General features: G+C 69.4%; 57 protein-coding genes and 1 rRNA gene (1 of these 58 cut by a window edge). 32 read left to right on the top strand and 26 right to left on the bottom strand.

The genetic code is table 11. The annotated features are described in order from the left end of the window. Positions 1-494, bottom strand: the 5' portion of a protein-coding gene (locus ABD798_RS15180; protein WP_344875764.1) for a GlxA family transcriptional regulator. It extends 478 nt beyond the left edge of the window; the window shows 494 of its 972 coding nt (coding positions 1-494); its start codon is at positions 492-494; its stop codon lies off the left edge, out of view. 94 nt (positions 495-588) lie between these two features. Between ABD798_RS15180 and ABD798_RS15175 the strand changes: the two genes are divergently transcribed. Then, positions 589-1,461 (top strand): DMT family transporter, encoded by an 873-nt coding sequence (locus tag ABD798_RS15175; protein ID WP_344875111.1) that lies wholly within the window; start codon positions 589-591, stop codon positions 1,459-1,461. A gap of 49 nt (positions 1,462-1,510) precedes the next feature. Here the strand turns inward: ABD798_RS15175 and ABD798_RS15170 are convergent, their stop codons facing one another. Both ABD798_RS15170 and ctaC read right to left on the bottom strand, forming a co-directional pair. Then, complete coding sequence (locus ABD798_RS15170; protein ID WP_344875109.1) at positions 1,511-1,909, bottom strand: cytochrome c oxidase subunit 4; 399 nt, start codon at positions 1,907-1,909, stop codon at positions 1,511-1,513. 34 nt (positions 1,910-1,943) lie between these two features. Beyond that, on the bottom strand, positions 1,944-2,861 hold the full coding sequence (ctaC, locus tag ABD798_RS15165; protein WP_344875107.1) for an aa3-type cytochrome oxidase subunit II: 918 nt from the start codon (positions 2,859-2,861) through the stop codon (positions 1,944-1,946). Positions 2,862-3,210: 349 nt separating this feature from the next. On the opposite strand from ctaC, the gene asnB reads away from it, so the two are divergent. Continuing rightward, on the top strand, positions 3,211-5,127 hold the full coding sequence (asnB, locus tag ABD798_RS15160) for an asparagine synthase (glutamine-hydrolyzing) (protein ID WP_344875105.1): 1,917 nt from the start codon (positions 3,211-3,213) through the stop codon (positions 5,125-5,127). A 75-nt stretch (positions 5,128-5,202) separates the two neighbouring features. On the opposite strand, the gene ABD798_RS15155 is transcribed toward asnB, so the two are convergent. Next, positions 5,203-6,141 carry a carbohydrate kinase family protein gene (locus tag ABD798_RS15155; RefSeq protein ID WP_344875762.1) on the bottom strand — a complete coding sequence of 313 codons (939 nt, stop codon included), beginning with the start codon at positions 6,139-6,141 and terminating at the stop codon, positions 5,203-5,205. Between the two features lie 176 nt (positions 6,142-6,317). Between ABD798_RS15155 and ABD798_RS15150 the strand changes: the two genes are divergently transcribed. Next, entirely contained in the window at positions 6,318-6,491 is a 174-nt protein-coding gene (locus ABD798_RS15150) for a hypothetical protein (RefSeq protein ID WP_344875103.1), read from the top strand. 67 nt (positions 6,492-6,558) lie between these two features. On the opposite strand, the gene ABD798_RS15145 is transcribed toward ABD798_RS15150, so the two are convergent. Both ABD798_RS15145 and ABD798_RS15140 read right to left on the bottom strand, forming a co-directional pair. After that, complete coding sequence (locus ABD798_RS15145) at positions 6,559-6,921, bottom strand: HesB/IscA family protein (RefSeq protein ID WP_086821229.1); 363 nt, start codon at positions 6,919-6,921, stop codon at positions 6,559-6,561. A gap of 89 nt (positions 6,922-7,010) precedes the next feature. Further along, positions 7,011-8,120 carry a glycerate kinase family protein gene (locus tag ABD798_RS15140; protein WP_344875100.1) on the bottom strand — a complete coding sequence of 370 codons (1,110 nt, stop codon included), beginning with the start codon at positions 8,118-8,120 and terminating at the stop codon, positions 7,011-7,013. Positions 8,121-8,169: 49 nt separating this feature from the next. Between ABD798_RS15140 and ABD798_RS15135 the strand changes: the two genes are divergently transcribed. The 3 genes from ABD798_RS15135 to ABD798_RS15125 all read left to right on the top strand — a co-directional run bounded on the left by ABD798_RS15135 (position 8,170) and on the right by ABD798_RS15125 (position 10,191). Further along, complete coding sequence (locus ABD798_RS15135) at positions 8,170-8,805, top strand: DUF3043 domain-containing protein (protein WP_344875098.1); 636 nt, start codon at positions 8,170-8,172, stop codon at positions 8,803-8,805. A 74-nt stretch (positions 8,806-8,879) separates the two neighbouring features. Then, positions 8,880-9,869, top strand: coding sequence for an aldo/keto reductase family protein (locus ABD798_RS15130; RefSeq protein ID WP_344875096.1), 990 nt, complete (start codon positions 8,880-8,882; stop codon positions 9,867-9,869). A gap of 58 nt (positions 9,870-9,927) precedes the next feature. After that, a complete protein-coding gene (locus ABD798_RS15125) occupies positions 9,928-10,191 on the top strand; it encodes a hypothetical protein (protein ID WP_344875094.1) in 264 nt (87 codons plus the stop codon). Positions 10,192-10,282: 91 nt separating this feature from the next. Here ABD798_RS15125 and ABD798_RS15120 read toward each other — a convergent pair whose 3' ends face one another. Further along, positions 10,283-10,486, bottom strand: coding sequence for a hypothetical protein (locus ABD798_RS15120; protein WP_086821232.1), 204 nt, complete (start codon positions 10,484-10,486; stop codon positions 10,283-10,285). A gap of 61 nt (positions 10,487-10,547) precedes the next feature. On the opposite strand from ABD798_RS15120, the gene cobU reads away from it, so the two are divergent. The 4 genes from cobU to ABD798_RS15100 are packed head-to-tail and all read left to right on the top strand — an operon-like array spanning position 10,548 to position 13,811. Then, the gene (gene cobU / locus ABD798_RS15115) at positions 10,548-11,087 is read left to right on the top strand and encodes a bifunctional adenosylcobinamide kinase/adenosylcobinamide-phosphate guanylyltransferase (protein ID WP_344875091.1); all 540 of its coding nucleotides are present in this window, start codon (positions 10,548-10,550) and stop codon (positions 11,085-11,087) included. A 42-nt stretch (positions 11,088-11,129) separates the two neighbouring features. Beyond that, entirely contained in the window at positions 11,130-12,308 is a 1,179-nt protein-coding gene (gene cobT, locus ABD798_RS15110; protein ID WP_344875760.1) for a nicotinate-nucleotide--dimethylbenzimidazole phosphoribosyltransferase, read from the top strand. Between the two features lie 9 nt (positions 12,309-12,317). Beyond that, positions 12,318-13,061 carry an adenosylcobinamide-GDP ribazoletransferase gene (locus ABD798_RS15105; protein WP_344875089.1) on the top strand — a complete coding sequence of 248 codons (744 nt, stop codon included), beginning with the start codon at positions 12,318-12,320 and terminating at the stop codon, positions 13,059-13,061. A gap of 30 nt (positions 13,062-13,091) precedes the next feature. Next, positions 13,092-13,811 carry an SDR family oxidoreductase gene (locus ABD798_RS15100; RefSeq protein ID WP_344875087.1) on the top strand — a complete coding sequence of 240 codons (720 nt, stop codon included), beginning with the start codon at positions 13,092-13,094 and terminating at the stop codon, positions 13,809-13,811. 62 nt (positions 13,812-13,873) lie between these two features. Here ABD798_RS15100 and ABD798_RS15095 read toward each other — a convergent pair whose 3' ends face one another. The 5 genes from ABD798_RS15095 to ABD798_RS15075 form a co-directional block, all read right to left on the bottom strand. Further along, the gene (locus ABD798_RS15095) at positions 13,874-14,974 is read right to left on the bottom strand and encodes a branched-chain amino acid aminotransferase (protein ID WP_344875085.1); all 1,101 of its coding nucleotides are present in this window, start codon (positions 14,972-14,974) and stop codon (positions 13,874-13,876) included. Positions 14,975-15,037: 63 nt separating this feature from the next. Next, positions 15,038-15,394 carry an MmcQ/YjbR family DNA-binding protein gene (locus ABD798_RS15090; RefSeq protein ID WP_344875083.1) on the bottom strand — a complete coding sequence of 119 codons (357 nt, stop codon included), beginning with the start codon at positions 15,392-15,394 and terminating at the stop codon, positions 15,038-15,040. A gap of 1 nt (position 15,395) precedes the next feature. Further along, positions 15,396-16,031, bottom strand: coding sequence for a DUF402 domain-containing protein (locus tag ABD798_RS15085; protein WP_344875081.1), 636 nt, complete (start codon positions 16,029-16,031; stop codon positions 15,396-15,398). Next, positions 16,031-17,137: a glycine cleavage system aminomethyltransferase GcvT gene (gene gcvT / locus ABD798_RS15080; RefSeq protein ID WP_344875079.1), complete on the bottom strand. Its 1,107-nt coding sequence runs from the start codon at positions 17,135-17,137 to the stop codon at positions 16,031-16,033. Before gcvT ends, ABD798_RS15085 begins: the two co-directional genes overlap by 1 nt. Before the next feature lie 11 nt (positions 17,138-17,148). Continuing rightward, positions 17,149-18,384, bottom strand: a complete 1,236-nt coding sequence (locus ABD798_RS15075) for an APC family permease (protein WP_344875077.1) — start codon at positions 18,382-18,384, stop codon at positions 17,149-17,151. Between the two features lie 185 nt (positions 18,385-18,569). On the opposite strand from ABD798_RS15075, the gene ABD798_RS15070 reads away from it, so the two are divergent. Further along, positions 18,570-20,066: a leucyl aminopeptidase gene (locus ABD798_RS15070; protein WP_344875075.1), complete on the top strand. Its 1,497-nt coding sequence runs from the start codon at positions 18,570-18,572 to the stop codon at positions 20,064-20,066. A gap of 514 nt (positions 20,067-20,580) precedes the next feature. Here the strand turns inward: ABD798_RS15070 and ABD798_RS15065 are convergent. Next, positions 20,581-20,928: an oxidoreductase gene (locus ABD798_RS15065; protein WP_344875073.1), complete on the bottom strand. Its 348-nt coding sequence runs from the start codon at positions 20,926-20,928 to the stop codon at positions 20,581-20,583. 227 nt (positions 20,929-21,155) lie between these two features. On the opposite strand from ABD798_RS15065, the gene lpdA reads away from it, so the two are divergent. From lpdA to ABD798_RS15025, 8 genes are all read left to right on the top strand, one after another. Then, positions 21,156-22,529 carry a dihydrolipoyl dehydrogenase gene (gene lpdA, locus ABD798_RS15060; RefSeq protein WP_344875071.1) on the top strand — a complete coding sequence of 458 codons (1,374 nt, stop codon included), beginning with the start codon at positions 21,156-21,158 and terminating at the stop codon, positions 22,527-22,529. A gap of 59 nt (positions 22,530-22,588) precedes the next feature. Then, positions 22,589-24,361 carry a 2-oxoglutarate dehydrogenase, E2 component, dihydrolipoamide succinyltransferase gene (sucB, locus tag ABD798_RS15055; protein WP_344875069.1) on the top strand — a complete coding sequence of 591 codons (1,773 nt, stop codon included), beginning with the start codon at positions 22,589-22,591 and terminating at the stop codon, positions 24,359-24,361. 138 nt (positions 24,362-24,499) lie between these two features. Then, entirely contained in the window at positions 24,500-25,390 is an 891-nt protein-coding gene (locus ABD798_RS15050; protein WP_344875067.1) for a TIGR01777 family oxidoreductase, read from the top strand. Further along, on the top strand, positions 25,387-26,028 hold the full coding sequence (locus tag ABD798_RS15045; protein ID WP_344875065.1) for a phosphatase PAP2 family protein: 642 nt from the start codon (positions 25,387-25,389) through the stop codon (positions 26,026-26,028). Before ABD798_RS15050 ends, ABD798_RS15045 begins: the two co-directional genes overlap by 4 nt. Next, a complete protein-coding gene (gene lipB / locus ABD798_RS15040) occupies positions 26,015-26,752 on the top strand; it encodes a lipoyl(octanoyl) transferase LipB (protein ID WP_344875063.1) in 738 nt (245 codons plus the stop codon). The genes ABD798_RS15045 and lipB overlap by 14 nt, the downstream gene beginning before the upstream one ends. A gap of 61 nt (positions 26,753-26,813) precedes the next feature. Beyond that, a complete protein-coding gene (locus ABD798_RS15035; protein ID WP_344875061.1) occupies positions 26,814-27,929 on the top strand; it encodes a serine hydrolase in 1,116 nt (371 codons plus the stop codon). Continuing rightward, entirely contained in the window at positions 27,926-28,414 is a 489-nt protein-coding gene (locus ABD798_RS15030; RefSeq protein ID WP_344875059.1) for a helix-turn-helix domain-containing protein, read from the top strand. Before ABD798_RS15035 ends, ABD798_RS15030 begins: the two co-directional genes overlap by 4 nt. Before the next feature lie 3 nt (positions 28,415-28,417). Beyond that, positions 28,418-29,605 carry a transglutaminase-like domain-containing protein gene (locus ABD798_RS15025; RefSeq protein WP_344875057.1) on the top strand — a complete coding sequence of 396 codons (1,188 nt, stop codon included), beginning with the start codon at positions 28,418-28,420 and terminating at the stop codon, positions 29,603-29,605. On the opposite strand, the gene ABD798_RS15020 is transcribed toward ABD798_RS15025, so the two are convergent. Beyond that, positions 29,602-30,534 (bottom strand): LLM class F420-dependent oxidoreductase, encoded by a 933-nt coding sequence (locus tag ABD798_RS15020; protein WP_344875054.1) that lies wholly within the window; start codon positions 30,532-30,534, stop codon positions 29,602-29,604. The genes ABD798_RS15025 and ABD798_RS15020 overlap by 4 nt on opposite strands. 28 nt (positions 30,535-30,562) lie before the next feature. Beyond that, complete coding sequence (locus ABD798_RS15015; protein WP_344875053.1) at positions 30,563-31,204, bottom strand: TetR/AcrR family transcriptional regulator; 642 nt, start codon at positions 31,202-31,204, stop codon at positions 30,563-30,565. A 118-nt stretch (positions 31,205-31,322) separates the two neighbouring features. On the opposite strand from ABD798_RS15015, the gene ABD798_RS15010 reads away from it, so the two are divergent. From ABD798_RS15010 to lipA, 3 genes are read left to right on the top strand one after another with little or no spacing between them, the layout of a single operon-like run. Continuing rightward, positions 31,323-31,847: a hypothetical protein gene (locus ABD798_RS15010; protein WP_344875051.1), complete on the top strand. Its 525-nt coding sequence runs from the start codon at positions 31,323-31,325 to the stop codon at positions 31,845-31,847. Between the two features lie 53 nt (positions 31,848-31,900). Beyond that, a complete protein-coding gene (locus ABD798_RS15005) occupies positions 31,901-32,824 on the top strand; it encodes an oxidoreductase (protein WP_344875049.1) in 924 nt (307 codons plus the stop codon). Positions 32,825-32,854: 30 nt separating this feature from the next. Next, positions 32,855-33,859, top strand: a complete 1,005-nt coding sequence (gene lipA, locus ABD798_RS15000) for a lipoyl synthase (protein ID WP_344875047.1) — start codon at positions 32,855-32,857, stop codon at positions 33,857-33,859. Between the two features lie 51 nt (positions 33,860-33,910). Here lipA and yidD read toward each other — a convergent pair whose 3' ends face one another. Continuing rightward, entirely contained in the window at positions 33,911-34,312 is a 402-nt protein-coding gene (gene yidD, locus ABD798_RS14995) for a membrane protein insertion efficiency factor YidD (protein ID WP_344875045.1), read from the bottom strand. A 127-nt stretch (positions 34,313-34,439) separates the two neighbouring features. Between yidD and ABD798_RS14990 the strand changes: the two genes are divergently transcribed. After that, a complete protein-coding gene (locus ABD798_RS14990) occupies positions 34,440-35,168 on the top strand; it encodes a DUF4191 domain-containing protein (protein ID WP_344875043.1) in 729 nt (242 codons plus the stop codon). A gap of 278 nt (positions 35,169-35,446) precedes the next feature. Beyond that, positions 35,447-36,109 (top strand): hypothetical protein, encoded by a 663-nt coding sequence (locus ABD798_RS14985; RefSeq protein WP_344875041.1) that lies wholly within the window; start codon positions 35,447-35,449, stop codon positions 36,107-36,109. Here ABD798_RS14985 and ABD798_RS14980 read toward each other — a convergent pair. Next, positions 36,106-36,510, bottom strand: a complete 405-nt coding sequence (locus tag ABD798_RS14980) for an RDD family protein (RefSeq protein ID WP_344875039.1) — start codon at positions 36,508-36,510, stop codon at positions 36,106-36,108. The genes ABD798_RS14985 and ABD798_RS14980 overlap by 4 nt on opposite strands. Before the next feature lie 192 nt (positions 36,511-36,702). Between ABD798_RS14980 and glnA the strand changes: the two genes are divergently transcribed. From glnA to ABD798_RS14965, 3 genes are all read left to right on the top strand, one after another. Next, positions 36,703-38,127, top strand: coding sequence for a type I glutamate--ammonia ligase (gene glnA, locus ABD798_RS14975; RefSeq protein WP_344875758.1), 1,425 nt, complete (start codon positions 36,703-36,705; stop codon positions 38,125-38,127). A gap of 389 nt (positions 38,128-38,516) precedes the next feature. Continuing rightward, the gene (locus ABD798_RS14970) at positions 38,517-39,647 is read left to right on the top strand and encodes a cytochrome P450 (protein ID WP_344875037.1); all 1,131 of its coding nucleotides are present in this window, start codon (positions 38,517-38,519) and stop codon (positions 39,645-39,647) included. Next, the gene (locus tag ABD798_RS14965; protein WP_344875035.1) at positions 39,619-40,905 is read left to right on the top strand and encodes an MFS transporter; all 1,287 of its coding nucleotides are present in this window, start codon (positions 39,619-39,621) and stop codon (positions 40,903-40,905) included. The genes ABD798_RS14970 and ABD798_RS14965 overlap by 29 nt, the downstream gene beginning before the upstream one ends. A 220-nt stretch (positions 40,906-41,125) precedes the next feature. On the opposite strand, the gene ABD798_RS14960 is transcribed toward ABD798_RS14965, so the two are convergent. Together ABD798_RS14960 and ABD798_RS14955 are read right to left on the bottom strand one after the other, a co-directional pair. Then, positions 41,126-43,429: a penicillin acylase family protein gene (locus ABD798_RS14960; protein WP_344875033.1), complete on the bottom strand. Its 2,304-nt coding sequence runs from the start codon at positions 43,427-43,429 to the stop codon at positions 41,126-41,128. 109 nt (positions 43,430-43,538) lie between these two features. Continuing rightward, positions 43,539-44,111, bottom strand: a complete 573-nt coding sequence (locus ABD798_RS14955; RefSeq protein WP_344875031.1) for an ArsR/SmtB family transcription factor — start codon at positions 44,109-44,111, stop codon at positions 43,539-43,541. Positions 44,112-44,224: 113 nt separating this feature from the next. On the opposite strand from ABD798_RS14955, the gene ABD798_RS14950 reads away from it, so the two are divergent. Further along, positions 44,225-44,671 (top strand): hypothetical protein, encoded by a 447-nt coding sequence (locus ABD798_RS14950; protein ID WP_344875029.1) that lies wholly within the window; start codon positions 44,225-44,227, stop codon positions 44,669-44,671. 208 nt (positions 44,672-44,879) lie between these two features. Here ABD798_RS14950 and ABD798_RS14945 read toward each other — a convergent pair whose 3' ends face one another. Then, positions 44,880-45,311: a UTRA domain-containing protein gene (locus ABD798_RS14945; RefSeq protein WP_344875027.1), complete on the bottom strand. Its 432-nt coding sequence runs from the start codon at positions 45,309-45,311 to the stop codon at positions 44,880-44,882. Between the two features lie 130 nt (positions 45,312-45,441). Here ABD798_RS14945 and ABD798_RS14940 point away from each other — a divergent pair, with 130 nt between their 5' ends. The 4 genes from ABD798_RS14940 (at position 45,442) to ABD798_RS14925 (ending at position 49,553) form a co-directional block, all read left to right on the top strand. Then, the gene (locus ABD798_RS14940) at positions 45,442-45,936 is read left to right on the top strand and encodes a YfbM family protein (RefSeq protein ID WP_344875756.1); all 495 of its coding nucleotides are present in this window, start codon (positions 45,442-45,444) and stop codon (positions 45,934-45,936) included. A gap of 130 nt (positions 45,937-46,066) precedes the next feature. Beyond that, positions 46,067-48,067 carry a PEP/pyruvate-binding domain-containing protein gene (locus ABD798_RS14935; RefSeq protein WP_344875025.1) on the top strand — a complete coding sequence of 667 codons (2,001 nt, stop codon included), beginning with the start codon at positions 46,067-46,069 and terminating at the stop codon, positions 48,065-48,067. A gap of 8 nt (positions 48,068-48,075) precedes the next feature. Beyond that, a complete protein-coding gene (locus ABD798_RS14930) occupies positions 48,076-49,299 on the top strand; it encodes an MFS transporter (protein WP_344875023.1) in 1,224 nt (407 codons plus the stop codon). Continuing rightward, the gene (locus tag ABD798_RS14925) at positions 49,296-49,553 is read left to right on the top strand and encodes a hypothetical protein (RefSeq protein ID WP_344875021.1); all 258 of its coding nucleotides are present in this window, start codon (positions 49,296-49,298) and stop codon (positions 49,551-49,553) included. Before ABD798_RS14930 ends, ABD798_RS14925 begins: the two co-directional genes overlap by 4 nt. 27 nt (positions 49,554-49,580) lie before the next feature. Here the strand turns inward: ABD798_RS14925 and ABD798_RS14920 are convergent, their stop codons facing one another. The 6 genes from ABD798_RS14920 to rrf form a co-directional block, all read right to left on the bottom strand. Then, positions 49,581-52,598, bottom strand: a complete 3,018-nt coding sequence (locus ABD798_RS14920) for a bifunctional [glutamine synthetase] adenylyltransferase/[glutamine synthetase]-adenylyl-L-tyrosine phosphorylase (RefSeq protein WP_344875019.1) — start codon at positions 52,596-52,598, stop codon at positions 49,581-49,583. 21 nt (positions 52,599-52,619) lie between these two features. Next, positions 52,620-52,844, bottom strand: coding sequence for a hypothetical protein (locus tag ABD798_RS14915; RefSeq protein WP_344875017.1), 225 nt, complete (start codon positions 52,842-52,844; stop codon positions 52,620-52,622). A 25-nt stretch (positions 52,845-52,869) separates the two neighbouring features. Then, entirely contained in the window at positions 52,870-54,012 is a 1,143-nt protein-coding gene (locus ABD798_RS14910; protein ID WP_344875015.1) for an inorganic phosphate transporter, read from the bottom strand. 113 nt (positions 54,013-54,125) lie between these two features. Next, a complete protein-coding gene (locus ABD798_RS14905) occupies positions 54,126-54,920 on the bottom strand; it encodes a type 1 glutamine amidotransferase (RefSeq protein ID WP_344875013.1) in 795 nt (264 codons plus the stop codon). Between the two features lie 10 nt (positions 54,921-54,930). After that, positions 54,931-55,776, bottom strand: a complete 846-nt coding sequence (locus ABD798_RS14900; RefSeq protein ID WP_344875011.1) for a GNAT family N-acetyltransferase — start codon at positions 55,774-55,776, stop codon at positions 54,931-54,933. A gap of 69 nt (positions 55,777-55,845) precedes the next feature. Further along, a 5S ribosomal RNA gene (gene rrf, locus ABD798_RS14895) occupies positions 55,846-55,962 on the bottom strand. Between the last annotated feature and the right edge of the window lie 148 nt (positions 55,963-56,110).

Raw genomic sequence — 56,110 nt, 5'->3', positions numbered from 1 at the left:
ACGGCGGCCACGGTGCCGGCGCTGGTGAACACGCCGGAGTCCTCGACGTAGAGCGCGCTGGGATCGACGAGCGCGCGCGGAAACCGTTGGCGGAACTCGGTTTCGTAGACCCAGTGGACGGTGCAGCCGCGCCCGTCGAGCAGCCCGGCGTGCCCGAGCATGAAGACCCCGGAGCAGAACGCCGCGACCAAGGACCCGCGAGCGGCGGCCCCGGTGATCAGCTCGGCGACGGCGGGCGAGGGCGCCTGCGTGCGGTCGACGCACGTGGGCAGGATGATCAGGTCAGCGGCGGCGGCCACGTCCAGGTCGGCGAGGTCGGTCAGCCCGAAGCCGGACCAGCCCCGCGTCGGACGCCCGCCCGGCGAGCACACGGCGAAGTCCCACCCGGCGATGCCGTCGGCGCTGCGGTCGGTGCCGAAGACCTCGCACGCGACGCCCAGTTCGAAGGGCGACACCACGCCGTCGACAACCACCGCGACCCGGTCAACGCTCAGCTCGGCCATACCGGACAGGCTACGTCAGAAGCTTTGCGGTGCATGTCATCTCTGCCACTCGTCGCCAAGCCCCGCACAGCGGAGCATTTCGGTCATGACAAGCACCATGACCAGCACGAACACCAAGCGCGCGACCCTGGAGTGGGCGAGCGCGATGGCACTCTCCGGCACGATCGGCGTCGCGGTGGTGGAGTCCGGCGCAGCGGCGCCCGCCGTGGCCTTCGCGCGCTGCCTCGTCGGCGGGCTGATCCTCGCACTGTGGTGCGCGTGGAAGGGCTGGCTGCGCCTGTCCGCGCGGGACCTCCGCCTCGCCGCGCTCGGTGGCGTGCTGCTGGTGGCGAACTGGGTGCTGCTGTTCGCCTCGTACTCGCACTCCTCGGTCTCGGTGGCCACGGTCGTCTACCACACGCAGCCGTTCCTGCTGCTGGGCTTGGCCGGGGTGGTCCTCGGCGAGAAGGTGCGCGGGCGCGACCTCGGCCACGGCGCGATCGCCTTCGCGGGTGTGGTGCTGATCTCCTTGGGAGGCCAGGGAATGAACGGCAAGCCGGTCGACGTCGTCGGCATCGCGCTCGCCCTCGGCGCGGCCGCCCTCTACGCCGGGGCCTCGCTCGTGGCCAAGCAGCTCTCGCACGTGAAGCCGCACCTGGTGGCCGCCGTGCAGTGCGCGGTCGGCACGCTCGTGCTGGCCCCGGCCCTGCTGTTCACGCCGCTGCCCGCCTTCGGCGCGGGCTGGTGGTGGCTGCTGGTGCTCGGCGTGGTGCACACGGCGCTGATGTACGTGTTGATGTACCGCAGCATCGGCGTCCTGCCGACGGCGACGGTGGCCCTGCTCTCCTTCCTCTACCCGGCCGTGGCGCTCGTCGTCGACGTCGTGGTCTACGCGCACCACGTGACGCTGCTGGAGGCGCTGGGCATGCTCGCGATGCTCGTCGGCGCGCTCGCGCACAAGCTCCCGGCCAGGCGATGAAAAACGGGGGCGGGCGCATCAAGCGCCCGCCCCCGTCACAAGCAGGAGATCAGTGGTGGTCGGGACCCACGTGGTACTCGAAGAGCAGCCCCGCGACCATGATCAGCACGACGACCAAGCCGATGCCGATCATCCACGGCTCGAAGAACGCCAGCGACACACCGGTGAAGGCCGCCGCCAGCGCGAGGCCGAACGGCCAGTAGCTGCCCGGGGAGAAGAAGCCCAGCTCGCCCGCGCCGTCACTGACCTCGGCGTCCACGTCGTCCTCGGGCCGCTGCTCGATGCGGCGCGCGACGAAGCGCAGGTACGTGCCGACGAGCAGGGTCAGTCCGCCGGTGAGGCTGATCGCCACCGTGCCGACCGGCTCGTGCGACAGGACGCCGTAGGCGATCGCCGCCACTACGCAGAACGCCGTGACCAGATCGAAGATCCGTGCCTCGGTCCTCATGGAATTGCCCTCGCTCTCGAATCCGGCTCGACGGTCAGCGGCCGGACGCGGTGCCCGCGGTGCGGTCGGTGTTGAACGGCTTGGTGGTGATCGCCTGCGGGGAGCACAGCTCGCCGCAGTTCAGCTCAGCCAGCGCCTCGGCGGCGGTGTAGAGCTTGGCGGTCTTGGCGTTCTCCTTGAGCCGCAGCGCCATGTAGCGGTCGAAGACCTCCGACGGCAGGCCGCGGACCTCGAAGTTCATCACCGCGTGGTAGGTGCCGCAGAGCTCGGCACAGCGGCCGACGAACGCGCCGGGGGTGTCGATCCGGTTCTGGAAGACGTTGTCCTGGTTGTTCTTCTTCGGGTACGGGAAGGTGTCCCGCTTGAAGAGGAAGTCCGGGACCCAGAAGGAGTGGATGACGTCCTTGGACTGCAGGGTGTAGCGCACGTTCTTGCCGGTCGGCAGCACCAGCAGCGGGATCTCCGAGCTGGAGCCCACGGTGCTGACCTGGCGCTGCTGGTCGATCTTGTACTTCGGGTCGGTGTAGGTGAACTCCCAGTTCCACTGGAACGAGGTCACCGTGACGTTGACGTCGGCGGGCTCGTCCTTGGAGTTGACGAAGTTCTGCGTCACCGCGGTGAAGTAGAAGAGCACCACGACGATGATCGTCGGGACGGTGATGTAGACCATTTCCAGCGGCACGTTGTACTGCGTCTGCCGCGGGAACTCCTCGCTCTTCTTCCTGTGGAAGATGATCGACCAGAGGATCAGGCCCCAGACCAGCACGCCCATGGCGAGGGCCGCGACGACCGACCAGGTCCAGAGCTGGCGCATCTGCTCGGCCTGCGGCGTGACGCCCTCGGGCCACCCGAAGCGCAGGACCTCCTCGGTCGAACAGCCGGTGGCGACGAAGGCCACCACACCGACCAGGGCGAGAACCTTGGTCAGGCGCGCTGCGCGTGCCGTGAGCACGTGACGCTCCTCCTTGCGGCTCACTGCCGACGCCTCCTCGCTGCGGTTGACGGCCCACCTACGACGTCGGCGGAGATCGGAGCTCACAGGCTGCGACCTGCGCCAACAACGGGCCGACGAAGTCATGCGGGAGCCTAGCTCAGCGGGTGCGCGCTCACCTGCCCGGGGTTGCCTGCCTACGGATGCGGTTTCCCCTGACGCGACAGGCCTGTCAAGCCCCCGAGCGACTTTCGGCATACTGGGCGCTTGGGCGCGTTCAGCCACACGCCCTGGACCGAGGAACGACACCCCCGACGGCGGGACCCCTCCCCCGGGCGCCGCTGTTCGACACGAGAGGTGCGCGAGAAGCGTGTGCGGCCTGCTGGGACTTGTTTGCGCTCCCCACAACAACACCGCGGCGGCGGTCAACGCCGTCGCCAACGCCCTGCACTGCCAGCGGCACCGCGGCCCGGATGAAAGCGACACCTGGCACAACGAGTCGGTGGTGTTCGGCTTCAACCGGCTCTCGATCATCGACATCGAGCGGTCCCACCAGCCGCTGCAGTACGCGAACGGGCGCTACACCATCGTCTTCAACGGCGAGATCTACAACTACCTGGAGCTGCGGGCGGAGCTGGTCGCGCAGTACGGCGCGCGCTTCGCCACCGACGGCGACACCGAGACGATCGTCGCGGCCTACCACCACATGGGCCCGTCCATGGTGTCCCGGCTGCGCGGCATGTTCGCGTTCATGATCTGGGACGCGGAGAAGCGCGTCATCTTCGGCGCCCGCGACCCCTTCGGCATCAAGCCGCTGTTCTACGCGCAGGGCCCCAACGGCATCGCCTTCGCCAGCGAGAAGAAGAGCCTGCTGGACCTGGCGGGCGGGCTCGGCCTGCAGCCGCAGCTGGACCGGACCGCGCTGCAGCACTACCTGATCATGCAGTACGTGCCCGAGCCCGCGACGATGCACACGAAGATCCGCCGCATCGAGTCCGGCACCTCCTTCACCGTCGCGCCGGGCGGCTCGCTGATCACCGAGCGGTACTTCAACCCGCAGTTCACCGCCCGTCCGCTGCGCGGCTCCAGCGAGGTCGCCCAGCTGCACCGGCAGATCGCCGACGTCATGCGGGACTCCGTCGCCAAGCACATGCGCGCGGACGTCACCGTCGGCTCGTTCCTCTCCGGCGGCATCGACTCCACGGTCATCGCCACGCTGGCCAAGGAGCACAACCCGGACCTGATCACCTTCACCACCGGGTTCGAGCGCTCCGGCTACTCCGAGATCGACGTGGCCGCCGAGTCGGCCGCGGCGATCGGGGTCAAGCACGTGGTCCGCACCGTCTCCGCCGAGGAGATGATGCAGGCGCTGCCGCTGATCACCTGGTACCTGGACGACCCGGTCGCCGACCCCGCGCTGGTCCCGCTGTGGTTCATCGCCCGCGAGGCGCGCCAGTACGTCAAGGTCGTGCTCTCCGGTGAGGGCGCCGACGAGCTCTTCGGCGGCTACACCATCTACCGCGAGCCGCTGTCGCTGGCGCCCTTCGAGAAGGTGCCCGGAGCGCTGCGCTCGGTCATGGGCAAGGTCTCCAAGCGCATCCCGGACGGCGTGCGCGGCAAGGACCTGCTGCGCCGGGGCGCGCTGTCGCTGGAGGAGCGCTACTACGGCAACGCGCGGATCTTCCGCGACGACCAGATCCAGGCCGTGCTCAAGGGCTACGACCCGGCGATCCGGCACACCGACGTCACCGCGCGCCCGTACCGCGAGTCGGCGGGCTGGGACCCGGTGACCCGGATGCAGCACGTGGACCTCTTCACCTGGCTGCGCGGCGACATCCTGGTCAAGGCCGACAAGATGACCATGGCGAACTCGCTGGAGCTGCGGGTGCCGTTCCTGGACCCGGAGGTCTTCAAGGTCGCCTCCACGGTCCCGCTGGAGCAGAAGATCACCAAGGAGACCACGAAGTACGCGCTGCGCAAGGCGATGGAGCGGATCGTGCCCGCGCACGTGCTGCACCGCCGCAAGCTCGGCTTCCCGGTGCCGATCCGGCACTGGCTCAAGGACGAGATGCACGACTGGGCGCGCGAGATCGTGCAGGGCTCCGGCACCGACCACCTGATCGACAAGGCCGCCGTCATGCGGATCCTGGAGGAGCACCGCTCCGGCGTGCTCGACCACAGCCGCCGCATCTGGGCGCTGCTGGTCTTCATGATCTGGCACGGCATCTTCATCGAGCGCTCGATCCAGGTGCGGGTGCCCGAACCGCACTACCCCGTCAAGCTCTGAGGCCGGTCAAGCTCTGACCGCTCGAAACGACAGAAGCCCCCTCCGCGCGGAGGGGGCTTCTTCGTGTCTTGGGTGCTACGCGGGGAGCATCGGGGCGATCTCCTCGGCAGCCTCCGGGCCGTAGGCCTCGCTGAGGCGGCGCAGGCCCTCGGCGCGGTCGAAGCTCCACTCCTGGGTGCCCACGGTCTCCAGCACGTTGACCGCGATCAGCGAGCCGAGCTGGGCGGCGCGCTCCAGCGGCAGGCCGCGGCTGAGCCCGGCGAGGAACCCGGCGCGGAAGCCGTCGCCGACGCCGGTCGGGTCGGTCTTGGCGGTCTCCGGCACGGCCTGGACCTGCAGCGCGCCGACCTCGCGGCCGACGATCTCCACGCCCTTCTCGCCGAGGGTGGTGACGCGCATGCCGACCTGGTCGAGCACCTCGTCCTCGGTCCAGCCGGTCTTCTTGAGCAGCAGCTGGAGCTCGTAGTCGTTGGTGAACAGGAACTTCGCGCCGGTGACCAGCTTGCGGGCCTGCTCGCCGTCCATCCGCGCGAGCTGCTGCGAGGGGTCGGCGGCGAAGGCGTAGCCGCGCTGGCGGCACTCCTCGGTGTGCCGCAGCATCGCCTCGGGGTCGTTCGGGCTGATCAGCACGAGGTCGAGCGCCCCACCGGCGCGCTCGGCGACCGGGGACAGCTCGATCTGGCGGGCCTCGGACATCGCGCCCGCGTAGAACGAGGCGATCTGGCACATGTCGTCGTCGGTGGTGCAGACGAAGCGCGCGGTGTGTTTGGTCTCGGAGGTGTGCACGCCCGAGCAGTCGACGCCGTGGCGCTCCAGCCAGGAGCGGTAGTCGGCGAAGTCCGCGCCGACGGCGCCGACCAGGACGGGGCTGTGGCCGAGCACGCCCATGCCGAAGGCGATGTTGGCCGCGATGCCGCCCCTGCGCACGACGAGGTCGTCCACGAGGAAGCTCAGGGACACACGGTCGAGCTGGTCGGCCACGAGCTGCTCGGCGAACCGGCCCGGGAAGTGCATCAGGTGATCGGTGGCGATGCTTCCGGTGATCGCGACGGGCACGAAAGGGTCTCCTCGTTCGGCGGTGAAGGCGTCTGACCAGCCGACTCACCCTTTCAGGTGCACACCGGCCAACCGCGAAGACTACTGCTTGGTAGAGCTGTTCCACACCCGCCGTGAGTCATAACGTCCTCGATGTGACCAGCACCGAACCCAGCACCATCGCAGAGTTGATCAAGGACTGCGCGGACCTGCCCGACTCTCTCCGGTCCAGCTCAGCGGTTGTTCCGCAGCAGCGCGCGGCAGCACCGTGGCGGGTGAGCGAGGCCAACACCGCGCAGGTGCGTGAGATGGACGACTACGGCTGTTGAGCCAGAAGTCTGGACAAACGAAGAGGACCGCGAGCCGGGCTCGCGGTCCTCTCGTCGTTCTGGGCCTTTAGTTGAAGGAGTCCCCGCACGCGCAGGAGCCGGTGGCCTGCGGGTTGTCGATCGTGAAGCCCTGCTTCTCGATGGTGTCGACGAAGTCGATCACCGCGCCGTCGACGTAGGGGACGCTCATCCGGTCAACGGCGACCTTGAGGCCGTCGAAGTCGCGGAAGGCGTCGCCGTCGAGCGTGCGCTCGTCGAAGAACAGCTGGTAGCGGAGGCCGGCGCAGCCGCCGGGCTGGACGGCGATGCGCAGGTGCATGTCGTCCCGGCCCTCCTGCTCCAGCAGGGCCTTGGCCTTGGAGGAGGCCGCCTCGGTCATCGTCACGCCGTGGGTCGGCGTCTCGGTGCCGGTTTCCTGCGCAGAAGTCATGGTTCTCCCTCGGTCTTCCTGAGGCGCTACCTCGGCTGCAACGCATCGGATGGCCTGCTTGTTCCACTTCCATGGTGGCACATCCGGATTCAGCGACCGCCCCACTGCCCGGCCACGTGGGCGGCCAGGTCGGCGAGCGTGCCGGCGGGATCGGCGAGCGAGGCCGCGACCGAGCCCGCGTGCTCGGCGACCGCATAGGAGTCCTCGATGCCGACCGCGGCCGATTCGCGCCTTCCCACGCTGACCTGACCGGCCAGGACCAGGCACGGAAGGCCTCGCTCAGCGGCTCCGGCGGCCACCGCGGTGATCAACTTCCCGCGCAGCGACTGCCAGTCGAAGCTGCCCTCTCCGGTGATCGCCAGCTGCGCCGAGTCCAGCGCGGAGTCCAGCCCAGTGAGTTGGCGCACAAGTCCGGCCCCTGAGACGACCTCGGCCCCGAGCGCCAGCAGTCCCGCGCCGAGACCTCCAGCCGCCCCGGCGCCCGCTGTGTCGCGGACGTCCTTGCCCGTGGCTTCGGCGAGCACGTCGGCCCAGCGGCTCAGCGCGGATTCGAGGGCTTCGACCTCGGCGGCGCCGGCGCCCTTCTGCGGCCCGAAGGTGTTCGCGGCGCCGTGCCTGCCCAGCAACACGTTCTCCACGTCGGAGGCGATCACCAGGCGCGCGGGGAACTCGGGGGTCGCCTTGAGCCGGGCGCAGCCGTTGAGCGGTCCGCCTCCGGCAGGCAGCTCCGCGCCGTCCTCGCCGAGCGGGGCGAACCCGAGCGCCGCGAACAACCCGGCTCCGCCGTCGGTGCTCGCCGAGCCGCCGAGGCCGATCACCACCGTGTGCACGTTCTTGGCGAGCGCGTCGTTGACCAGCTCCCCGACGCCGCGCGTGGTGGCGCGGGAAGCGTCGCGGTCGGCTGCGGGGACGAGGTGGAGGCCGCACGCCTGCGCGCACTCGACGTAGGCCGTGCCGTCGTGTTCGAGCCACTCCGCCTCGACGCGCGCTCCGAGCGGACCGGTCACGCCGACGCGGTGCACCGTGCCGCCGAGCGCGGTGCGCAGCACCTCGACGAAACCGGGTCCGCCGTCGGCGAGCGGCCTCAGCACGAGCTCGTCGCCGGGCGCGGATCGCTTCCACCCCAAGGAAATCGCTTCTGCGGCGGCGCGGGCGGAAAGGGTGCCGCCGAAGCAGTCGGGCGCTACGAGAATCCGCACTTGGCGGACGGTACATCCTCGCAATTCGACCTGTCCTACTCTGTACGCCGTGAGGTTCCTTCGCCGCAGCGCAGCCGCCGACCCCGCGAACTCCGAAGAGGAGGTCGTGGAGGTCAACGCGGACGTCATCGACGGCCCGAAGGGGCACACCACCAGCAAGGGCAAGCCCACCCCCAAGCGCCGCGAGGCGGAGAGCCGCCGTCGCGGTCCCGTCCCGCCGCCGCCGCGCACGCAGCGCGAGGCGCTGCGCCGGATGCGTGGGAACCAGGCCAGCAAGGAAGAGCGCCGCAAGGCCGCTCAGTTCCGCCGCGAGCGGATGATGGCCGGTGACGACAAGTACCTGCTGCCGCGCGACCGCGGTCCCGTGCGCGCCTACGTCCGCGACATCGTGGACTCGCGGCGCAACCTCATGGGCCTGTTCATGCCGCTGGCGATCATCGTGTTCATCGCGGTGCTGACGCCGAACCTCGTCGTGCAGCAGTACGCCAGCCTCGCGTGCATGTTCATGCTGCTGGCCATGCTGATCGAGGGCGTCATGCTCGGCCGGATGGTCGCGAAGCAGGCTCGGCAGAAGTTCCCCGACGAGACCTTCAAGGGCTTCGCGCTCGGCTGGTACGCCTTCACCAGGGCGACGCAGCTGCGCAAGCTCCGCGTGCCCAAGCCGAGGGTCAGCTACAAGAAGTAGGTGTCACGGCTCACACCCCTGGAGCGCGCTCCAGGTACTTAGCGAGGCGAACGAACCCGGTCTAGGCTCGGGTCATGGAGTTTCGTCGTCTCGGCCGCAGCGGCCTTTCCGTCAGTGCCATCTCCTACGGCAACTGGATCACCCACGGCTCGCAGGTCGAGGAGGACCAGGCGCACGCCTGCGTGAAGGCCGCCCTCGACGCGGGCATCACCACCTTCGACACCGCCGACGTCTACGCCAACACCAAGGCCGAGTCGGTGCTCGGGCGCGCGCTCGCCGGGCAGCGCCGGGAGAGCCTGGAGATCTTCACCAAGGTCTTCTGGCCGACCGGCCCCGGCGGTGAGAACGACAGGGGCCTCGGCCGCAAGCACATCATGGAGTCGGCCAACGCCTCCCTGAAGCGGCTCGGCACCGACTACGTCGACCTCTACCAGGCGCACCGCTTCGACAAGTCGGTGCCGCTGGAGGAGACGATGCTGGCGTTCTCCGACCTCGTGCGCCAGGGCAAGGTCCTCTACATCGGCGTCTCCGAGTGGAACGCCGACCAGATCACCCGCGGCGCCGCCATCGCCCGCGAGCTGAACGTCCCGTTCATCTCCAACCAGCCCCAGTACTCCGCGCTGTGGCGGATCATCGAGTCCCAGGTGGTCCCGGCCAGCGAGCGCGAGGGCATCAGCCAGATCGTCTGGTCGCCCATCGCCCAGGGCGTGCTCACCGGCAAGTACAAGCCCGGTCAGCCCGTGCCCGCCGGCTCGCGCGCCACCGACGAGGGCGGCGGCAAGAACTTCGTCGCCCGCTTCCTGCGCGAGGACGTCCTGGAGAAGGTCCAGCTGCTCGAACCCATCGCCGCCGAGGCCGGGCTCACCATGGCCCAGCTCGCCGTCGCCTGGGTCCTGCAGAACCCCAACGTCGCTTCGGCGATCATCGGCGCTTCCCGCCCCGAGCAGGTCACCGAGAACGTCAAGGCCGCGGGCGTGAAGCTCGACGCCGAGGTCATGAAGAAGATCGACGAGGCCCTGGACGGCGTCGTCGAGTACGACCCGCGCCTCACCATCACCCCCTGACCGCACACCACCTCAACGACTCGTTCACGTGGTTCACCGTGCTGAACGAGTCATTGAGGTGGTTGAGCGTGCTGAACGAGTCATTCAGCACGTGGGCCAAGCCCCGAACGACCCGTTTGGTGCGTTGAGCGCGCTGAACGGGTCGTTTGGTGCGCTGGCGGCTCCCAACGGGTCGTTTGGTGCGTCAAAAGACCTGAACGACCCGTTCGGTGCGTTGAGCGCGCTGAACGGGTCGTTTGGTGCACTCAAGTACCCGAAAGGGCCGTTCAGGGAGTTGGAGTACCTGAACGAGTCGTTCGGGTACTTGGTAGGAGCTGAATGAGTCATTCGGGGCGCCCAAGTACCTGAATGAGTCATTGGGGACGCTCAAGTACCTCAATGAGTCATTCAGCGCGTTCGACCGACGTGAGTGGTCACTGCTCGGGTGGGTGGAGGCTCATGGGGCCGTAGACGGGGGTGTCTCCGTCGAGGAGGGTGACCTGGTCGACGCCGCCGTCGAGCAGGTCGGGCCAGTTCTCCTCCAGCCACTGCTCGGCCTCGGTCTGGTCGTCGAACTCCTCGACCGGGCCGATCACGTCGACCTCGGTCGAATCCTGGTAGCGCCAGCGGTATCCCACGTCGCTCTCCCTCTCGCTCGGCCGACGCGACGGTGCTCGGCGCAACGGTAACGTGGCGACGGTGAGTCGACGCACGCTCGTGCTCGGCGGCGCCCGCTCCGGCAAGTCGGCCCATGCCGAGGGCCTGGCGCCCGCCGACCCCTCGGTGACCTACGTGGCGACGGCTCGCAGGCGCGCCGACGACGCCGACTGGGAAGCCCGCATCGCAGAGCACGCCCACCGCCGCCCGGAGTGCTGGAAGACGGTCGAGACGGCCGACGGGCCCGCGCTGGCGGACGTGCTGGCCGAGGCCAGCGAGAACGAGCTGTTGCTGGTGGACGATCTCGCGACCTGGCTGACCGAGGAGCTGGACGCAGCGGGCGCGTGGGACGGCGGCCCCAGGGAGCCGGTGCACGCCGAGGTGGAGCGGCTGGCAAGAGCAGTGAACGACACCAAGGCCCGGGTCGTGCTGGTGTCGGCGGAGGTCGGCCTGGGGGTCCACCCCGCGACGCCTTCTGGCAGGCTCTTTCGCGACGAGCTGGGCAGGCTGAACGCCCGCGTTGCCGAGGTGTGCGACACGGTCACGTTGCTGGTGGCGGGAATCCCGCTGCGGCTGCGCTGACCGCCGGATATGGAGGTTCGAGTGCCCGAGCACAGCGCTGGCATGGCCGTGGAGGACGCAGGTGTCTTCCCGCCGATCACCCCGCCCGACGACGAGGTCCGCGAGCGCGCGGTGGCCAGGCACGCGCAGCTGACCAAGCCGCAGGGCTCGCTGGGCCGCCTCGAAGAGCTGGGCGCGTGGGTCGCGGCCTGCCAGGGCGTGTGCCCGCCGAAGCCGTTCGAGCGCGCCCGCGTGGTGGTCTTCGCGGGTGACCACGGCATCGCCACGCAGGGCGTCTCGGCCTACCCCAGCGAGGTCACCGCGCAGATGGTGGCCAACTTCCTCGCGGGGGGCGCGGCGGTCAACGTGCTCGCCGCCGCTGCGGGAGCGACCGTGCGCGTCGCCGACATCGCGGTCGCGGGCGAAACCGCCCCGATGGTCAGCAAGTACAAGGTGCGCAACGGTTCCGGCCTCATCGACCGCGAGGACGCTCTCTCTGCCGAGGAGACTGCGGCCGCGATCCGCGCGGGCCGCGACATCGCCGACGAGGAGATCGACGGCGGAGCGGACGTGCTCGTCGCCGGGGACATGGGCATCGGCAACACCACGCCGTCGGCCGTGCTGATCGCGGCGCTGACCGGGTCGGAGCCGGTGGCCGTCGTCGGGCGCGGCACGGGCATCGACGACCAGGGCTGGATCCGCAAGACCGCGGCGATCCGCGACGCGCTCCGCCGGGCCCGCAAGGTCGGCGCCGACCCGGTCGGTCTGCTGCGCACTGCCGGTGGAGCCGACATCGCCGCCATGGCGGGCTTCCTCGCCCAAGCCGCCGCGCGCCGCACTCCCGTGGTGCTCGACGGCGTCGTGGTCGGCGCGGCCGCCATGGTCGCCGAGGAGCTTGCCCCCGGCTCGCGCGAATGGTGGGTCGCAGGGCACCGCTCGGTCGAGCCCGCGCACACGATCGTGCTCGACCACCTCGACCTGAAGCCGGTGCTGGACTTCGGCATGCGCCTCGGCGAGGGCTCGGGCGCCCTGACCGCGCTGCCCGTCCTCACCGCCGCCACCAAGATCCTCGCCGAGATGGCCACCTTCGCCGACGCGGGCGTGACCTCCAACGACACGTCCAACGACACCTCCGCTGAAACCGCAGTCACCCCCGAACCCCAGTTCACCGAGCCTGAGCCCGTCCCGGACCCGGAACCCGCGCCCCCGAAGTACACCGTCGCGCCGCCACTCGACCTCTAGCCCAGAACAGTGAGCGGAGTGCGGGCGGCGTTCTCGATGTTGAGCGTGCTGCCGATGGGCGCGGCGCACGTCGACAGGAGGACGGCGAGCACAGCGATCACGGTGGCACCGCTCGTCGGCTTGGTGCTCGGCGCAGCGGCGGCAGCGGCGGCGTGGGGCGGAGCGGCGGTCGGCCTGGCGCCGCTGCTGGTCGGAGTGCTCGTCGTGGGACTGCTAGCCCTCACCACGCGGGGCATGCACGTGGACGGGCTGGGCGATGTCGCGGACGGCCTGGGGTGCTACGGGCCCCCGGACAGAGCGCTGAAGGTCATGCACGACCCCGCCGCCGGACCGTTCGCGGTGGTCGCGCTGATCGTGAACCTGGCCGCGCAGGCCACCGCGATCAGTGCCCTCATCGGCCAGAACCGTTGGGGCGCAATCGCGATCGCCGCCGTAGCGGGCCGGGTGGCCTTCGGCTGGGGCTGCCGTCGCGGAGTGCCACCGGCGCAGGAGAAGGGCCTCGGAGCGCTCGTCGCGGGCACGCAGCACGTGCTCGTGCCCCTCACCTGGACAGCAGTCCTCGCGGCAGCGGCGGCCCTGGTGCACCCGTGGTTGGGACCGCTCGCGGTGCTCGGCGCGACGGGCGCGGTGCTCGGCCTGCTGAAGCACACGACCAAGCGCTTCGGCGGCGTCAACGGCGACGTTCTCGGCGCCTGCTGCGAGGTCGCCACGACGGCAGTTCTCGTTGTCCTGTCGGTGAAACTGGATTTTTGAAGCACCGGTTCCGTCGGCTATGTGTGATCAATGACCAAGCCGCTCATCGTGATCACCGGGGCAAGCTCCGGGATCGGCGCAGCGACGGCGCGGGCCTTCTCGGAGCTGGGCCACCCCCTGCTCCTGCTGGCCCGCCGCCTGGACCGCCTTGAGGACCTCAAGCTGCCCAACACCCTCTGCCGCGCCGTGGACGTGACCGACGCGCAAGCCGTCAGCGACGCGGTCGCCGAAGCCGAACTCCAGCACGGACCCGTCGACGCCATCGTGAACAACGCGGGCGTCATGCTGCTCGGCCGCATCGGCGATCAGCCGACGCAGGAGTGGCGGACGATGGTCGACGTCAACGTGCACGGCCTGCTCAACGGCGTGTACGCGGTGCTCCCGGGCATGGTGGAACGCGGCAGGGGCACCGTGATCAACGTCAGCTCGGTCGCGGGCCGCAAGGGTTTCCCGAACCACACGGTCTACTGCGGCACCAAGTTCGCGGTGCACGCGATGTCGGAGAACCTGCGCGAAGAGGTCGCCGCCAAGGGCGTGCGCGTCACCACGATCGCGCCCGGCGCGGTGGAGACCGAACTGCTCTCGCACACCAGCGACGACGGCATCAAGGCCGACTACCAGGCGTGGAAGGAGGCCAACGACGTGCTGACCGCCGAGGACGTCGCGGCCACCATCCGCTTCGCCTACGAGCAGCCGCAGCGGGTGTGCGTCCGCGAGATCGTCGTGGCCGCGACCGGACAGCAGGCGTAACCGGAGTACCCAAAAACAGGGGCTCCGCCGACAGTCCGGCGGAGCCCCTGATCACGACAAGATCAGCCCAGGCGGGTCATCCAGCGGTGGCTGTCCTCGAGCGCGCCGCGCTGGAGGTCGGTCAACCGCTTGCGCAGCTTCATGGTCAGCTCGCCGGAGCCGCCCTCGCCGATGGTGAACTCGCCGCCCGCGTGCTTGACCCGGCCGACCGGGGTGATCACCGCGGCGGTGCCGCAGGCGAAGACCTCGGTGATCTCGCCGGAGGCCACGCCCTTCTCCCACTCGTCGGTGGAGATGCGGCGCTCCTCGACGGGCAGGCCCAGGTCGGCGGTCAGCTCCAGCAGCGAGGCCCTGGTGATGCCGGGCAGCAGCGTCCCGGTCAGCTCGGGGGTGACCACGCGCGCGTCGGAGCCGGAGCCGAAGACGAAGCAGAGGTTCATCCCGCCCATCTCCTCCACCCAGCGCCGCTCCACCGCGTCGAGCCACACGACCTGGTCGCAGCCCTGCTCGGCGGCCTGGGCCTGGGCCAGCAGCGAGGCCGCGTAGTTGCCCGCGAACTTCGCCGCGCCGGTGCCACCGGGGGCCGCGCGCACGTACTCGGTGCTCAGCCAGACGCTGACCGGCTTGATGCCACCGGCGAAGTACGCGCCGGCGGGTGAGGCGATCAGCAGGTAGCGGTACTGCGAGGCGGGGCGCACGCCCAGCCCTGCCTCGGTGGAGATCATGAAGGGCCGCAGGTACAGCGACTCCTCACCGCCCGCGGCGGGCACCCAGTCGCGGTCGACGTCGACCAGCTCGCGCAGCGATCCCAGGAACAGCTCGTCCGGCAGCTCCGGCATCGCGAGCCTGCGGGCCGACGCGCGGAAGCGCTCCGCGTTGGCCTCGGGCCGGAACGAGGCGATGGAGCCGTCGGGCTGCCGGTAGGCCTTGAGGCCTTCGAAGATCGCCTGGCCGTAGTGCAGCACCATGGCGGCCGGGTCGAGCGGGAAGCTGCCGTAGGGCACCACGGCCGCGTCGTGCCAGCCGCGCTCGCGGTCCCAGTCGACGGTGACCATGTGGTCGGTGAAGTACTGCCCGAAGCCGGGCTTGGCGAGTACCTGCGCCCGACGCTCCGCCGAAAGGGGGTTCGGGTTGGAGGTCCGGGAGAAGGGCGCTGTCGTCATGGCAGCACGATAAACCTTCGGATGTGCTTCCGAACATCGCGATCCCGAACATCGGACGCCCGACTATTGCGCGGACCTGGATTCCGCCGCGTCGTGCATGCTCACCAGGCGTTGCGGAGCGGTGCGCCGCCACGCCTCGCGGACCAGCTCGCCGATTTCCTCCGGGTCGGCGAGGCGGAGATCAACGCTCACCCAGCCGTAGCGCCCGACGTAGTCCGCGGCCGCGTAGACCTCCGGCGCCGAGGCGACGAGCGCCTGTTGTTCCTCCGGGGTCGTCTTGACGGTGGCGCGGTGCCCGTCGCCGTCCATCGCCGCGAACATCTTGTCGCGGACGCGGAACGTCGGGTGCCCCCATGTCTCCACCTCCTCCGACTCGAGCAGGTTCAGTGCCACGTCTCGGAAGTCCTCGGCGGAGAGCACGTCAGCGTTCCTCCATCACCTCGTCGGGCAGCGTCGGCAGCGGCCAGCCGGGCTCCGGCCGGAACTCGCACCAGCTCCCATCGAAAGGGAAAAGCCCGGATTCGGCCAGACCGATCATCCGTTCGCCCTCCGCGCGCAGCCGGTCAAGCTGCTCCTGGGTGATCTTCCCTGCGGCCAGCGCCTCGATCGCCTCGTCCTCGTCCTTCCACGACCAGCTGCGGTCCGGTAGAACCTCGACGTCGAGCACGCCGTCCACGCGGCACACGGCGGTGTCCGTGCGCCCCAGCGGGATCTCCAGGTTGACGTACCAGTTCAGGAAGGTGCCGTCGGGCAGGAAGAACCACCAGACGCTGGACCACTCCTGCTCGAAGACCACCCGCAACGTGGACGAGCCGATCCAGGCCGAGCGCACGGGCACGCGCCCCACCCGGAACCGCTGCTCCAGCGGCACGTCGCGCGCGTGCCCGCCGCCTGGCACCCGGGTGGTGCGCACGGGCGTGCCGTCCGGGACCCAGCAGACCAACTGCTCGCCGTCGTCGGCGAGCACGCGGGCCGGAGCCACCGAGCCGGTGCTGCCATCGATGCGCCGGAAGGCGTAGAGGACCTCCTCGCCCGGCGCCCAGAGCCGTCCCGCCACTACTTGACGTTGGTCTGCACGAACGGCGGCTTCACGACCTCGCAGCGCAGCGAGCGCCCGCGCACGTCGAGGGTGAGCTCGTCGCCGATCTTCACCCCGGCGGAGGTGTCCAGCAGCGCCAGCGCGACGCCGATCTTCAGCGTCGGCGAGAAGGTGCCGGAGGTGGACTCGCCGACCTTCTCCCCCGCCGCGTTCAGCACGTTCATGTGCGAGCGGGGCACACCGCGCTCCAGCGCGCGCAGGCCGAAGAGCTTGCGGGCCGGGCCGTTCGCCTTCTCCGCGCGCAGCGCCTCGTGGCCCCAGAAGGAGTCCTTCTTCCAGCCGACCGCCCAGCCGGAGCCCGCCTGCACCGGGCTGATCTCCAGCGACAGGTCCTGGCCGTGCAGCGGATAGCCCATCTCCGTGCGCAGCGTGTCACGCGCGCCGAGACCGCAGGCCCGACCGCCCAGCGGTTCCGCGGCGGCCAGCAGCGCCGACCACAGCGCGGGCGTGTCGTCCCACTTCGGCAGCAGCTCGAAGCCGTGCTCGCCGGTGTAGCCCGTGCGGCAGACGCGAACCGTGCGGCCTTCCCACTCCGCGTCGGCGAAGGCCATGTAGTCCAGCTTCGTCGGCAGGCCGAGCGCCTCCAGCAGCTCCGAGGCCTTCGGCCCCTGGACCGCGAGCACGCCGTAGTCCGCGTGCTGCTCGGTCACCGCGACACCCTCGGGAGCGGCGGCGGAGAGCATCCGGCAGACCTCAGCGGTGTTGGACGCGTTGGGCACCAGGAAGACCTCGTCATCGCTGACGAGGTAGGCGATCAGGTCGTCGACCACGCCGCCGGACTCCACGCAGCACAGCGTGTACTGCGCCTGGCCCGCGTCGATCTTGCGCAGGTCGTTGGTCAGGCAGGAGTTGACGAACTCGGCCGCGCCCGGGCCCGCGACGAGGGCCTTGCCCAGGTGCGAGACGTCGAAGACGCCGACCGCCTCGCGGACCGCGGTGTGCTCCGCGACGACTCCGCCGCCGGTGTACTGGATCGGCATCTCCCACCCGCCGAACGGGGCGAACGTGGCGCCGAGCTCGGCGTGGGCAGCGGCAAGGGGGCTGGTGCGCAGCGTCTCCGTCACAACGCGAGAAACTACCGCCAACGCTGGGAAATCAAAGCCCCCAGGCACGAACCCGCAGCGAGCACGCCGAGCGTGGTGAGCAAGGTCATCGGCGGCAGGCTCATTGCGAGCATCACCGAGATCCCCAACCCGAAGCACGCCGTGCGCATCGGCGCGGTCCGGTCCTGCTCGACCAGCTCCACCCGGGTCGCCGCGTTCGCGAACGCGTAGTGCACCAGCACGCAGCACGCGGCGAGGTGCACGGCATCTGTGGTGTCGAGCAGCGGCAGGGCGAGCGCGACGAAGCCGCCCACGACGAGGTCGACCGGCCAGGTCCGGCCCGCGCGGGCGATCGCCGCCAGCGACGTCGCGACCTCGCGCTCGATCGCCGCCTCCACCACCATCCGCCGCATCGCCGCGAGCACGAGCACCAGGCAGGACGCGAGCCCCACTCCGGCGCCGAACTCGACGAACGGCACCATCACCGCTCCGTCTGCGGCGATCACCGCGTCGCGCAGCGGAGTGGGCGAGAGCGCCAAGCGGGCCGGGCCGAGCTGGCGCAGCAGCCCGATCGCGAGCAGCGCGTAGAGCGCGGTGACGATCCCGACGATCACCGGGATGGAGCGGCGCGTGGTGCGCCAGCCGTGCTGCGGCTCGTCCTTCGCCGGTGCGGTGACGCGCTCGAACCCGGCGAAGCCCAGGAACAGCACCGCGGCCGCCGTCATCAGGCTGCGCGGATCTCCTGCCGGTGGCGCGGAGGTGCCGAGCGGTGCGGGCGGCGGCGGGACGGCGAGGCAGGCGGCGATCACCAGGACGAGCACGACCAGCACGACTCCGCCGATCAGCCACGCCAGCCCGGTACCCCAGCGCAGCAAGCCGCTCGCGTTGCCGAGCACGGCCACGGCGAGCACCGCGAACGCGGCGACGCGCGGCTGGTCGGGCGCCAGGTACTGACCGCAGTACTGGCCGAAGGTCGTCGCGAGCACGACCGCGAGGCAGCCCAGCGCCACGAACCGCCCGGTGGCCGCGACACGCCCGGGCCAGCGGCCCATGTGCTCACGGATCGAGGAGCGCTCGGAGGTGGAGTACATCGCGCAGAGCGCAGCGATCGCGGCGAGCGGAAGCCCCGCCAGCAACCACGTTCCCGCCCCAGCGGCTGCGGGAGCCAGGAGCAGGAAGGGGCCGAGGCCGATCATGGCGCCCATGCCCAGCACGACAACGCCGGGCAACCGGGTCTTGGTGTTGGTGTGTTGGCGCGGCTCTAACACGCTCGAACCTCCAGCATCGCCACGCGCGCAACCGTATGCCCCGCATCACGGTCACGCACAGCCACCTGACGGCCCCGTGGACGTTGTTCGCGTTTACCATCCGGTAGCGAACTGGCCTTTCCAGTGATCGACTCGAAGCAGCGACCAGGTCCGGCACCGGCGCCGGGCCATGACGAGGAGCAAGCGTGACCGTCCCCAAGCTAGCGCTGACCGACAGTGACCCCACCACCGCCGCGACCGACACCGTCGTCATCGGCACCGTGCAGGGGCCGGACGGCCTGGCGCTCGCCGACGGCGCGGCCGCGGTGGACGCCGCTTTCGACGGCAAGCTCGTCGAGCTGCTGGAGACCTTGGGCGCCACCGGCAAGGCCGAGGAGGTCGTGAAGCTGCCCTCGCTCGGCAAGCTCTCCGCCTCGCTCGTCGTCGCGGTCGGCGTCGGCGCCGCCAACGACGAGGGCACCGTCTCCGCCGAGCAGGTCCGCAGGGCCGCCGGTGCCGTGGCGCGCTCGCTGAACGGCACCGCTCGCGTGCTCAACACCCTCGGCTCGCTCGACCTCACCGCCGCCGTCGAGGGTCACGTGCTCGGCGGCTACACCTTCACCGAGTACAAGTCCGAGAAGTCCGAGGACAAGGCCGCCAAGGTCGAGTTCACCACCGCCGCCGGCGCCAAGGACAAGGCCGCCAAGACGAAGCTCAAGGCCGCGACCGCGATCGCCGAAGCCGTGATCACCGCGCGCGACTTCGTCAACACCCCGCCCAACGACCTGTTCCCCGAGTCCTTCGCCGAGCGCGCCAAGAAGCTCGGCGAGGCGGCGGGCCTGACTGTCGAGGTGCTCGACGAGAAGGCGCTGCGCAAGGGCGGCTACGGCGGCATCCTCGGCGTCGGCGGCGGTTCCTCGCGCAAGCCGCGCCTGGTCCGGCTCAGCTACAAGGGCCCGAAGGCGCGCAAGAAGGTCGCGCTCGTCGGCAAGGGCATCACCTTCGACACCGGCGGCATCTCCATCAAGCCCGCCGCCGAGATGCACCACATGACCAGCGACATGGCCGGTGCCGCCGCCGTCGTCGCGACCGTGGTCCTCGCCGCGAAGCTGAAGTACCCGCTCGAGGTCATCGCGACCGTGCCGATGGCCGAGAACATGCCCGGCGGCGAGTCCTACCGCCCCGGTGACGTGCTCACCTTCCTCGGCGGCAAGACCTGCGAGGTGCAGAACACCGACGCCGAGGGCCGCCTCATCCTCGCCGACGCCATGGTCCGCGCCTGCCAGGACGGCCCCGACTACCTCGTCGACACCGCCACCCTGACCGGCGCGCAGGTCGTCGCGCTCGGCAAGCGCACCGCGGGCGTCATGGGCACCGACGAGTTCCGCGACCGCGTCGCCGAGCTCGGCCGCAACGTCGGCGAGCACGCGTGGGCCATGCCGCTGCCCGAGGAGCTGCGCGCCGACCTCAACTCCAACGTCGCCGACCTCGCCAACATCACCGGCCACCGCTGGGGCGGCATGCTCTCCGCGGGCATCTTCCTGCGCGAGTTCGTCGCCGAGGGCGTCCAGTGGGCGCACGTCGACGTCGCCGGACCCGCCTTCAACACCGGCGGCGCGTGGGGCTACACCACCAAGGGCGGCACCGGCACCCCCGTCCGCACCCTCGCGGCCGTGCTCGCCGACATCGCCGAGAACGGCTGATCACTCAGCACCTTTCACGCACCTCATCACGCACTGAACGGGTCGTTCGGGTACTTCACCTCCCCGAACGACCCGTTCAGTGCGTTCAACGCACCAAACGACCCGTTCAGTGCACTCTCCACCCCAGCGAACGCCTCACTTGGTGCGCCCACCACGTCGCGAACGCCTCGTTTGGTTCGCCCACCACGTCGCGAACGCCTCGTTTGGTTCGCTCAACGCCCTGAACGACCCCTTCGGGTACCTCAACTCCCTGAATGACCCTTTCAGGTCCTCAGCGCGCCCTGAACGACCCGTTCAGTGCGCTCAAGTACCCGAATGACCCGTTCAGGACGTTGAAGTACCTCAATGACTCATTCAGCGCGGTGAACCACCTGAATGAGTCATTGAGGGCGTTCAGCGGACCAAACGAGGCATTCGCGGAGCGCGGCGAGCCGGAGCGCAGCGAGCCGGAGCGCAGCGAGCCGGAGCGCAGCGCGAGCAGGGCGCAGCGCAACGCCGACCGGAGGAAGGCGCGTCAGGTGAGGTCGTCGCGTTGGGCGCGCTTGCGGAGGGCGCGCTGGCGTTCGGTGTAGTCGCGCATCCGCTTGGGGTAGCCGACGAGCGCGACGTCGTAGACGGGGATGCTGAGCTTCTTGCCGAGCTTGCGCGCGCCCTCGGGGCCGTCGACGCGCCTGCGGGTCCACTCGCCGTCGTGGGCGATGAGCACCACAGTGGTTTCCGTCACCGTGGTCTTGGGCTCGACGTAGGCCTCGACGCCGCGCCGCTCTTTGGCCCACGCGACGAGGTGGCCGGTGTCGTCGTTGGACGATCCTCGCAGCGTCCCCGGCTTCTGCCGCTTCCGGAACCGGTCGAAAAGACCCATCGCGACGCCTCCTTCACCTGGTCGCCAGATCTTGCCAGTAGGCGTGTGGGGCCGCCGTTGCGATCCATCGGTTGTCATCCGGCGGACGGCACGGGGACTCGCTGACGGGCCGCGTCGCCAACAGAGCCGAACAGGTGACAAGATGGCGCTTGCCCGAGTGACGCCACGCGCGCGCACGGGCGCAGAGACCTAGCAACCGAAACCGTTGCCTCCTCAGAGGAGATGCTGTGACCGACACCTCCGCCGACCTCGTGATCCTCGGCGGCGGCTCGGGCGGGTACGCCTGCGCGTTCCGCGCGGCCGAGCTCGGCCTGTCCGTCGTCCTGGTGGAGAAGGACAAGCTCGGGGGCACCTGCCTGCACCGCGGCTGCATCCCGACGAAGGCCCTCCTGCACGCGGCCGAGGTGGCCGACAACGCCCGCGAGGGTGACCAGTTCGGCGTGAAGAGCTCGCTCGCGGGCATCGACATGGCCGGGGTCAACTCGTACAAGGACGGCATCGTCGGCGGCCTGTACAAGGGCCTGCAGGGCCTGGCCAAGGCCAACAAGGTCACCCTCGTCGAGGGCGCGGGCACCTTCGTCGGCCCGAACACCGTCGAGGTGAACGGGCAGCGCTACACCGGCAAGAACGTGGTGCTCGCGACCGGCTCCTACGCGAAGAGCCTGCCCGGCCTGGAGATCGGCGGCCGGATCATCACCAGTGACCAGGCGCTCAACCTCGACTACGTGCCGCAGAAGGCGGTCGTGCTCGGTGGCGGCGTGATCGGTGTGGAGTTCGCCAGCGTCTGGCGCTCCTTCGGCGCCGAGGTCACCATCATCGAGGCGCTGCCCCGCCTGGTCCCGTCCGAGGACGAGTGGGCCTCCAAGCAGCTGGAGCGCGCCTTCCGCAAGCGCGGCATCACCTTCAAGACCGGCGTGCGCTTCAGCGGTGCCACCCAGACCGACACCGGTGTCCAGGTCAGCCTGGAGTCCGGCGAGTCCCTCGAAGCGGACGTGCTGCTCGTCGCGGTCGGCCGCGGCCCCAACAGCGCGGGCCACGGCTACGAGGAGGCCGGCGTCACCATGGAGCGCGGCTTCGTCCTCACCGACGAGCGCCTGCGCACCAACCTGCCGGGCGTCTACGCCGTCGGCGACCTGGTTCCCGGCCTGCAGCTGGCGCACCGCGGTTTCCAGCAGGGCATCTTCATCGCCGAGGACATCGCGGGCCAGAACCCGCGCGTCATCGACGAGGCGGGCATCCCCCGGGTGACCTACTGCAAGCCCGAGGTCGCCTCGGTCGGCCTCACCGAGGCCCAGGCCAAGGAGAAGTACGGCTCCTCGGTGGAGACCTACCTGTACAACCTGGCGGGCAACGGCAAGAGCCAGATCCTCAAGACCGCGGGCGGCGTCAAGCTGGTCAAGGCCCCCGAGGGTCCCGTTGTCGGTATCACCCTGGTCGGCGAGCGCGTGGGCGAGCTCATCGGTGAGGCGCAGCTGATCTACAGCTGGGAGGCGTTCCCCGAGGACGTCGCCCCGCTCATCCACGCCCACCCGACCCAGAACGAAGCCCTTGGCGAGGCCTTCCTCGCCCTGGCCGGCAAGCCGCTGCACGTGCACGGCTGACGTCGGCACGAAGCGAAGTCAGCCACACGAGCCACGAAAGCGCGAGGAGTCAGCGAGAGATGGCCTTCTCAGTCCAGATGCCTGCCCTGGGAGAAAGTGTCACCGAAGGCACCGTCACCCGGTGGTTGAAGCAGGAGGGCGACCGGGTTGAGGTGGACGAGCCGTTGCTCGAAGTGTCCACCGACAAGGTCGACACCGAGATCCCCTCGCCCGCGGCGGGTGTGCTCCAGCGCATCGTCGTCGCCGAGGACGAGACCGTGGACGTGGGCGCGGAGCTCGCGGTGATCGGGGACGGCGACGGCGGCGGGTCCGCCGAGTCCGCCCCGGAGCCGCAGGCCGCGTCCGCTCCCGAGCCCGAGCCGGAGTCCCAGCCCGAGCCGGAGCCCGCTCCCGCTCAGCAGGAGTCCGCCCCGGCCCCCGCCCAGTCGGGCGGTTCGGCACAGAACGGTTCGGCACAGAGCGGTTCGGCACAGGGCACCGACGTGACCATGCCCGCGCTGGGCGAGAGCGTCACCGAGGGCACCGTCACCCGGTGGCTCAAGCAGGTCGGCGACACCGTCGCGGCCGACGAGCCGCTGCTGGAGGTCTCCACCGACAAGGTCGACACCGAGATCCCCTCGCCCGCCGCGGGGACCCTGCTGGAGATCGTCGTCGGTGAGGACGAGACCGTCGACGTGGGCGCGAAGCTCGCGGTGATCGGCAGCGCGGACGCCAAGCCCGCCGCCAAGACCGAGGCCCCGGCGCCCGCGCCAGCTCCGGCGGCGGCACCGGCTCCGGCCCCCAAGGCCGAGGAGCCCAAGCCCGCTCCGGCGGCTCCGGCCCAGGCGCCCGCTCCTGCCGCCGCGCAGCAGGAGCAGGCCAGCACCAACGGTGACGGCGGCGGTTCGCCGTACGTCACGCCGCTGGTGCGCAAGCTGGCCGCCGAGCACCGGATCGACCTCAACGCCCTGAAGGGCACCGGGGTCGGCGGCCGCATCCGCAAGCAGGACGTTCTCGCCGCGGTCGAGGAGGCCAAGGCGGCGAAGGCGGCTCCGGCCCCCGCGCCCGCCGCTGCCGCTGCTCCGAAGGCCGCCCCGGCTACCGCTCAGCCGTCGGCGAAGGCGCAGGAGCTGCGCGGCAAGACCGAGAAGCTGTCCCGCCCGCGCCAGGTCATCGCGCGCCGGATGCGGGAGTCGCTGCAGGCGACCGCGCAGCTGACCACCGTGGTCGAGGTGGACGTCACCAAGATCGCGCGGCTGCGCCAGCGGGCGAAGGGCCAGTTCGAGGCCCGCGAGGGCGTCAAGCTGTCCTTCCTGCCGTTCTTCGCCAAGGCGGCCGTCGAGGCGCTCAAGCAGCACCCGGTGCTCAACGCCGAGATCAACGAAGAGGCGAAGGAGGTCACCTACCACGCGGAGGAGAACCTCGTCATCGCCGTGGACACCGAGAAGGGCCTGATGGTCCCGGTGATCCACAACGCCGGTGATCTGAGCATCGCGGGCCTGGCCCGCAAGATCGCCGACGTCGCCGAGCGCACCCGGACCAACAAGATCGGCCCGGACGAGCTCAGCGGTGGCACCTTCACCCTCACCAACACCGGCAGCCGCGGCGCGCTCTTCGACACGCCGATCTTCATGCCGCCGCAGGTGGGCATCCTGGGCACCGGCGCGGTCGTCAAGCGCGCCGTCGTGGTGACCGACGAGTCGGGCGGCGACACCATCGCCATCCGCTCGATGGTCTACCTGGCCCTGTCCTACGACCACCGCCTGGTCGACGGTGCGGACGCCGCGCGCTTCCTCACCACGATCAAGCAGCGCCTCGAGGACGGCTCCTTCGAGGCCGACCTGGGTCTGTAACCCGCGCTCCGCACCGCAGAAAGGCCCCCGGGACCACCACGGTCCCGGGGGCCTTTTGTCGGCATCGGCCAAAGAGGCAGTTTCGATCTTGTGGGGTCGAGGTGTGCAAGGTGGCGGGTTGTTGGGGAACATCGGGGTATGCGCGTTGTGATCGCCGGTTCGTCCGGCCTGATCGGCTCGGCCCTGATCCCGGTGCTGCGGCAGGCCGGGCACGAGGTGCTGCGCCTGGTTCGCCGCAAGCCGGCCGCCCCGGACGAGCGGGGGTGGGACCCCTACGCGGGCAAGCTGGACGAGGGGGCGCTGGACGGCGCGGACGCCGTGGTGAACCTGTGCGGGGCGGGCATCGGCGAGCGCCGGTGGACCGAGGAGCGCAAGAAGGCCCTGCTCAGCAGCCGCATCGAGCCGACGCGCCTGCTGGCCGAGGCAGTGGCCGAGCGCAAGGTGCCGGTGCTGGTGAACGGCTCGGCGGTGGGCTTCTACGGGGACACCGGCTCCCGCGTGGTCGACGAGACCGCGACCGCCGGTGCGGGTTTCCTGGCCGATCTGTGCGAGCAGTGGGAGCACACGGCGGAGCGCGCGCAGGTCGGCGGAGCGCGGGTGGCGATGCTGCGCACGGGCCTGGTGCTCTCGCCGTCGGGCGGACTGCTCGGCCAGCTGAGGCCGCTGTTCTCGATGATGCTCGGCGGCCGGCTGGGCAGCGGTCAGCAGTACATGCCGTGGATCTCGCTGGACGACGAGGTCGGCGCGATCCGCTTCGTGCTGGAGAACGAGTCGATCAGCGGGCCGGTGAACCTCACGGGGCCGCTCCCGGCGACCAACTCCGAGTTCACCGCCGCACTGGGCAAGGCGCTCGGGCGGCCCGCGCCGTGGGTGGTGCCCGGCTTCGCGCTGCGCCTGGCGCTCGGCGGGTTCGCCGACGAGGGCGCGCTGATCGGCCAGCGCGCTGTGCCGTCCGTCCTGGAGCGCGTGGGCTACGAGTTCCAGCACCCGACGCTCGAAGCAGCCCTCGACGCCGCGGTGGACCGTTGACGGCTCCATCGAGGCCCCTGCTCGCGACGGTCGGCGGAGTGCTGCTCGCCGCGTGCCTCGTCCTGGGCAGCCTGGTCAACGCGCACCCGCCCACGATCGACGTCTGGTTCGTCGAGGCCTTTCGCGGTGAACACAACGAGCTGCTCGGCCGGATCATCAAGCCGGTCACCGACGTCTTCGGCCCCGCCCTCGCGCTGACACTGATGGTCGGGCTGGTCTTCGGCTTCGGCTACTACACGGGCGTCGGTGACAACGCCCGAGCCGGAGTGGTCGTCCGCGCGGCGCTCGTGCTCGGCCTGTCGTGGGCGGTCGTGCAGCTCAAGGCCGTGTTCACGCGCCCCCGACCGCGCATCTTCCCCGGGGAGAGCTTCCCCAGCGGGCACGTCACCGCCGTCACCGCCGTCGCGATCACGGTGGTGGTGCTCATCGTGTGGAGCGGCCGTGAACTGGCGCGCTGGCTGCCCGGAGCACTCGCGTTCGTGGTGCTGCTGGCGGCGTCGTGCCGGGTGATGCTCGGAGTGCACTACCTGACCGATGTGATCGGCGCTTTCATGGGCGCGCTGGGCGTTGGGTTGCTCGTCTCAGCAGCGGTGTGGCCTCCCGGCAGAGGAGTACCGTTGAACCGTGAGTCGTCCTGACATCTCCTGCCGCGCCACGAGCGCTCCCGTCGAGGTCCGCCACCTCGGGCTGATCGACTACGTCGAGGCGTGGGACCTGCAACGCGAACTCGCCGAGGCGCGCGCCAACGACGAGGGACCGGACCAGCTGCTGCTGCTGGAGCACCTCTCCGTCTACACCGCGGGCAAGCGCACGAAGCCGTCGGACCGCCCGGACGACGGCACCCCCGTCGTCGACGTGGACCGCGGTGGCGAGATCACCTGGCACGGGCCGGGGCAGCTCGTGGGCTACCCGCTGATCCGGCTGACCGATCCGGTCGACGTCGTCAACTACGTGCGGCGGCTGGAGCAGGCGCTCATCGTGGTCTGCCAGTCCTTCGGCCTCGATGTCGGCCGCGTCGAGGGGCGCAGCGGCGTCTGGCTCGCCGGGGACGCCACCCGCCTGGAGCGCAAGATCGCCGCGATCGGCATCCGGGTGCAGCGCGGCGTCACCATGCACGGCTTCTCGCTCAACTGCGAGCCGGACACCAAGGCCTTCGACCGGATCGTGCCGTGCGGCCTGACCGGCGTCGGCGTGACCTCGCTGTCGGAGGAGGTCGGCCGCCAGGTCACCGTCGCCGAGGCGCTGCCGCTGGCCCAGCGCGCCGTGCTGGCCGCACTGGAGGGCGAGATCGAGGTCAGCGAGCTCAACATCGCCCGTACCGAGCCCACCGCCCCCGGCATCACCTTCGCGCTGCAGAACTAGACGCCCCGCCAACCCCCCTCTACTATTCCGGAATTACGGAACAACAGAGGGGGAGATCAGCATGCTCAGCAGAAGGCACCTGCTCGGCGCGGCGGCACTGGCCGTGCCCACGGCGCTCGTCCTGCCCGGCCTCGCACAAGCCGCACCAGCAGGCGCACCCACGACGCCGGAGGCCTGGCTGGAGTGGTTGCGCGGCAACAGGAACAAGGTCGGCGCGCACCTCGACGACGGCAAGGGCAGCGTGGTCCGGCACCGCCCGGACACAGCGCAGCCGCTGGCGTCGGCGATGAAGGTCGTGCACCTGGCCGCCTACGCCACCGCCGTCGCGGAGCGCCGCTCGGACCCGAAGCGTCGCGTGCGGATCGCGGACTGGGAGGCCCACTACCTGCCCAACATGGACGGCGGAGCGCATCCCGCAGCGCTGAAGCACCTGAAGATCCCGTTGGACCCGAGCGGCCTCTACGCCGCCGACCCGCAGCGCGAAGTGAGCCTGGACGACCTCGCGCTCGCGATGATCACCTTCAGCGACAACGCCGCGACCGACTACCTCGCAGTGCTGCTCGGCGAACCGGAGCTGCGCCGCGCCGCCGCCGTGGCGGGCTGGGCGCGCGCAGACGTCCGCATGATCAGCGGCGAGATGCTGATCGCCTTGCACGGCAAGGACCCCGAGGACCGCAAGGAGACCGGTCGCAAGCTCGCGAAGCGCTACGCCGGAGACCCGAAGTACCGCGAGTGGGTCATCGCCAACCTCTACCCGAAGCTGCCGGGCTTCGAGGGGCTCGCGCCGTGGGCGGAGCGCAGCTGGGCCGCTCCGGCGCAGGACCTGGCGAAGCTGCACCGCGCGCTGGCTACCGGGAACTACCGCCCCGCCCCGGCCGCGCCCCTCGCGAGAACGCACCTGGAGCGTTCGTTCGGCCCGAACCCCAGGCCTGGCTTCGAGGCGCTGGGCTTCAAGGGCGGATCGCTCTCCGGTGGCATCCTGACCTTCGGTTTCGGCGCCCGGCGCACCGACGGCACGGTCAGCTCGGGCGCGATCCTGTTCCGGGGACTCACGCTCGCGGAGTTCACCCAGCAGCGCGCGCTGATCGACCTGGTGCTCAGCGCGGCGTTCGACCGGGCGTGGCAGCGGAGGGTGGCCGAAGCGCTCGGGACGCGACCAGGCATTCTCGGGGGATGACCGAGACAACTCCGGGCGACGGCGACCTGGCCGCCCGGGTCGCCGAGCTGGAGCTCCGGGTCGCCGCGTTGGAGGGGCGCGCGGCGGCGCCGGAGCCCGTGCGGGAGGACGGCGGCGGGCTGCTGGCCTACGAGGGCGCGGTGACACTGCACCACGAGCTGGCGTGGAAGATCCGCGTCCAGCCGGAGCCGCTGCTCGGCCTGCCCGATGGCCCGCGCACCGAGGTCATCGCGGCTCTCGGCAGCCCGGTGCGGGTGGCGGTGGTCCGGCTGCTGGCCGCCGAAGGCCCTCAGCCCGCGGCGGCGTTGCAGGCGGCGGCGGGGCTCGGCTCGACCGGGCAGCTCTACCACCACCTGAAGGCGCTCACCGGCGCCAGGATCGTGGAGCAGGATGGGCGCGGTAGCTACCGGCTCCGCCCGCAGGCCACGGTTCCCGTCCTGATCGTGCTGGCCGCCGCGTCCGACATCGCGGGCCAGCTGCACTAACCCATGGAGAGCCCGGATATGCGCCGCCTGACGTGGTCCATCCACAACCACAGCGAATCGCCGATGACGTTGGTGCTCGCGCGGTTGCCCGACACCGCGCGGCAGACCGTCACGTCCTGCACCGTGGAGCCCGCTCCGCACGGCAGCACCGACGACGCGTGGCTGGTGACCGTGCCGCCCGGCAGTCGAGCCAGCATGCGCGCGGAAGTTCTTGTGCACCAAGCAGATCCGGCGCGCGCGACGCCCGAGCTGTCCGAGGACGAGCGCGCCGGGTACACGGCGTCGACCGCGCTCGTCCCGCTGTCGGAGCCCATCCGCGCGGAGGCGCTCCGGCTCGCCGAGGACCGCACCGATCCGGAAGAGATCGCGCGGGCGTTCTTCCACGAGCTGGTCAGCGACCGCTACCAGTACCGCTGGCCGACCGGCGATTTCGGCGCCGAGGCGATGCTGTGGGACAAGTCCGGGGACTGCGGCGCGTTCGCGTTCCTCTTCGTCGCGTGGTGCCGCTCGCTCGGCATCCCGGCTCGCACCGTCTTCGGCACGTGGGCCAACGGGCGGCTCCAAGCGCACGCGTGGGCGGAGTTCCACGTCGCGGGCACGGGCTGGATTCCGGTGGACCCGAGCTTCGCGTGGCTGAACGCGCACCAGCGCTGGCCCGCGAAGAGCCGTGACGCGGTGGAGAGCAACTTCGGCGATCTGCCCGGCGAGCGGATCGTCTTCAGCCACGACGCGGAGTTCCCGCTGCCCGACGGCGTCGAACTGCCCGAGGCCGAGATGGACGTGGACGGCGGCCGCAACAGCAAGCTGCGGTGGGACGGCACGATGCGGATGGCGGGGCGGCGCGTGCACTGGGGCGCGGAGTCGTTGGCGGGCAAGGTCCCCTACCTCCAGCCCGCGTACCCGCTCTACGCCGACGGCAACGCCGACCCGCGCGTCACGCTGGGCAGCTGGATGGTTGAGACGCCGCGCACGCGCCTGCTGGCCAAGACCGGTTACGTGCTGTGCGCGTTGGCCGCGTTGCTCTTGCCGTTCCTGGCCAAGGACACGGGCAAGCCGGTCGCCACGGTGCTCGCGGTCGGCGCGGTCGTGCTCTTCGAGATCTGGCTGATCGCGTCGCGGCGGAGCGTGGTCCTCTCCGCCGCGACACTGGTCGGTCTCCTGGGCTTCATGACCCAGAATCTCTTGACCTAGACCTGCGGGAAGACCTCGGTGGCGATCAGCTCGATCTGGTCCAGGTCGTCGAGGTCCATCATCTGGAAGTAGACGCGGGTGATCCCGGTCTTGTCCTTCCACTGCCCGAGCCGGTCCACGACCTCGGCGGGCGATCCGGCGAGGCCGTTGCGCCGCAGCTCCTCGACCTCGCGGCCGATCGCGGCGGCGCGCTCGGCGAGCTTTGCCCCGTCCTTGGCGACGCAGCCGACGAGCGCGGCCGAACGGACCACCGAGCGCGGGTCGCGGCCCTTCTCCGCGCAAGCCGCCGCTACGCGCTCGAACTGCGTGACCGCGGTGTCCATGTCGGCGAAGGGCACGTTGAACTCGTCGGCGTAGCGCGCGGCCAGCTTCGGCGTGCGCTTGGCTCCGAGCCCACCGATCAGCACGGGCGGGTGCGGACGCTGTGCGGGCTTGGGCAAGGCGGGCGAGTCGGTGAGCTGGTAGTGCTCACCGGAGTAGGAGAAGGTCTCGCCCTCCGAGGTCTGCCAAAGCCCGGTGATCACCGCGAGCTGCTCGGCGTAGCGGTCGAAGCGCTCGCGCACGTCGGGGAACGGGATGCCGTAGGCGGTGTGCTCCTCGGCGAACCAGCCAGAGCCGATGCCGAACTCCACGCGCCCGCCGGACATGTGGTCGACCTGCGCGACGGAGATCGCCAGCGGCCCGGGATGGCGGAAGGTGCCCGCCGTCATCAGGGTGCCGAGCCGGATGCGCGAGGTCTCCCGCGCGAGCCCGGCCAGCGTGATCCACGCGTCGGTCGGTCCGGGCAGCCCCGTGACCCCACCCATCTTCAGGTAGTGGTCGGAGCGGAAGAACGCGTCGTACCCCGCGTCCTCCGCACAGCGAGCCACGCGCAACAGGTCGTCGTAGGTGGCCCCTTGCTGGGGCTCGGTGAAGATCCGGAAGTCCACGGACACCGAACTTAGTGGCGCACGCCACTCATTGCCCAGTGGTGACCGCGCGATCCGTCCACCCGGTCTCCTTGAGCGCGCGCAGCCCGGCCACCACGCTCTCGATGCAGCGGCCGATCTCCTCGCTGGCCTTCTTCTGGTCCTCGGCTGCGACGATCATGGTCGCGCCCCCGGCCAGCGCGCCGAAGAGCAGCCGGGCCATGGGCTCCTCCGGCAGCTCGCCGATCAGCCCGGAGTCCATGAGTCCGCTCACCGCCGTGCGGACGAGCCCGAAGCTGAAGCGCTCCTCGGCCTGCTTCCACGCCTCGTAGCCCATCACCACCGGCCCCTCGTGCAGCACGATCCGCTGGTAGGCCGGTTCCAGGCAGACCTGGAGGTAGGCGCGCAGGCCCTCCATCGAGGTCTGCCACACGTCGCCGGGCTGCGAGACGATCTCCGCGAGCCGGCCGAGCATGTCCTGCTCCACCGCGTCGAACGCGGCCTCGAACAGGCCCTGCTTGCCGCTGAAGTGGTGGTAGAGCGCGCCCTTGGTGACCCGCGCCCGCTTGCACACCTCATCGAGGGACGTGCCCGCGTAGCCGCGCTCGGTGAACAGCACCACGGCCCCGTTCACCAGGGCTTTCCTCGTGGATTCCGAATAGTCCACCCGTCGCGGCCGCGCTGTCGCCATGCTCACAACACTACGACATACCGAGAGTACGTACCGATGGTATGGTGACCGTGTCGGCCATACCGACGGTATGGCGCAAACCAAGAGTATGACCGCGATCACGACTGGGAGGCAGGCCATGAGCTGGGACGACTTCTACCGTCGCCGCGACGCGCTGGACGCGGCAGTGGCCACCGCTTGCACCCACCCGGACACTCAGCTGCCGGTGGTCACCGAAGATCCGCTTGCGGGATCGAGCATGAACGCGATCGAGGACCTCAGCACCGCCGAAGGCGTCGCACAGGCACTGCACTACCGCTGGATGCTGCTGCTGACCTCGCGCGTGGACCTCGCGCTGCTGGAGGCCGAGCGCACCGGCGGCGACCTCGTCGAGGCCGTCACGTCCGCGTGGCACCGCACCGCCGAGACCGAGCCCGCGCTGCGCCGGGTGCTCGACGCCAACCCCGTCCCGGCCGCCTCGCTCGCCCGGGAGCACCGCATGCTCGCGCTCGCGGCCGAACTCGCCTGCGCGGGCGATTCCGACGAGAACATCGAGCGGATCGGCGCCGCGCTGCTCGGCCTGGTGCGCAGCGCGCCGAAGCCCGTCGCGCCGCGTTGCTCCCCGCTCAGCGGACTGCTGCGCAAGCTCGCGCTGAGCGCCTGACACCCTGACAATCCGCACTGGCAGGACTGGCTACTCACAGGTAGGCATGAGACATGTCGAAGTGGACCACGGCCGACATCCCCGACCAGTCGGGCAGAACGATCCTGATCACCGGGGCGAACTCGGGCCTGGGTCTGGCCAGCGCGACGGCGTTGGCCTCCCACGGCGCACGGGTACTGCTCGCCTGCCGCTCCCCTGAACGAGGGACCTCGGCGCTCGCCCAGGTCAGCGAGGTGGCGACCGGGGAGCTGCCGGAACTGGTGCAGCTCGACCTCGCCGACCTGTCCTCCGTGCGCAAGGCCAGCGAGGAGATCCGCGAGCTCACCGGTGACCGGCTGCACGTGCTGATGAACAACGCGGGCGTGATGGGTCCGCCGCTGCGCAGGACCGCCGACGGCTTCGAGTCCCAGATCGGCACCAACCACTTCGGGCACGCCGCGCTGACCTGGCTGTTGATGCCCGCGATCACCGAGCGCGTCGTCACGCTGTCCTCGATCGGCCACCGCAGGGGCGGGCTGCGCGTGGACGACCTCAACTTCGAGCTGCGCCGCTACAGCCCCGTCACCGGCTACGGCCAGTCCAAGCTCGCCAACCTGCTGTTCGCCTTCGAGCTCAACCGCAGGCTGGCGAAGGCGGGCTCGGAGGTGCTCAGCGTCGCGGCGCACCCCGGCTTCACCAAGAGCGAGCTGTCGAACAACATGGCCCGCGCCCGCGGCAGCAAGGTGCTGGAGCGCGGCGCCGACCTGGTCAACCAGGTGATCTCGCAGGACACCGTGACGGGCGCGCTGCCCCAGCTCTACGCGGCGACCATGCCCGACGTGCGCGGCGGCGAGTACTTCGGCCCCGGTGGGGTGTTCGAGCTGTTCGGCTCCCCCGGCCGCGCGCGTGCCTCAGCCGACGCCCGCGACCAGGTGCTGGCCCGCAGGTTGTGGGTGGTGACGGCCGAGCTGACCGGAGTCACACCCGACCCCTCCTGATTTCCGGACGAACGGGCGTAGGCTGGGCGTGTGACCGTGGTTCCTGAGGGCCGCAAGCTGCTGCGGCTGGAAGTTCGCAACAGCGAGACTCCCATCGAGAAGAAGCCCTCGTGGATCAAGACGAAGGCGAAGATGGGCCCGGAGTACTCCGAGCTCAAGAGCCTGGTCAAACGCGAGGGCCTGCACACGGTGTGCGAGGAGGCCGGCTGCCCCAACATCTACGAGTGTTGGGAGGACCGCGAGGCCACCTTCCTCATCGGTGGTGAGCAGTGCACCCGCCGCTGCGACTTCTGCCAGATCGACACGGGCAAGCCCGCCGCGCTCGACCGCGACGAGCCCCGCCGCGTCGCCGAGTCCGTCCAGGCCATGGGCCTGCGCTACTCGACGGTGACCGGGGTGGCCCGCGACGACCTCGAGGACGGCGGCGCCTGGCTCTACGCGGAGACCGTTCGCCAGATCCACGAGCTCAACCCCGGGACCGGCGTCGAGCTGCTGATCCCCGACTTCAACGCCGACCCCGCGCAGCTGGCCGAGGTCTTCGGCTCGCGCCCGGAGGTGCTGGCGCACAACCTGGAGACGGTGCCGCGCATCTTCAAGCGCATCCGCCCCGCCTTCCGCTACGAGCGCTCGCTCGAAGTGATCACCAAGGCCCGCGAGGCCGGTCTGGTCACCAAGTCCAACCTGATCCTGGGCATGGGCGAGGAGCCGGAGGAGGTCACGGCCGCGCTGCACGACCTGCACGAGGCGGGCTGCGACATCATCACCATCACCCAGTACCTGCGGCCCAGCCCGAGGCACCACCCGGTGTCGCGCTGGGTGAAGCCGCAGGAGTTCGTTGACCACTCGAAGAAGGCCGAGGAGATCGGCTTCGCGGGTGTGATGGCCGGACCGCTCGTGCGCTCCTCCTACCGCGCCGGGCGCCTGTTCACCCAGGCCGTCAAGCACCGCGGCGAGGAGGTCCCGGAGAACCTGCGCCACCTGAGCGAGCAGGGCACCGCGGCCCAGGAGGCCAGCGCCGTCCTCGCCCGCCAGTAGTTCTTGGGTTACTGGAAGGGGCCGCACCCGTGACGGGTGCGGCCCCTTCCGCTATCCGCAGGCCGTGACGCGCGCGGCGGCCAAGCGCAGTCCGCTGCGCCCGCCGTGCCGGTGCACCGCGTCGACCGCGAAGGCGCTGCACGAGACCGACTGCGGGCACGCGACCGTGAACCGCGAGATCAGCGCCTGGTAGCCGCGCAGCGCGCCGAGGGCGAACCGCCTCGACGCTGCACCGTCGCCGACCATGCGCGAAGCGGCCATGAGCAGGGCGGACGGCCTGGGCAGCAGCGTGAAGTTGCCGCCACCGCCACCGCCTCCACCGTCGCTGCCTCCCCCGCCACCACCGTCACTGCCGCCGCCCCCGTCGGCGCCGGAGGAGTTGCAGCCGCCTCCGCTGCCGTTGTTCGAGGAAGCGGCCCCGCTCCACCCGCCGTTGCCTTTGCGTCGTGCCATCGCGGACCCCTAACGATGCTTGAGTTGGCGCATCGGACAGGTTTCATGTTCCCGACTTCCAGGGGCGCACGCCAGGAACTCGTCATCCCGGCGCAGCTCCCCTCCGGAGCGGCCGTATCCTGGAGGCATGGCCCCCAAGCTGGACAAGGCAGCCGCCAAGGAAGCGAAGCTCGCACGCCGCAAGGCGTCCCGTGAGCGTCGCAAGCAGATCTTCGAGGCGTTCAAGATGCAGCGCCGCGAGGACCGCGGCCTGATCCCGTGGATGGTCGGCGCCTTCCTGGTGGTGACGGGCGCGATCTTCGCCCTCGGCCTGATCTGGGGCATGCACTGGGTGTTCCTGGCGCCCGGTATCGCCTTCGGCGTGCTCGCCGCCGTGGTCGTCTTCGGCCGCCGCGTGCAGCGCAACGTCTTCACGAAGGCCGACGGCCAGCCCGGCGCCGCCGCGTGGGCGCTGGACAACATGCGCGGCAACTGGCGGGTCACCAAGGCCGTCGCGGGCACCACGCAGCTCGACGCCGTGCACCGCGTCGTCGGCCGCTGCGGTGTCGTGCTCGTCGGCGAGGGCGCTCCGCACCGCGTGAAGCCGTTGCTGGGCCAGGAGAAGAAGCGCATCGCCAGGGTGATCGGCCAGACCCCGATCTACGACCTGATCGTCGGCAACGAGGACGAGCAGGTCAAGCTCAAGGACCTCCAGCGGCACATGACCAAGCTGCCCCGCAACATCACCAAGGCGCAGGTCGAGGTCATCGAGACCCGGCTCTCCGCGCTGGCGGCACGCGGCGCCTCCATGCCGAAGGGCCCGCTGCCCCAGGGCGCGAAGATGCGCAACGTCCAGCGCGCCATGCGCCGCCGCTGACGCTCGCTCGCCACGGAAGCCGGGTCCGACTGGGCCCGGCTTCCGTCGTTTCAGTGCCGCCGGAGGTTCGCTGGTCTTCAAGACCACCCAACCCCCTTCTCGATCATCGCTAACCGCCCCCTACCTCGACATGGCCCGGCGTCGCCGAACACGCGCCCCCTGTCCCTCTTTCCGGCCGCAAGCTTTCACTGGCCGCAGGGCTGCATCCTGGCGTTTTAGCTGCTCAGCTGGTCTCAAATCGTTCCAGCGGGGCACTCGCGCCGAGATACGTTCCGTCGGTGACGAACGCCAGCCCGCTGAGCGAGGAAGAGATCCGGGACAAGGTCCGCGCCGCGATGCTCCTCGGCAAGCAACGCAAGGCCGAACTGAGGAACACCGCCCCCGCCCCGGTGGTGGAATCCGCCCCGGAAACTGTTCTGCTGCCCGTCCTGCGCAGCACTTCGCACCACCCGCCGCTGCTGGACATGCCGCACTTCTCGGTGATCCCGGGCGAGCTGACTGCGACCCTCGCCGAGGTGTGGTGGACCCCGGAGAAGCGCATCAGGATGCGGCACATCACGCAGGCGATGCTCGGCGGCCGCGACTTCGACACCTTGGCGGGAGAGGCTGTCGGCAACCTGATGGAGACCGTCGAAGTCCGCGTTTCCGAGGACCCCGCACCCGACGCGGTCATCAGCCTGGAACGGGCCGGGCTCGCCGCCTCCGCTATCGCTTTCCCGCCGCTGCACGGCTTCCTGGCGAAGATGCTGAAGTCCGACGACGTGCTGATCGCGCTGCCCTGCCCCGACAAGTTCTTCGCCGTTCGCGCCGACTCGCGCTGGACGGAGAGCATGCGGGAGATGGTGCTGGAGTCCGGTTACGAGCCCGACCCGCTGATCCCGTCCCTGATCCGCATGGACGGCACGGGAGCGCGGGTGATCGCCCAGCGCCCCGGCGGCTAGCGGGTGGTGAGAACGGCGGTGCTGACGACCTTGTCGTGCAGGCCGCGCCCGTCGTCGTCGCTGACGACGGCGGGAACCACCAGGCACAGCAACAGGGTCCGCACCAGCACGCGGCCCGGGTCGGGGCGGAGGCCGTCGATCTTCGCCAGGCGCAGCCCCGCCACCGCGTAGCCCAGGGTCCTGCCGAACAGCGAGTGCGAGATGACCGTCACCGCCGCGAAGACCACGATGGCCGACAGCGACGGGTTCGTGGTGAGGAAGTAGCCGACGGCGGCGGCGGGCAGCCAGTCCACGACCAGCGCGAGGACCCTGCGGCCGAAGCCCGACAGCGAGCCGGGACCTTGCGCGGGGAAGCCGAACCGCGCTCCGGGGTGGGTGACGGACTCCGGTTCGGTGCTCACGCTGTCAAGGGTAAGACCGGGTGGCGGCAGTGCCCCGACCAGGTGGGTCAAGGCACCGGTCCGGGTTGCCGTTAACACTGAGGAAACACTGGGGTAGCGGTCGAGCAACACCGCGGACCTAGCGTCAGAGCCATGTCAGCGGCAATCCCGTGGCTGACGGACAAGCTCACGTGCGTGAAGGAGCCAACGAGGGTGTTCACCAATCCCGACGAGGTCCTGCGCTTCATTTCCGAAGAGGACGTGAAGTTCGTCGACGTCCGGTTCAGCGACTTGCCGGGCATCATGCAGCACTTCAACGTGCCCGCCAAGGCGTTCACCGCGGACGCGATCGCGGAAGGCATGGCCTTCGACGGCTCGTCGGTCCGTGGCTTCCAGCAGATCCACGAGTCCGACATGCTGCTGCTGCCCGACCTGGCGACCGCCCGCCTGGACCCGTTCCGCGCCGAGAAGACGCTGATCGTCAACTTCTTCGTGCACGACCCGCTGACCCGCGAGCCCTACAGCCGCGACCCGCGCAACATCGCCCGCAAGGCCGAGCAGTTCATCGCGGAGTCCGGCGTCGCCGACATCGCGTACTTCGCGCCCGAGGCCGAGTTCTACCTGTTCGACTCGATCCGCTTCTCCAACACCCAGAACTCGTCGTTCCACGAGATCGACTCCGAGTCGGGCTGGTGGAACACCGGGCGCGAGGAGGAGGGCGGCAACAAGGGCTACAAGGTCCGGTACAAGGGCGGCTACTTCCCCGTCTCCCCGACCGACCACTACGCCGACCTGCGCGACCAGATCTCGCTGAAGCTCGCCGACGCCGGCTTCGAGGTCGAGCGCGCGCACCACGAGGTCGGCACCGCCGGTCAGACCGAGATCAACTACAGGTTCAACACGCTGCTGCACGCGGCCGACGACCTGCAGCTGTTCAAGTACATCGTGAAGAACACCGCTTGGGCCGCGGGCAAGACCGCGACCTTCATGCCCAAGCCGCTCTTCGGCGACAACGGCTCCGGCATGCACTGCCACCAGTCGCTGTGGAAGGACGGCGCGCCGCTGTTCTACGACGAGTCCGGCTACGCCGGCCTGTCCGACACCGCGCGGCACTACATCGGCGGCATCCTGCACCACGCCCCGAGCCTGCTCGCCTTCACCAACCCCACGGTGAACTCCTACCACCGCCTGGTGCCCGGCTACGAGGCTCCCGTCAGCCTCGTGTACTCCCAGCGCAACCGCTCCGCGTGCGTGCGCATCCCGATCACCGGCAACAACCCCAAGGCCAAGCGCGTCGAGTTCCGCTGCCCCGACTCCTCGGGCAACCCGTACCTCGCCTTCGCCGCCATGCTGATGGCCGGTCTCGACGGCATCAAGAACAAGATCGAGCCGCCCGCGCCGATCGACAAGGACCTCTACGAGCTTCCCCCCGAGGAGGCCAAGGACGTCCAGCAGGTCCCCACCTCGCTCGAGGAGGCCCTGGACAACCTGGAGAAGAACCACGAGTTCCTGCTGGAGGGCGGCGTCTTCACCGAGGACGTCATCGAGACCTGGATCGCCCTCAAGCGCGAGCAGGAGATCGACCCGATCCGCCTCCGCCCGCACCCCTACGAGTTCGAGCTCTACTTCGACGTGTGACACGTCAGCACGAAGGCCGAGGGCCGGGCGACCGTTGTGGTCACCCGGCCCTCGGCCTTTGCACGGCACAACTTCACCGCCTGCGAATATCACAAGAACTCCAACTCGTCCCCAGAATGCATCGGATCCACCCGTAAGAGTGGACAGATCGCCATTCTCGGGCGTTCACTTTCGCAATCGATGCGCATCGCCTAACGTTTTACCCGTCAGATGAACCAGGGAGGGATTCACATGACGATGATTGTCCGACTCAGCTCGTGGCTCCGCGGCGAAAAGCTCATCGCCCGACGGTCTTACGCCACCCAGTACGGGGGAACCTGATTCAGATCGAGCGGGGTGCCGACACCGGTCGGCACCCCGCTCTTTGATTTCCTTCGGGGGGAGGAAAAGTGTTGCACAGGCACCCTTCGCTCTGGTCGTACATCCTCGAGTGGGATGCTCTGGCAGCGAAAGGCAAGAAGTGGACGTGGCTCAACGACCGAGAAGTCGTCCTGCTCGATCCGGAACTCATCCTCGACGTCCTCAATGACAGGACCGGACGCTACGAGGACCAATCAGCTTTCTTCAGGACGTCTTCCAGAGCACCGCTCTGCCCACGATTGCGCCGCCAGATGTCCGGCAGCCTCATGCGCGTGCTCAGCGCGAACAAGCTTTGCCCGAGCAGGACCGTCCCCGCGCTCGTTGGATCAGCACACCGCGTACCAGGCCTCGGAGTCCGCCTGGTGTCGATGATGTTCACCGAAGAACTAGGACTGAACCTGAACGGCGCGGGGGAGATCGTCGACGAGTACCTCCGCAAGATCATCGTCGAACACGATCTCCTGGGCACCCGACTGGTTCGAGTCAACCGCCTCTTCACCGGGCTCGTCTCCAGGCTGGCGGACTGGTTGAAGTTCGAGTACCAAGCACAAGATCCACCGAGGAACATCTTCGACGTCGCCCTCTCCGGGCTTCCCGAACTCGACCACACCGAGGCCGCCGAGCTCGCCCTGCGCCTCGCGCTCTCCGTCACCGGATTCACAGGAGTCGCACTCGAGTGGGCGCTCGTGCACGGCAGCGAAGACGTGGAACACAAGAACGCGTTGTCCCGTTTCGGAGCCCACAACGTGCTGCGAGAGAGCCAACGCCTACTGCCAACGGCCTGGAGACTGGTTCGCCGCGCCAGCACAGATCATTCGTACGGCGATCTGAGAATACCCGCCGGAACTACGGTCATCCTCTCCACGGCGACCGGCCAACGCAATGAGAGCGAGTGGAGCAACGGAAGCAGTCTTTGCCCTTCGCGCTGGAACGAGTCCGCACCGGCGAACTTCTACATACCTTTCGGGCAAGGAGCGAACTCCTGTCCAGCGAAGATTCTGGCACCGAGAATAATCAGCGAAACCGTCTTGGCAATATCGAAAAAGGCAACCGTCTCGTTCGCATCCCGCCAGCCCAGAAAGCCAACAGTCGGATCACTGCTCGGACTCCCCAGAGGTAGGATTACTTTCCATGTCCGTGCCACGCGCGCAGAGCGCTGACAACGAGCCAGGCGTGTCACTGAAAGGGCATCGGGACTTCCGGCACTTGTGGGCCGCCGATGCGGTGAGCCAGACGGGGACGCAGTTCGCCGACTTCGTGATTCCGGTTCTGGCGGTCGTCTCGCTCGGCGCGACACCGTTCCAGGTCGGACTGCTCGACGCGAGTCACACGATCGCCTTTCTCCTGATCAGTCTTCCGGCGGGCGCCTACCTGGACCGCATGCGGAAGAGACCGGTCATGCAGGTGGCGAACCTGATGCGTGCGCTCGCGCTGCTGCTCATCCCCATCGCCCACTTCGCCGGTTTCCTGTCGTTCGGCGTTCTTTTCGCATCGGCGGCGGTGGTCGGGCTGGCCTCGGTGCTGTTCGACACGAGCTACGCCGGATATCTGCTCCCGCTGGTCGGCTCGGAGCGGCTCACCGCCGCGAGTTCCCGTTTGCAGGCGACGAACTCCGTCGCACAGATCGGTGGACCGGCGATAGCGGCGCAGTTGGTCAGGATCGTGGCGACACCGGTGATCCTCCTCTTCACCGCACTGTCCTTTATGGCCTCAACGCTTCTGCTGTCGCGGATCACGATGGTGGAAACCGTCGAGCCGCCGAAGAGCAAACCGAAGCTCTGGCCGGACATCGTCGCGGGACTGCGCCTCATCAGGAACCAGCCAGTCATCAGGTCGATCACCGCGAGCACGTTCGTTCTCAACGCGGTCATGGGCGCGGAGAGCGCGGTGCTGGCCATCTACGTGCTGCGGGATCTCTCGCTCGGCACCACCGCGCTCGGCGTGTTCCTGTCGGCGGGCGCGGTCGGCGGGCTTCTGGGCGCGGCATTTGCCAACCGCATCAGCGAAAAGGTCGGCTCCGCGCGGGTGGTGACAGCGTCCGCGGTGCTGTTCGCGCCCGCGTTCCTCCTGCTCGCGCTGAGCGGAAATCTGGGCGGCCTCGCCACGCTCCTCGTCGGGGCGGCGCTGTTCCTGCGGAGCTTCGCCGTCGTGCTCTTCAACATCTGTTCGGGAGCGCTGCGTCAGCGCACGACGCCGAAGGACATGCTCAGTCGAGTCGCGGCGTCGAACCGGTTCATCACGTGGGGAATCATCCCGGTCGGGAGCCTCGTCGGCGGCGCGCTCGGCGAAGTTCTGGGCGCGCACGGCGTGCTGTGGGCCGCCGCCGTCGTCTCGGTGCTCATCCCGCTGCCGATCCTCTTGTCACCACTGCGAAAACTGCGGGTCTTCCCGAAGGAGTGGGACGTCCACGCGAGCTGAACCCATGAGCAGCAGTTATCTCTCTTCTGAGCCATGGCCGTACCACCGCACGGCCGCCGTCGACGGCGGCTCACGGTGGCATAAGGTCAAGCGCCACAACGGAATGACCATCGGCGAGGGGTCGTTTGACGATCGCGCGCCCGACACCTCGGCCGCCGCTGGTCGCAACGACCTCCTGCCCAGGCGTGGCCCCCGCCCCCTGGACGGGGGCCACGTCGACTCAGCGTTGACGCACTTCGACCACGCGAAGGCCAGGTGAACCCATGATGTCCTTCTCGCAGAACCGTTCGGTTACCCACTGCTTGCGCGAATACAGCTTGGTCTGGTCGCTGTAGTGCGGTGAAGCGGGGTTCATCGACTGCGAGTACGCCATCAACGTCGAACTGTCCGGGCACGCACTGTTGTTGAACGACAAGGCGTGCAAGTAGGTCGCACCGTGCTGCATCTCGGAGTAGCCCTTGGCCGGGTCCCACGGGCCGGAAACCGCGTTGAATACGCCCAAGTTGCCCGCCGCGCCGCCGATCGGAATGCGCTCGCCGTTGCGGACGACGTAGTTGTGGTCGCCCCACGGCGCATTGAGCGGGATCTTCGCGGCGCGAAGCTCGGCAACAGCGTGGGTCAGCGCCTTCGCGACTCCGGGTTCGTCGGTGTTCAACGTGTTAGGCGTGGCAACGGGATTGGCCGCGTCGAACGGCACCTTCCACTGGGCCGGACTTGGCACCGTCGTGCGCAGCTTCGCCCAGAAGCGGTCGAAAAGGAGCGCCCCGCGGCTCTCGACATCGAACCTCTTGTCCCAAGTGGACAGTGCGTCGCACGCTTCCTTCACGTCGGCGGGCATTGTGCGGCACAGGCGGACGAGGTCGTCGACAGCAAGCTCCGCGAGGTGGCTGCGATTGGCGAGCATCAAGTCCTGCAAGGCTTCCTTGGTGAACTTCGCCTTCGCGAGCTGCTCCTCGATGGCGGTCAGGGCGCTTCGAGTGCGAGGGCTCCGCGAGGTGTTCGCAGTGCCGAAGATCCGCGAGAAGCCGTTGATCGGCTGCCGAGGATTGGTCAGCCAGTAGCTGTCGTTGGAGTTCTCGACGTAGTCAGTGCGGCTCAGCGCGGGCAGGCTGTCCGGGCCGAACGTGCCAGGCTGCACCGCGTCGCGGTCCTGACCCCAACCGCAGTTCGAGCGCGAGCCGTCGAACACCGCGATTCCACGGTCTGCGTAGGAACGCTTGCCCAGCTCGGTGTTGCATTCGGCAGCTCTGGCATCGGTCACGTTCGGCACGACGTGCAGCTGCCGATAGGACGCGTCGCCGCGCGAATCGGTCGCGAAGACGTTCATCCACGCCAGGCCTTGGGTTTCCTTGAGACCGCGCATGGCCTCGTCGGAAGTGCGGGCCTGCATCAGCCGAAGCGTCGAGTTCCCCATACGGATGTTCTGCGCATTGGCATCGGCAAAAGCGAACGCTGTGTCCACGGTCCACGGCAGTACCTGCTCGCCGAGCTTATGGATGATCGGGCCGTAGCGCGTCCACCACTGCGGCTTGGTGACCTTTTCCGCGCCACCGCCGGGTTTTGCGACAGTGACCGTGACATCGCGCCGCGTCATAGCTTCGGCTTTCCCGTCCACCAAGTACTTCGTCGGCGATCCCGGAACGAGCTTCAGCTCGAACAGCGTGAAGGTCCTGGTCGTGTCGGCCGCCGTGCCGCCCCACGCCATCGTTGAGGTGTGGCCGAGCCACAGCAGGGGCAATCCGACCACGCCCGCGCCGCTGGCGTTCAGCTTTCCGGGAATCGTCAGGTGCGACTGCCACAACCGCAGATCCGGCGCGTGCCACGGCAGGTGCGGGTTGGCGAGGGACATTCCCTTGCCGTTCACGGTCGCCGCGCTGCCAAGAGCGATCGCGTTGCTGCCGAGATCAGCGTCCTCAGTGGACACTGGGGCCGCCGCGGAAACGATTCCCGCCGCCGCTCCGCCTTGCCCGAATGCCATTCCCGACGCGTACATGTGCCGGTAGACATCGAGCTCGGACATCGGTCGGAGCCAGGCCGCGCCCTTGCACCCCGGGTCGGTGATCCGGTTCTCGCGCAGGAACTGGGTCACGCCCGCCGCGTAGCCAGACACAGCGTCGCGAACCTCCGGCGCCGGGCCGAGCTTTCCTTGTTGCGCCACAAGGCGTTCGACGATGCCGGAGTCGTTGATCCCCTGGTAGTACAGGTCGCTGGCGAGATTCGTCGGAGTCTGCGCGAGGATGCCCTTCGGCGCGGTTTCGCCACCGAGGTAGCGGGATCGGGTCGCCGAGGTCGTGAGCATGGTGTCGGCGAGCGCGCACACGTTGTCGGTCGCCGCCGCGTACCCCTGGCCGAAACCGAGGTCGCGGTAGGAGTTCGCGACGATGTGCGGAATGCCGAACTCGGTGTAGCGAATGGTGGCCGAGAGGCCGCGCCCGTGGGGCTGGTCGGCGATCGCCACCGCGCCGCTCGTGGCGACGAGCCCCAGCGCGACCGAGATCGCCGCGAGTTTGCGTCTGGCTAACACGGATGTTCTCCTTCTCAAGGAGTTGCGTACTCGATAAGGCACGCCCATCGGGCGCGTTGTGCGTTTCTTCCGTCCGTGCCGCCGAGTGGCCGCTCGGCGGCACGGGTCCTCACTTCCCGTCAGGATCGGGAAAGGCGATGAAGCGCACGAGGACTTGCCTGGCTTCAGCAGGCATCTCCTCCGGTGCGCGCCAGTAGCGCTTCAACAGCGCCTTGTACTCGTCGAAGAACTGCGTGAACTCGCTTCGCGTGAGCCCCACCGTCCCCCGCGTGAACGCGACCGTGTCCGCCCATTCGGAGTCGCCAAAGCGTTCCTCCTGGTCGTAGCGGTGCCACGCGGCGAGGTCCTCGGCGATCTCGGTGGTCCTGAGCTCGCTGAGCAACTTCACCGCTTCCGGGCTCAGCTCCCGCGCCGACGGCACTCGCAGGTTCCGCGAGCGCCTGCGCCACCACCGCTCCTTCCCCTTGCCCAGCGCCGGGTCCTCCTCGACGAAGCCGTGCCGCTCCAGCTCGCGCAGGTGGTAGCTCGTCACCCCGGTGTTGCGTTCCAACGCCGCGGCGAGCGTCGTCGCCGAGGCCGGACCGCGCCGGAGCTCGGCCAGGATGCGCCTTCGGAGCGGGTGCACGAGTGCCTTCAGCATGGCCGGATCGGCCATGTCCTCCGGCTGCGGCGGTGTGGTCACGGGGCGAGGCTAGCGTGCACAGAAACTTGTGCACAGACTTCTGTGCACAGTTCCGGGTTTCCCCTGAGGCCGGTCAGCCCACGCTGTGAATCAAAAACGCTATCGTTCACAAGGTGTACGAGCTGCTCAGCGGCCTCACCGGCTTCGAACCGGCGCCGCGCACGGATCTCAAGGCACTCCGGGCCGCCTGCCACGACGCCGCGCGGCGCACCGGCGGCCAGGTCGTCGACTTCGCCGAAGCTCAGATCGCGATGAGCTACCACGCCGCCCTCATCGCCTACCGCGACGAAACCGTGGCCGTGCTCGCGAACGCGTTCCACCCGCTCCTCGCCATCGCCGAACCGCCGCGCCCGCACGAGTTCCGCCCACCGTTCCGCGAAGCCCCCGAGCTGGCCGCCGCCCTCGCCGAGCACGAGCCGTTCCGCGTGCTGTCCACTTCAGACCTGGACCGCGCGCTGTCCACTGTGGACATCAGTCGCCTGACGAATGCCGAACACCGCGAACTCCGCACCTGGCAAGCGGAGACCGTCGGCGACGTCATCTTCAACCACTGGGACTAGGCCCGGTCCTGTCGGTCATCAGGTTCGCCGGTCTTCAAGACCACCCAACCCCCACCCCAACCGTCTCCAACGACAGCAAACCCCCGCAAGGCCGCAGGGTTTGCGGCGGTTAACGATGATCAACAGCAGGGTTTGCGGGTCTTGAAGACACCCCAACTCCAGCGACACCGTGACCGGAACACAAAGCTCAACCACTGGGACTGAGCTGTCAGACAGACAGCTGATAGCGAAGGCGGCGGCCCGCCGCGGTCATTCGCATGACGCTCACTTCGAAAGGCGTTCCCGCACACAGGGAACGGCGGATCAACTGGAGCACGGGTTCTCCGCGCAGGTCGAGCTGCTCGCGCTCCTCGTCGGTCGGATTGCGCGCGGACACGTCCTCGACCGCCTGCTCGACGCGATATCCCAGCTCCGCGAGCAGCGTCACGGCACCACCGCGAATCTTCCGCAACTCGGCCAAGCCCGTGCCCCGTGCGAGTGAAGCCGCGTAGTAAGAGTCCGTCAGCTCCACGGGTCGATCGTCCACAAGCATCACCCGCCGACGGACGACCACCGGCTCACCGAGCGGAATTCCCAGCGCGGCAGCGATATCGGAGTCGGCGGGAAGCTCCGTCACCTCGACGAGCCGTTGCTTCCCCACGCCACCTTGTCGAGCAGCCTCGTCCGCCCACGGATCACCGCCAGGCTTCAGGTACGAGGTCGAGACACTGAGCCACTCACCGGTCATTCTCCGCCTCCCGATCACGGCTTGTAGCCTTCCCGTCGTGGGAATGGACGGCAACTACCTCCGGGTCACGCAGGAGGAGCTGGAACGGGCGCTCGACGACCCGAACGGCTTCCGCGAGGAAACCCAGGACCGGCTCGACGACCTGGCGGACGCCGACCTCCCGCCCGAGGAAGCCCGCTACCTGACCACGCACAAGGCGTGGCACGCGATCGCCTTCCTGCTCGGCCGCGCGGAGTTCCACGTGGACGTCGTGCACGGCGAGGGCGAGATCGCCGAGGAGGAGGACTGGGGCTACGGCCCGCCCCGCTACCTCAGCGCGGACCAGGTGGAGTCGGCGGCGGAGGCGCTGGCGGTGCTCGACTTCGACGAGCTGCTCGACAGCACGGACCCCAACGACCTGACCGAGGCGGACGTCTACCCGCTCACCTGGGACGAGGAGGACGCGCTGGAGTGGGTCGGCCATTGGTTCAAGCCGATCCCGGCCTTCTTTTCGGCAGCGGCCGAAAAGGGCGACTCGATGATCCTCTGGATCGACTGAGCAGCGGTTATAACGGCGTGATCTGATCCGTCACGTTTGTGGGCTACACATCCTATGACCTACCTCTCCACGCGAGAGTTTTGCGCGAACTCATCCTCCGAGTATCTTTCGCATGTCATGCGGGGAAACAATGCGGAAAGAGGACGAGTTGTACACCGGTGCCGTTGAGACGGACGTCACGAAACATTCTCTGGTCGGCGAACGACTCACCCTCGCCGCCTTCGACCAGCTCTCCGGGACGCTCTCCGGCTACCGCTTCGTCAAGCTGTTGGTGGACCGCGAACTGGGGCTCATCCACTTCATCAACAACGCTGAGCACCAGTTCCACGCCGAGTACATCGCCGAACGCATTCTGAAAATCCCGTACTCCGAAATGCTCGGGACCATCGACGAGTACAACCAGACCTTTTACCACGAGCCGGACCGGCGCTTCTGCCTCGGACTTCTCTCGCTGCACGACCGCGACGGCGGGCGTTTCCTCGCGCTGGAGACCGTCGAGGTCGACACCATGCCGGCGGAAATGATCAAGTTCTTCTTCGAGTTCGTCCGCGACAACGTGGACGCGGCGCTGCCGCTGGTCTTCAAACCCGCATCGCACCTCCAAGAGCGCCACCTGCTCGACATTCCCGCCGGCGAGCTCCCCCGGATCCAGGCGCACGAGCTCTTCGCGAGCAGCCGCTACGTGCCGCTGAACACCGGGACCACCCGAGGACGGCTCCGCGCGTTCCGCACGCAGGTCGAGTACCGCGCCGCGGCGGAGTCGTTGGAGTGGTTCGACATCATCGCGATGGACCGCGTCCCCGACGACATCCCCCGGCTGGCCGGAGTGATCAACAGCGAGCCGACGACGCCGCTGTCGCACACGAACGTCCTCGCCTCCGGCTGGGGCATCCCCAACGCCGTGCAGCTCGGCGCGCTCGAACTCATCGACGAGCGCGGACTTGACGGCGAGTGGGTGGAGTACGGCGTCGACGCGAGCTCCACCGAGATCGTGCTCCAGCGCGCGGAGAAGCCCGCCGACATGCCGGAGCCCGCGTGGCGCAGCGCCCGGATCACGTTGGAGGAACCGGAAACCGACGCGACGCCGATCGTCGCGCTCGACCGGCTCCGCATGCGCGACGGGCACCGCTACGGCACGAAGGCCGCCAACCTCGGCGAGCTGGGCCACGTCCTGACGCACGGCTCGGAGCGACTGCTCGGCTTCTACCAGGTCCCGCGCCCGCCGAGGGCGAACCTGCTGATGTACTCGGCGAAACTGCTCGGCGTCCCGGAGAGCGCGAACCTCAACCAGGCCGCGTGGCGCTCGCTCTCCGAGCACGTGAGCATCCCCAGGGGCATCGCCGTGCCGTTCTCGGTGCAGCGCCGCTTCCTGGAGTCCTCACCGCGCATCCAGCAGGCGATCGGCAAGCTCAAGATGGCGCTGGAGCTGGGCGCCCGCGAGATCGACCCGGTCTGCATCGAGCTGCAACGGCTGGTCAAGGCGACGCGGATGCCCGAGGACCTGCGCCAGGAGATGGACAGCGCGATCTTCACCCACCTCGGCGGAGTGCGTCGCTTCGTGATCCGCAGCTCCTCCAACGCCGAGGACCTCGCCGGGTTCTCCGCAGCGGGCATCTACGAGTCGGTCAACCAGGTCGTCACCGCCGACGAGATCTTCACCAGCGTGAAGCGGGTGTGGGCGTCTCTGTTCTCCTCGCGAAGCGTCCGGTTGCGGCAGCAGGCCGGGATCTCCCAGGACGACTCCTACATGGGCGTGATCGTGCAGGAGGAGGTCCAGGCCCCCATGGGCGGAGTCCTGGTCACGTGCAACCCGATGAGCCGCGCGGACTTCCGCAACGTCTACCTCAACGTGTCCCGGCAGTCGGTGGCCGACGTGGTCTCCGGCGACTCGGTGCCGTTGCAGTACCTCTACAACACGATCGAGGGCGGCGGGCGGACGGTCTCGCTGGGCGACGCGGCCGAGGACCTGGACGAGCAGAGCCGGAACCTGTTGCAGCACTTGGCACTCGCGGGCCGGTTCCTGCAATCGCACTTCTCGCCCGACTACACCTTCGCCACGCCGATGGACATCGAGTGGGTGGCCGACTCCGAGCGCGTGCACATCGTGCAGCTGCGCCCCTACGCCAACTGAGGACGACCGTGCTGAAGTCCAAGCCGGTCATCCGGCTCATGATCGGGTTCCAGCTGTTCTTCGGGCTGCTGCTGTGGACCCCGATCTTCTTCGAGTACCAGCGGCAGCTGGGCATCTCCGTCGCCGACATCCTGGCCATCCAGAGCATCTACTACGTGGCGTTCTGCCTGCTGGAGATCCCGACGGGGATGATCGCCGACCGGATCGGCTACCGCCGCTGCATGCTCGCGGGCGGCGCGGTCCTGGTGGTGTCCAACGTGATGCCGGTGTCGGTGCCCTCGTACTGGGGCTTCCTGGTGCACTTCCTGCTGATCGCGCTCGCCCGTTCGCTGGTCTCCGGCGCCTCCAGCGCCTACCTGTACGAGTACATGGTGGCCAACGGCGAGCGCGAGCAGTACAAGCAGGCCGAGGGCAGCGCGCGCTCCTACAGCCTGGTCGGCAAGGTCGTTGGCTGGCCGCTGGTCGGCCTGGCCATGCAGCTGGAGATGACGCTGCCGTACTGGCTGACCGCCGTGAGCGCGGTCCTGGCCGTGGTGATGGCGTACCGCCTGCCGCCGCTGCCGGACAGCGTCCGCAAGCCGACCGCACCGGTGATCACTTCCGTGCGCGAGTCGCTCGGGTTGTTGCGCCGCACGCCGATGCTGCTGCTGTTCATGGCGCAGGGCGTCGCGGTGTTCACGCTCGGGCGGATCTGCCAGGTGAACCTCTTCCAGCCGATCCTCACCGCCGACAACGTCCCGCTGGTCGCACACGGCATGGTGATGTCGCTGATGAGCGTGTTCGAGGCGCTGGGCTCGGCGCGCCCCGGCATCATCCGGCGCTTCCTGACCGACTCCCGCGCGGTGTTCGTGCTGACCGTGGTCATGGCGGGCACCCTGGCGCTGACCGTGCCGGGCAACGGGATCGCCACGGTGGCGGCGCTGTGCGTGTTCGCGCTGGCCATGGGGCTGTCGTTCCCGATCCAGCGGCAGCTGATCAACGACGCCATCCCGCCGACGCCCTACCGCGCCACGCTGCTGTCCATCGAGTCGATCATCGATCGCGGGGTCTGCGCCCTGGTCGCGCTGGCGCTGGGCAGCTACCTCGCCGAGGGCGCGCTCGCCGAGTTCCTGCTGCTGTCCGCCGGTGCCTCGGTCGTGCTGATGGCGATCCTGCTGGCCGTGCTCCCGCTGGTGCGGCGGCGGGTCACGCGAGGTGGAGATGCGGCCCAGGAGGTACTGTCCGCCCCGTGACCGAGGTCTACGAGGAACCCACCAGGATCGTCACCCACTACTTCGACAACCTGGCCGACGCCGTCGAGGCGCTGGAGGCCACCGAGCGGCTCAGCCTCGGGGTGCGGCTGCACAACCGCACCACGCCCGAGACCGAACCGGACGGCACCGAGGTGCTCGCCGAGGAGTGGGTGGTCGAGGTCTACGACGCCCCGCCGATCGAGAGCGAGGACGACTCCGAGGAGGAGGACGAGGAGTCCTCCGACGACGAGTGAGCGAAGGGGCCGGGAACGGCCCCTTCTTCACGCGTAGAACAACTTCTCGACCGCGGTGCGGGCGCGCCGGGTCGTGCGCCGGTAGGTGTCGGCGAACTCGCCCGGGTCCATGGAAGCCGGGTAGCCCAGCGCCCGCACCGTCGCGGCCAGCTCCCTGCCCTGCGCGGGCACCTGGTCGGTCGGCTTGCCTCGGACCAGGGTCACCGCGTTGCGCGTGCGCGTGGCGAGTTTCCACGCCGCATCAAGCACTTCGACGTCCTCCGGCCCGATGAGCCCTGCCGCCCCCGCAGCCGCCAGACCGTCCACAGTGGACGTCGTGCGCAGCTCGGGAACACGGTGCGCGTGCTGGAGCTGGAGCAGCTGCAACGTCCACTCCACATCGGACAGTCCGCCGCGGCCGAGCTTGGCGTTCATCTTCGGATCGGTCCCCTTGGGCATCCGCTCGGCCTCGACCCTGGCCTTGATGCGCCGGATCTTCACCACCTCGGCGTTGTCCAGCCCGCCCTCGGGGTAGCGAACAGGGTCGATCATCTCCCGGAACCGCTCGCCCAGCTCGGCATCGCCGGCAACGGGGCGCGCCCGCAGCAGCGCCTGGAACTCCCAGGTCTCGCCCCACTGCGCGTAGTAGGACCGGTAGGACTCCAAAGTCCTTGCCAGCGGCCCGTTCCGCCCCTCCGGCCGGAGGTCAGCGTCCACGTGCAGTGCCGGGTCCTGGCTCGGTGCGCTCAACAGTTTCCGCACCTGCTCCGCGACGGCCGAGGCGTACTTCACCGCCGCGCTGTCGTCGAATCCGTCCAACGGCTCGCAGACGAAGAGCACGTCCGCGTCCGAGCCGTAGCCCAGCTCGTTCCCGCCGAGCCGCCCCATCCCGATCACCGCGAGCCGGGCCGCGCGCTCGCCGCGCTCAGCGCACACCGCGCGCTCCGCCGCATCAACGGCCGAACCCAGCACCGCCGACCACACGCTGCTCAACGCCTGGCACACGGCGGGAAGTTCGATCAGGCCAAGCAGATCCGCGCTCGCGACGCGCAGCAGCTCGTGCCGCCGGAACGACCGTGCCGCGATCACCGCCTGAGCCGGGTCGGAGTGCCTGGCGACCGCGCTGCGCAAGGACTGCGCGACCTCGGCCGGATCGCGCTGCGCCAGCTCCTTGGTGTCCGCGAGTAACCGCAGCACCTCGGGCGCGCGCACCAGCAGGTCCGGGATGACCTTCGCGGTGCCGAGCAACGTGGCCAGACGCTGTGCGACCGCGCCCTCGTCCCGCAGCAACCGGAGGTACCACGGCGTGTTCGCCAACGCCTCCGACACCCGCCGATAGGCGAGCAGCCCGCCGTCCGGATCTGGCGTGCTGGCAAGGAGATCCAGCAGCACGGGCAGCAGCGCGCCTTGAATCGCCGCGCGCCGCGTCATGCCCTCGGTGAGCGCCTGGATGTGCCGCAGCGCCCCCTCCGGCGAGGTGTAGCCGAGCGCCGCGAGCCGCTGACCGGCCGCCTTCGGCGTCAGCCGCAGCTCTTCGGTCGGCACCCGCGCCACGGCTTCGAGCAGCGGCCGGTAGAACAGCTTCTCGTGCAGCCGCCGAACCCTGTTGGCGTGCCTGCGGAACTCCGCGACGAGCACTTCGCCGCTGCTCCGCCTGCCATCCGCCCGGATACCGGAAGCCCTTGCCAGCCAACGCAGCGCGGCGCGATCGTCATCGGCGGGGAACAGGTGGGTCCTGCGCAGGCGTTGGAGCTGCAAGCGGTGTTCGAGCAGCCGCAAGAACCGGTAGGAGTCGCTCAGCTCCGCCACGTCGGCGCGGCCCACGTACCCGCCCGCCCCCAACGCGGCCAACGCGTCCACAGTGGACTGTTCACGCAGGTCCTCGGCCGTGCGACCGTGCACCATCTGGAGCAGCTGCACCGCGAACTCGACGTCGCGCAGCCCCCCACGGCCGAGCTTCAGCTCGCGCTCGCCGAGCCCGACCGGCACGTGCTCCTCGACCCGCCGCCGCATGGCCTGCACGTCGGCGACGAAGTCGTCGCGGTCGGCGGCCGTCCACACCATCGGCCGGACCGCGTCCACGTGCCGCTGACCGAGCTCAAGATCTCCGGCGACCGGGCGCGCCTTCAACAGCGCCTGGAACTCCCACGTCCTGGCCCACCGCTTGTAGTACGCGAGGTGGCCCTCCAAGGTCCTGACGAGCGCGCCCGCCTTGCCCTCCGGCCGAAGCGCCGCGTCGACCTCGAAGCACGCGGCCCCCGCGATCCGCATCATGGCGCTAGCCAACCGTGTAGCCGGGCCGAGTTCCGAGTCAGGTTCGGCGACAAAAACAACATCAACATCGCTGACGTAGTTCAACTCACGCGCGCCGCACTTGCCCATCGCGATCACCGCGAGCCCGCAGCGCAGCGGCCCGACCTCGGCGGCCCCGATCGCGAGCGCTGCTTGCAATGCGGCCACCGCGAGGTCCGACAGGCACGCCGTCACGGCCTCGTATGCGGGAATCGGAAGCGAGGTCTCGACCACGTGCGCCAAATCAGCGGCGGCGATGCGCAGCAGCCAAGCGCGATAACGCGACTTCAGCACGCGAATCGCCTCAGTGCTGGGCAAAGTGGCCATGGTGCCCTCAGGCGTCCCCGGGTTCCCCACGGCGGGATCGGCGCCCACCGCGCTGAGCAGATCCGCGATCAGCTCGTCCTGGCCGGGCAGCTCCGTGGGCATCCGCCCGTCCAGTTCCCGCCACAGGTCCGGGTTGGCCGCGAGGAAGTCGGTGAGCGCGGTCGAGGACCCCAGCACTCCGAGCAACCGCCCGCGCACTCCGGCGTCCGCCATGAGCGCCCGCTCCAGCTCGCCCCACCCCTCGCCGAGCGCGTCGTGCAGCCGGTCGAGCCCGCGCAGCGCCAGGTCAGGATCGGGGCTGCGCGACAGCGCTGCGAGCAGGACGGCCGCGTGCTCGGCGGGTCCGCCCGCCAGCCACCAGCCGAACCCGCGGAGCAGTTCCTCGGCTCGCTGTTCGGTCAGCCCGAACCGCGCCGGCGACGGTGCCGCGTGTGCTCGATTGCTCATCGAGCACAACCGTAACGGTCGCTACCCCAGGACGATGACGTACAGGCCGTAGAGCACGACCGCGACGCAGCCAGCGAACGCGAACGCCGCCGCCGTGGTGCCCCCGGCCCCCGAACCGCCCTTCGCCTTGGCCTCGCCCCTGCTGACCACGCCGCGGATGCCCGCGACGTAGAGCACGACGAGCACGAGCACCGCAGCCAGGCTGGCCACGAAGACCTCACCGAGCCCGGCCCAGTTGATGTTCACGGTTCTCCCCGTCCTGCTGGGCGGATCAGGCGGCCGCGCGCGCGGCCTGCGGACCGGTCTCGCCGGCGATCTCGTCGACGACGTGCTCCGGGTGGATGGGCTTGCGGCGCGCGGCGATGTACAGGCCGATGGAGACGCCGATCCCGGCAAGCGCCACGATGATCACGCCGACGGTGCCGAAGGAGGCGATCTCCCCGGCCAGCGCGCCGACGACCCCAGCGGCCGGCAGCGTGAGCAGCCAGCCCGCCGCCATCCGGCCCGCGACGCCCCAGCGGATCTTGGCGCCCTTGCGGCCGAGACCGGAGCCCATCACCCCGCCCGAGGCCACGTGCGTGGTGGACAGCGCGAACCCGACGTGCGAGGACGCGAGGATCACCGTGGCCGCGCTGGTCTGCGCGGCGAAGCCCTGCGGCGACTCGATCGTCGTCAGCCCCTTGCCCAGGGTCTGGGTGATCCGGCCACCGCCGAGGTAGGTGCCCAGCGCGATCGCCACACCGGCGCTGACGATCACCCAGACCGGCGGACCGGAGCCCGCGGGCAGCGATCCGGCGGTGATCAGGGTCAGCGTGATGATGCCCATCGTCTTCTGCGCGTCGTTGGTGCCGTGCGCGAGCGAGACCAGCGAGGCCGAGATGACCTGCCCGATCTTGAAGCCCTTGCCGACGACGTCGGGGGAGGAGGTGCTCCGGGTGAGCCGGTAGGTCAGGAAGGTCGCCAGCCCGGCGATGATCCCCGCGACCAGCGGCGCGGCCACGGCGGGCACCAGGACCTTCTCGGCGACCTTGGCGAAGTGCACCGCGTCCATCCCGGACGCGACCCAGGTGGCGCCGATCAGGCCGCCGAACAGCGCGTGCGAGGAGCTCGACGGCAGCCCGAAGTACCAGGTCACCAGGTTCCACATGATCGCGCCTATGAGCCCGCCGAAGATGATGGCCGGGTCGATCAGCGCCTCGTCGACGATCCCGCCGGAGATGGTCTTGGCCACCTCGACCGAGAGGAACGCCCCGACCAGGTTCAGCACCGCCGACAGGGCGACCGCGGTCCGCGGTCGCAGCGCGCCGGTCGCGATGGAGGTGGCCATCGCGTTGGCGGTGTCGTGGAAGCCGTTGGTGAAGTCGAAGGCGAGCGCCGTGAGGACGACAACGATTACGAGTAGAGAGGCATCCACACTGATCCTCCGGCAGTGCTGACATCGTCGGACAAGACGCTACCGGGCCGGGGTGGGCTCTTTCGCGCCCACTCGGGTGCCACCTGCGCCTGGCTATGGACAACGGACACAAATCACACCAAAGGAAGGGTGCGGCCCAGACTTGCGGAGGGGCGCGGGCCTTCCTCGGCCAGTCGAACGAACCGTTGCGTGAAGGGCTCCCACGTTTCCGCCAGGTCCTGGTGGAGCTGGTCGAGCCCTTCCCTGGTGAAACCACCGCGTGGAGCCAGCCGGGCCGCGTCCGGATCGGCCGCCGCCCAGTCCAGCACCATGTCGGTGGTGGTCTCGATGTGGAACTGCACGCCGTAGCCGCAGCTGCCGACCAGGAAGGCCTGGTTCTGGCAGCGCGGTGAGGACGCGAGCAGCTGCGCTCCCGGGGGAAGACTGCTGATCTCGTCATTGTGGAACTGCACGACGTCCGGCGTCCACGGCAGATCTGCGAACAACGGGTCGGTGCTGACCGAATCGCGCTTGGCGACCAGCCTGCCGCCGACCTCGGGCCCGTCCTCCATCGGCCGCACGATCCCGCCGGTGGCGGTCGCGAGCAGCTGCGCGCCGAGGCAGATCGCCAGGGTCGGCAGGTTCCGCGTGACCGCCTGGGCCAGGAGCTTGCGCACCGAGGCCAGCCACGGATGACGCAGCTCGTCCAGCGCGCTCGCGTCACCGCCGAGGCAGACCACGCCCTGGTAGCCGTCGAGCGTGGCGGGCAGCGGCTGCTCCGACGCCAGGACGACGTCGAACTCCGCGCCGGCGCCGCGCAGCCAGTCGGCGAGCGTGCCGAGCGGGTTCGTCCGGCACAGTTGGACGACCAGCAGCCGGGTCGCGCGCGCCGGCTCGGGCGCTCCGCTCACGGGATCGGGCGTGGACATGTCGTAGAGCCTAGTTCCCTTGTCCCAAAAGGACATTCGCGGTGTCGTGCACGGGAAGGTAGCCAATGCGCTGGTAGATGGCGTTGGACACAGGATTGTCGATGACAGTGAAAAGAACCACACAGTCGGCGCCCGCTCCGGCCGCCCAGCTCGACATCGCCGCCGTGATCCCGGAGGCGTAGCCGTTGCCGCGCTGCTCCGGCGGTGTGTAGACGAAGCTCACCCTGCTCATCCCGCCCACCGGCTTGCTCGCCTGCGCGCAGGAAACGGGCTGTCCGTCGACCTCCCAGATCAGCACCGTGGTTCCCATCTCAAGGGCCTGCCTGAGTCCGGCTTCAGCACCGTGGATGTCGAGCTCCACACCCAGCACACGTGAGAAATCCTTGCGCCACAACGAAAGCAGCTCAACATCAGCTTCGTCCGCGCCCCTGGCCGAGCCTCGCACCACCGGCGGCACGAGCGTGCCGAGCCGGTAGAGCCGTTCCCCGCGCTCCACCCGCCACGGTCTCCCCGTCAGCTCCTGCCAAGCGTTCGCGAACGCCTCGGCGACCTCAACGGGCCCGTTGACCGTGGTCAGGTCCGGCAGCAGTCCGTGAACCTCGGCGGCGACGGCGTTCACCGCGGAGAGCGGAAGCCCGCTCACCCCGAGCGGATAGGGCGGAGTGCGGAACACGGCTCCGGTGAGGAGACCGTCCTCGTGCACGGTGATCAACGGACCGACGTCGTCCTGGTACGCGGTTCCCAGCCTCGGCACCAGCGCCGCGAGCGGGATCGTGTGTGCGGCCGGGTCCGCGAGGTACAGCGCCTGAGCGGCGTCCCAGAACCCGGCGAGGTCGGCGTGCGTGCGCAGCTCCATGCGCATGTCCTACCCCAGACATGCCGATGGGGGAGACCGAATAAATCGGTCTCCCCCATCGGAAAGATTGTTCGGCGGCGTCCTACTCTCCCACACCCTCACGAGTGCAGTACCATCGGCGCTGGAGGGCTTAGCTTCCGGGTTCGGAATGGGACCGGGCGTTTCCCCTCCGCCATAACCACCGAAACACTATGGAATTCACAACACCAACCAAACTCCACTCACCCTGCCGAGACCACCCCACAAGAGGGCTTGGTCTCCACAAAGGGAGCGTGTCTTGGTTCTGGGTTGTTCTCCCAGAACCGCACAGTGGACGCGTAGCATGTTTGTAGTC

Source organism: Allokutzneria multivorans (assembly GCF_039537405.1).
In the GTDB taxonomy this organism is placed as follows: Bacteria; Actinomycetota; Actinomycetes; order Mycobacteriales; family Pseudonocardiaceae; genus Allokutzneria; species Allokutzneria multivorans.
Note: the sequence above shows the minus strand (reverse complement) of the source record. Positions and strands in the feature narration are given on the sequence as shown.

Excerpts from the sequence above, each read along its gene's own strand:
- ABD798_RS15175 (WP_344875111.1), top strand. The coding sequence starts at position 589 with ATGACAAGCACCATGACCAGCACGAACACCAAGCGCGCGACCCTGGAG.
- ABD798_RS15170 (WP_344875109.1), bottom strand. The coding sequence starts at position 1,909 with ATGAGGACCGAGGCACGGATCTTCGATCTGGTCACGGCGTTCTGCGTA.
- ABD798_RS15155 (WP_344875762.1), bottom strand. The coding sequence starts at position 6,141 with ATGCACTTCCCGGGCCGGTTCGCCGAGCAGCTCGTGGCCGACCAGCTC.
- ABD798_RS15145 (WP_086821229.1), bottom strand. The coding sequence starts at position 6,921 with ATGACTTCTGCGCAGGAAACCGGCACCGAGACGCCGACCCACGGCGTG.
- ABD798_RS15130 (WP_344875096.1), top strand. The coding sequence starts at position 8,880 with ATGGAGTTTCGTCGTCTCGGCCGCAGCGGCCTTTCCGTCAGTGCCATC.
- cobT (WP_344875760.1), top strand. The coding sequence starts at position 11,130 with ATGGCCGTGGAGGACGCAGGTGTCTTCCCGCCGATCACCCCGCCCGAC.
- ABD798_RS15100 (WP_344875087.1), top strand. The coding sequence starts at position 13,092 with ATGACCAAGCCGCTCATCGTGATCACCGGGGCAAGCTCCGGGATCGGC.
- ABD798_RS15095 (WP_344875085.1), bottom strand. The coding sequence starts at position 14,974 with ATGACGACAGCGCCCTTCTCCCGGACCTCCAACCCGAACCCCCTTTCG.
- ABD798_RS15065 (WP_344875073.1), bottom strand. The coding sequence starts at position 20,928 with ATGGGTCTTTTCGACCGGTTCCGGAAGCGGCAGAAGCCGGGGACGCTG.
- sucB (WP_344875069.1), top strand. The coding sequence starts at position 22,589 with ATGGCCTTCTCAGTCCAGATGCCTGCCCTGGGAGAAAGTGTCACCGAA.
- ABD798_RS15050 (WP_344875067.1), top strand. The coding sequence starts at position 24,500 with ATGCGCGTTGTGATCGCCGGTTCGTCCGGCCTGATCGGCTCGGCCCTG.
- ABD798_RS15035 (WP_344875061.1), top strand. The coding sequence starts at position 26,814 with ATGCTCAGCAGAAGGCACCTGCTCGGCGCGGCGGCACTGGCCGTGCCC.
- ABD798_RS15030 (WP_344875059.1), top strand. The coding sequence starts at position 27,926 with ATGACCGAGACAACTCCGGGCGACGGCGACCTGGCCGCCCGGGTCGCC.
- ABD798_RS15025 (WP_344875057.1), top strand. The coding sequence starts at position 28,418 with ATGGAGAGCCCGGATATGCGCCGCCTGACGTGGTCCATCCACAACCAC.
- ABD798_RS15015 (WP_344875053.1), bottom strand. The coding sequence starts at position 31,204 with ATGGCGACAGCGCGGCCGCGACGGGTGGACTATTCGGAATCCACGAGG.
- ABD798_RS15010 (WP_344875051.1), top strand. The coding sequence starts at position 31,323 with ATGAGCTGGGACGACTTCTACCGTCGCCGCGACGCGCTGGACGCGGCA.
- ABD798_RS15005 (WP_344875049.1), top strand. The coding sequence starts at position 31,901 with ATGTCGAAGTGGACCACGGCCGACATCCCCGACCAGTCGGGCAGAACG.
- yidD (WP_344875045.1), bottom strand. The coding sequence starts at position 34,312 with ATGGCACGACGCAAAGGCAACGGCGGGTGGAGCGGGGCCGCTTCCTCG.
- ABD798_RS14990 (WP_344875043.1), top strand. The coding sequence starts at position 34,440 with ATGGCCCCCAAGCTGGACAAGGCAGCCGCCAAGGAAGCGAAGCTCGCA.
- ABD798_RS14965 (WP_344875035.1), top strand. The coding sequence starts at position 39,619 with ATGTCCGTGCCACGCGCGCAGAGCGCTGACAACGAGCCAGGCGTGTCA.
- ABD798_RS14940 (WP_344875756.1), top strand. The coding sequence starts at position 45,442 with ATGGACGGCAACTACCTCCGGGTCACGCAGGAGGAGCTGGAACGGGCG.
- ABD798_RS14935 (WP_344875025.1), top strand. The coding sequence starts at position 46,067 with ATGCGGAAAGAGGACGAGTTGTACACCGGTGCCGTTGAGACGGACGTC.
- ABD798_RS14920 (WP_344875019.1), bottom strand. The coding sequence starts at position 52,598 with ATGAGCAATCGAGCACACGCGGCACCGTCGCCGGCGCGGTTCGGGCTG.
- ABD798_RS14905 (WP_344875013.1), bottom strand. The coding sequence starts at position 54,920 with ATGTCCACGCCCGATCCCGTGAGCGGAGCGCCCGAGCCGGCGCGCGCG.
- ABD798_RS14900 (WP_344875011.1), bottom strand. The coding sequence starts at position 55,776 with ATGGAGCTGCGCACGCACGCCGACCTCGCCGGGTTCTGGGACGCCGCT.